Annotated in this window: 50 protein-coding genes and 1 rRNA gene; 39 read left to right on the forward strand and 12 right to left on the reverse strand. The window is 72.9% G+C overall.

Annotated elements, in window-relative coordinates; genetic code table 11:
• Positions 1 to 89 (forward strand): 5S ribosomal RNA (rrf, locus tag ACIBR0_RS27245); the annotation flags it as partial.
• Between the two features lie 94 nt (positions 90 to 183).
• On the opposite strand, the gene ACIBR0_RS27250 is transcribed toward rrf, so the two are convergent.
• A complete protein-coding gene (locus ACIBR0_RS27250; RefSeq protein WP_396720346.1) occupies positions 184 to 867 on the reverse strand; it encodes a hypothetical protein in 684 nt (227 codons plus the stop codon).
• Positions 868 to 936: 69 nt separating this feature from the next.
• On the opposite strand from ACIBR0_RS27250, the gene ACIBR0_RS27255 reads away from it, so the two are divergent.
• The 3 genes from ACIBR0_RS27255 to ACIBR0_RS27265 are packed head-to-tail and all read left to right on the forward strand — an operon-like array spanning position 937 to position 5,302.
• Positions 937 to 3,555, forward strand: coding sequence for a valine--tRNA ligase (locus tag ACIBR0_RS27255; RefSeq protein ID WP_396720349.1), 2,619 nt, complete (start codon positions 937 to 939; stop codon positions 3,553 to 3,555).
• Positions 3,552 to 4,886, forward strand: coding sequence for a bifunctional folylpolyglutamate synthase/dihydrofolate synthase (locus ACIBR0_RS27260; protein WP_396720351.1), 1,335 nt, complete (start codon positions 3,552 to 3,554; stop codon positions 4,884 to 4,886). Before ACIBR0_RS27255 ends, ACIBR0_RS27260 begins: the two co-directional genes overlap by 4 nt.
• Positions 4,883 to 5,302, forward strand: a complete 420-nt coding sequence (locus tag ACIBR0_RS27265) for a DUF4233 domain-containing protein (RefSeq protein ID WP_357033077.1) — start codon at positions 4,883 to 4,885, stop codon at positions 5,300 to 5,302. The genes ACIBR0_RS27260 and ACIBR0_RS27265 overlap by 4 nt, the downstream gene beginning before the upstream one ends.
• A 52-nt stretch (positions 5,303 to 5,354) precedes the next feature.
• On the opposite strand, the gene ACIBR0_RS27270 is transcribed toward ACIBR0_RS27265, so the two are convergent.
• Complete coding sequence (locus ACIBR0_RS27270; protein WP_396720353.1) at positions 5,355 to 6,902, reverse strand: VOC family protein; 1,548 nt, start codon at positions 6,900 to 6,902, stop codon at positions 5,355 to 5,357.
• Between the two features lie 141 nt (positions 6,903 to 7,043).
• Between ACIBR0_RS27270 and ndk the strand changes: the two genes are divergently transcribed.
• Positions 7,044 to 7,469 carry a nucleoside-diphosphate kinase gene (ndk, locus tag ACIBR0_RS27275; protein WP_357033083.1) on the forward strand — a complete coding sequence of 142 codons (426 nt, stop codon included), beginning with the start codon at positions 7,044 to 7,046 and terminating at the stop codon, positions 7,467 to 7,469.
• A 66-nt stretch (positions 7,470 to 7,535) separates the two neighbouring features.
• On the opposite strand, the gene ACIBR0_RS27280 is transcribed toward ndk, so the two are convergent.
• Positions 7,536 to 7,976: a carboxymuconolactone decarboxylase family protein gene (locus ACIBR0_RS27280; RefSeq protein ID WP_396720356.1), complete on the reverse strand. Its 441-nt coding sequence runs from the start codon at positions 7,974 to 7,976 to the stop codon at positions 7,536 to 7,538.
• Between the two features lie 444 nt (positions 7,977 to 8,420).
• Here ACIBR0_RS27280 and ileS point away from each other — a divergent pair, with 444 nt between their 5' ends.
• Entirely contained in the window at positions 8,421 to 11,567 is a 3,147-nt protein-coding gene (ileS, locus tag ACIBR0_RS27285; protein ID WP_396720358.1) for an isoleucine--tRNA ligase, read from the forward strand.
• 90 nt (positions 11,568 to 11,657) lie between these two features.
• On the forward strand, positions 11,658 to 12,356 hold the full coding sequence (locus tag ACIBR0_RS27290) for a lysophospholipid acyltransferase family protein (RefSeq protein WP_396720360.1): 699 nt from the start codon (positions 11,658 to 11,660) through the stop codon (positions 12,354 to 12,356).
• 36 nt (positions 12,357 to 12,392) lie between these two features.
• Here ACIBR0_RS27290 and ACIBR0_RS27295 read toward each other — a convergent pair whose 3' ends face one another.
• On the reverse strand, positions 12,393 to 13,778 hold the full coding sequence (locus ACIBR0_RS27295) for a hypothetical protein (protein WP_396720362.1): 1,386 nt from the start codon (positions 13,776 to 13,778) through the stop codon (positions 12,393 to 12,395).
• Positions 13,779 to 13,906: 128 nt separating this feature from the next.
• On the opposite strand from ACIBR0_RS27295, the gene ACIBR0_RS27300 reads away from it, so the two are divergent.
• The 6 genes from ACIBR0_RS27300 (at position 13,907) to obgE (ending at position 22,539) form a co-directional block, all read left to right on the forward strand.
• Entirely contained in the window at positions 13,907 to 15,898 is a 1,992-nt protein-coding gene (locus tag ACIBR0_RS27300) for a TIGR03960 family B12-binding radical SAM protein (protein WP_396720364.1), read from the forward strand.
• 195 nt (positions 15,899 to 16,093) lie between these two features.
• Positions 16,094 to 16,813 (forward strand): TIGR03936 family radical SAM-associated protein, encoded by a 720-nt coding sequence (locus ACIBR0_RS27305; RefSeq protein ID WP_396720424.1) that lies wholly within the window; start codon positions 16,094 to 16,096, stop codon positions 16,811 to 16,813.
• Positions 16,814 to 16,944: 131 nt separating this feature from the next.
• Positions 16,945 to 20,118 (forward strand): Rne/Rng family ribonuclease, encoded by a 3,174-nt coding sequence (locus tag ACIBR0_RS27310; protein ID WP_396720366.1) that lies wholly within the window; start codon positions 16,945 to 16,947, stop codon positions 20,116 to 20,118.
• A gap of 266 nt (positions 20,119 to 20,384) precedes the next feature.
• Positions 20,385 to 20,699, forward strand: coding sequence for a 50S ribosomal protein L21 (gene rplU, locus ACIBR0_RS27315; protein WP_067312477.1), 315 nt, complete (start codon positions 20,385 to 20,387; stop codon positions 20,697 to 20,699).
• 11 nt (positions 20,700 to 20,710) lie between these two features.
• Positions 20,711 to 20,965 (forward strand): 50S ribosomal protein L27, encoded by a 255-nt coding sequence (rpmA, locus tag ACIBR0_RS27320; RefSeq protein ID WP_091072397.1) that lies wholly within the window; start codon positions 20,711 to 20,713, stop codon positions 20,963 to 20,965.
• A 92-nt stretch (positions 20,966 to 21,057) separates the two neighbouring features.
• Positions 21,058 to 22,539: a GTPase ObgE gene (gene obgE / locus ACIBR0_RS27325; RefSeq protein WP_396720369.1), complete on the forward strand. Its 1,482-nt coding sequence runs from the start codon at positions 21,058 to 21,060 to the stop codon at positions 22,537 to 22,539.
• A gap of 218 nt (positions 22,540 to 22,757) precedes the next feature.
• Here obgE and ACIBR0_RS27330 read toward each other — a convergent pair whose 3' ends face one another.
• Positions 22,758 to 23,417: a DUF6766 family protein gene (locus tag ACIBR0_RS27330; RefSeq protein WP_357036877.1), complete on the reverse strand. Its 660-nt coding sequence runs from the start codon at positions 23,415 to 23,417 to the stop codon at positions 22,758 to 22,760.
• A gap of 67 nt (positions 23,418 to 23,484) precedes the next feature.
• Entirely contained in the window at positions 23,485 to 23,961 is a 477-nt protein-coding gene (locus tag ACIBR0_RS27335; RefSeq protein WP_396720372.1) for a DUF4383 domain-containing protein, read from the reverse strand.
• Positions 23,962 to 24,186: 225 nt separating this feature from the next.
• Between ACIBR0_RS27335 and ACIBR0_RS27340 the strand changes: the two genes are divergently transcribed.
• Genes ACIBR0_RS27340 through ACIBR0_RS27350 form a run of 3 tightly spaced genes read left to right on the forward strand, consistent with a single transcriptional unit; the run spans position 24,187 to position 26,151 of the window.
• Positions 24,187 to 24,987: a hypothetical protein gene (locus ACIBR0_RS27340; protein WP_396720374.1), complete on the forward strand. Its 801-nt coding sequence runs from the start codon at positions 24,187 to 24,189 to the stop codon at positions 24,985 to 24,987.
• 31 nt (positions 24,988 to 25,018) lie between these two features.
• Positions 25,019 to 25,471, forward strand: coding sequence for a phage holin family protein (locus ACIBR0_RS27345; protein WP_396720376.1), 453 nt, complete (start codon positions 25,019 to 25,021; stop codon positions 25,469 to 25,471).
• Positions 25,468 to 26,151: a DUF3618 domain-containing protein gene (locus ACIBR0_RS27350; protein WP_357036889.1), complete on the forward strand. Its 684-nt coding sequence runs from the start codon at positions 25,468 to 25,470 to the stop codon at positions 26,149 to 26,151. The genes ACIBR0_RS27345 and ACIBR0_RS27350 overlap by 4 nt, the downstream gene beginning before the upstream one ends.
• Before the next feature lie 179 nt (positions 26,152 to 26,330).
• On the opposite strand, the gene ACIBR0_RS27355 is transcribed toward ACIBR0_RS27350, so the two are convergent.
• Positions 26,331 to 27,434, reverse strand: coding sequence for a glycosyltransferase (locus tag ACIBR0_RS27355; RefSeq protein ID WP_396720378.1), 1,104 nt, complete (start codon positions 27,432 to 27,434; stop codon positions 26,331 to 26,333).
• Complete coding sequence (locus ACIBR0_RS27360) at positions 27,431 to 28,168, reverse strand: class I SAM-dependent DNA methyltransferase (RefSeq protein WP_396720380.1); 738 nt, start codon at positions 28,166 to 28,168, stop codon at positions 27,431 to 27,433. Before ACIBR0_RS27360 ends, ACIBR0_RS27355 begins: the two co-directional genes overlap by 4 nt.
• 147 nt (positions 28,169 to 28,315) lie before the next feature.
• On the opposite strand from ACIBR0_RS27360, the gene ACIBR0_RS27365 reads away from it, so the two are divergent.
• Both ACIBR0_RS27365 and ACIBR0_RS27370 read left to right on the forward strand, forming a co-directional pair.
• Positions 28,316 to 28,951, forward strand: a complete 636-nt coding sequence (locus ACIBR0_RS27365; RefSeq protein ID WP_396720382.1) for a cyclase — start codon at positions 28,316 to 28,318, stop codon at positions 28,949 to 28,951.
• Positions 28,948 to 30,117, forward strand: a complete 1,170-nt coding sequence (locus ACIBR0_RS27370) for a zinc-dependent alcohol dehydrogenase (protein WP_396720384.1) — start codon at positions 28,948 to 28,950, stop codon at positions 30,115 to 30,117. Before ACIBR0_RS27365 ends, ACIBR0_RS27370 begins: the two co-directional genes overlap by 4 nt.
• A 95-nt stretch (positions 30,118 to 30,212) precedes the next feature.
• On the opposite strand, the gene ACIBR0_RS27375 is transcribed toward ACIBR0_RS27370, so the two are convergent.
• Positions 30,213 to 31,460, reverse strand: coding sequence for a cytochrome P450 (locus ACIBR0_RS27375; protein ID WP_396720386.1), 1,248 nt, complete (start codon positions 31,458 to 31,460; stop codon positions 30,213 to 30,215).
• 220 nt (positions 31,461 to 31,680) lie between these two features.
• On the opposite strand from ACIBR0_RS27375, the gene ACIBR0_RS27380 reads away from it, so the two are divergent.
• Positions 31,681 to 32,076, forward strand: a complete 396-nt coding sequence (locus ACIBR0_RS27380) for a hypothetical protein (RefSeq protein ID WP_396720387.1) — start codon at positions 31,681 to 31,683, stop codon at positions 32,074 to 32,076.
• A 38-nt stretch (positions 32,077 to 32,114) separates the two neighbouring features.
• Positions 32,115 to 32,243 carry a hypothetical protein gene (locus ACIBR0_RS27385; RefSeq protein ID WP_396720389.1) on the forward strand — a complete coding sequence of 43 codons (129 nt, stop codon included), beginning with the start codon at positions 32,115 to 32,117 and terminating at the stop codon, positions 32,241 to 32,243.
• A gap of 45 nt (positions 32,244 to 32,288) precedes the next feature.
• Here the strand turns inward: ACIBR0_RS27385 and ACIBR0_RS27390 are convergent, their stop codons facing one another.
• Positions 32,289 to 32,507, reverse strand: coding sequence for a DUF397 domain-containing protein (locus tag ACIBR0_RS27390; protein ID WP_357040925.1), 219 nt, complete (start codon positions 32,505 to 32,507; stop codon positions 32,289 to 32,291).
• 67 nt (positions 32,508 to 32,574) lie between these two features.
• Here ACIBR0_RS27390 and pepN point away from each other — a divergent pair, with 67 nt between their 5' ends.
• From pepN to ACIBR0_RS27440, 10 genes are all read left to right on the forward strand, one after another.
• Complete coding sequence (gene pepN / locus ACIBR0_RS27395) at positions 32,575 to 35,094, forward strand: aminopeptidase N (RefSeq protein ID WP_396720392.1); 2,520 nt, start codon at positions 32,575 to 32,577, stop codon at positions 35,092 to 35,094.
• Positions 35,095 to 35,167: 73 nt separating this feature from the next.
• Complete coding sequence (nadD, locus tag ACIBR0_RS27400) at positions 35,168 to 35,764, forward strand: nicotinate-nucleotide adenylyltransferase (RefSeq protein WP_396720394.1); 597 nt, start codon at positions 35,168 to 35,170, stop codon at positions 35,762 to 35,764.
• A 110-nt stretch (positions 35,765 to 35,874) separates the two neighbouring features.
• Entirely contained in the window at positions 35,875 to 36,282 is a 408-nt protein-coding gene (gene rsfS / locus ACIBR0_RS27405; protein WP_120730245.1) for a ribosome silencing factor, read from the forward strand.
• On the forward strand, positions 36,279 to 36,956 hold the full coding sequence (locus ACIBR0_RS27410) for a histidine phosphatase family protein (protein ID WP_396720396.1): 678 nt from the start codon (positions 36,279 to 36,281) through the stop codon (positions 36,954 to 36,956). The genes rsfS and ACIBR0_RS27410 overlap by 4 nt, the downstream gene beginning before the upstream one ends.
• Positions 36,957 to 37,003: 47 nt before the next feature.
• Positions 37,004 to 37,861: a DegV family protein gene (locus ACIBR0_RS27415; protein WP_357039537.1), complete on the forward strand. Its 858-nt coding sequence runs from the start codon at positions 37,004 to 37,006 to the stop codon at positions 37,859 to 37,861.
• A 129-nt stretch (positions 37,862 to 37,990) separates the two neighbouring features.
• Entirely contained in the window at positions 37,991 to 38,749 is a 759-nt protein-coding gene (locus ACIBR0_RS27420; RefSeq protein WP_396720398.1) for an SDR family NAD(P)-dependent oxidoreductase, read from the forward strand.
• Between the two features lie 124 nt (positions 38,750 to 38,873).
• Positions 38,874 to 39,737, forward strand: a complete 864-nt coding sequence (locus ACIBR0_RS27425) for a helix-hairpin-helix domain-containing protein (RefSeq protein ID WP_396720400.1) — start codon at positions 38,874 to 38,876, stop codon at positions 39,735 to 39,737.
• Positions 39,734 to 42,160: a ComEC/Rec2 family competence protein gene (locus ACIBR0_RS27430; RefSeq protein WP_396720401.1), complete on the forward strand. Its 2,427-nt coding sequence runs from the start codon at positions 39,734 to 39,736 to the stop codon at positions 42,158 to 42,160. The genes ACIBR0_RS27425 and ACIBR0_RS27430 overlap by 4 nt, the downstream gene beginning before the upstream one ends.
• Positions 42,161 to 42,281: 121 nt before the next feature.
• Complete coding sequence (gene holA / locus ACIBR0_RS27435; protein ID WP_396720403.1) at positions 42,282 to 43,262, forward strand: DNA polymerase III subunit delta; 981 nt, start codon at positions 42,282 to 42,284, stop codon at positions 43,260 to 43,262.
• A complete protein-coding gene (locus ACIBR0_RS27440; RefSeq protein WP_396720405.1) occupies positions 43,259 to 43,744 on the forward strand; it encodes a hypothetical protein in 486 nt (161 codons plus the stop codon). Before holA ends, ACIBR0_RS27440 begins: the two co-directional genes overlap by 4 nt.
• 106 nt (positions 43,745 to 43,850) lie before the next feature.
• Here the strand turns inward: ACIBR0_RS27440 and rpsT are convergent, their stop codons facing one another.
• Both rpsT and ACIBR0_RS27450 read right to left on the reverse strand, forming a co-directional pair.
• A complete protein-coding gene (gene rpsT, locus ACIBR0_RS27445) occupies positions 43,851 to 44,117 on the reverse strand; it encodes a 30S ribosomal protein S20 (protein WP_357039806.1) in 267 nt (88 codons plus the stop codon).
• Between the two features lie 135 nt (positions 44,118 to 44,252).
• Positions 44,253 to 45,230 carry a phosphotransferase gene (locus ACIBR0_RS27450; RefSeq protein ID WP_396720407.1) on the reverse strand — a complete coding sequence of 326 codons (978 nt, stop codon included), beginning with the start codon at positions 45,228 to 45,230 and terminating at the stop codon, positions 44,253 to 44,255.
• Positions 45,231 to 45,280: 50 nt separating this feature from the next.
• Here ACIBR0_RS27450 and ACIBR0_RS27455 point away from each other — a divergent pair, with 50 nt between their 5' ends.
• From ACIBR0_RS27455 to ACIBR0_RS27495, 9 genes are all read left to right on the forward strand, one after another.
• Positions 45,281 to 45,904 carry a DUF4240 domain-containing protein gene (locus tag ACIBR0_RS27455; protein WP_396720409.1) on the forward strand — a complete coding sequence of 208 codons (624 nt, stop codon included), beginning with the start codon at positions 45,281 to 45,283 and terminating at the stop codon, positions 45,902 to 45,904.
• The gene (locus ACIBR0_RS27460) at positions 45,901 to 46,434 is read left to right on the forward strand and encodes a DUF4240 domain-containing protein (RefSeq protein ID WP_396720411.1); all 534 of its coding nucleotides are present in this window, start codon (positions 45,901 to 45,903) and stop codon (positions 46,432 to 46,434) included. Before ACIBR0_RS27455 ends, ACIBR0_RS27460 begins: the two co-directional genes overlap by 4 nt.
• 166 nt (positions 46,435 to 46,600) lie before the next feature.
• Entirely contained in the window at positions 46,601 to 48,478 is a 1,878-nt protein-coding gene (gene lepA / locus ACIBR0_RS27465; protein ID WP_396720413.1) for a translation elongation factor 4, read from the forward strand.
• A 219-nt stretch (positions 48,479 to 48,697) separates the two neighbouring features.
• Positions 48,698 to 48,985, forward strand: a complete 288-nt coding sequence (locus ACIBR0_RS27470) for a GlsB/YeaQ/YmgE family stress response membrane protein (protein WP_396720415.1) — start codon at positions 48,698 to 48,700, stop codon at positions 48,983 to 48,985.
• A 236-nt stretch (positions 48,986 to 49,221) separates the two neighbouring features.
• Positions 49,222 to 49,506 carry a GlsB/YeaQ/YmgE family stress response membrane protein gene (locus ACIBR0_RS27475; RefSeq protein ID WP_357029919.1) on the forward strand — a complete coding sequence of 95 codons (285 nt, stop codon included), beginning with the start codon at positions 49,222 to 49,224 and terminating at the stop codon, positions 49,504 to 49,506.
• 216 nt (positions 49,507 to 49,722) lie between these two features.
• A complete protein-coding gene (locus ACIBR0_RS27480; protein ID WP_396720417.1) occupies positions 49,723 to 51,012 on the forward strand; it encodes a sugar ABC transporter substrate-binding protein in 1,290 nt (429 codons plus the stop codon).
• Positions 51,009 to 51,995, forward strand: coding sequence for a carbohydrate ABC transporter permease (locus ACIBR0_RS27485; RefSeq protein WP_396720419.1), 987 nt, complete (start codon positions 51,009 to 51,011; stop codon positions 51,993 to 51,995). The genes ACIBR0_RS27480 and ACIBR0_RS27485 overlap by 4 nt, the downstream gene beginning before the upstream one ends.
• Positions 51,992 to 52,858 (forward strand): carbohydrate ABC transporter permease, encoded by an 867-nt coding sequence (locus ACIBR0_RS27490; protein WP_396720420.1) that lies wholly within the window; start codon positions 51,992 to 51,994, stop codon positions 52,856 to 52,858. The genes ACIBR0_RS27485 and ACIBR0_RS27490 overlap by 4 nt, the downstream gene beginning before the upstream one ends.
• A gap of 35 nt (positions 52,859 to 52,893) precedes the next feature.
• The gene (locus tag ACIBR0_RS27495) at positions 52,894 to 53,529 is read left to right on the forward strand and encodes an MOSC domain-containing protein (protein WP_396720422.1); all 636 of its coding nucleotides are present in this window, start codon (positions 52,894 to 52,896) and stop codon (positions 53,527 to 53,529) included.
• Positions 53,530 to 53,639 lie beyond the last annotated feature (110 nt).

Raw genomic sequence — 53,639 nt, forward strand, 5'->3', positions numbered from 1 at the left:
CCGGTCACATTCCGAACCCGGAAGCTAAGCCCTCCAGCGCCGATGGTACTGCACCCGGGAGGGTGTGGGAGAGTAGGACACCGCCGGACAATCTTTCCGTTCAGGGCCACCCATTCTTGGGTGGCCCTGAACGCGTTTCCACCCTTTCCGCGGGGCGCCAGCGGCGACGTACACCCGGAGCCGTCAGGGACGGGACTGCATCTGCTCCCGCATGGTCCTCAGCAGGCCGCCGGCCTCGTCGACCGAGCGGCCGGGGAACATGGCCATCACGACGCTGCCGTGGTCGGCCCAGCCACAGACGGCGAAGTCGCCGCCCTCGCCGCTGGTCGTGCCGCACTTCATCACGCCACCCAGTTCGCCGGCGGGAACCTCGCGCAGGGCGGTGACCCGGCCCGTCTCGTCCGCCATCAGGCCGAAGAGACTGTCCAGGTCCCGCTCCGGCTGCCACAGCAGGGTCGTGCCACCGAAGACGAGCACCGACCGGCGCGCGTCGGCCGGATCGCGGTAGACGGTGCCGAAGCTGCGGTCCAGGTCGATGTCGGCGGCGAAGCCGCTGCGCAGGTAGTCGGCGGTGCTGCGGGCCCGGTCGCTGTCGTCCCGGGTCAGTCCCGCGGCGCGCTCCGGCTGGGCGATCTCCGCGTCCTTCTGCTGAGCCACCCGCCACCCGGCGGCGCCGATCGTGCCCGCGCCGACGATGCCCACCAACGCGGCCGCCGCCCAGGCCACCCGACGACGTCGTGACCGGCTCGGCCGTTCGTCCTCGGCCGCTCCGGGGTTCCGGTTGCTCAGCCGGATCGGCTCATCGGTCAGGTCGATCGGATCCTGGTCGTCGTCGACCGGGCGCTCGGTGAGATGTGCGTCGGACATAGCCGACACCGTACGCGAATGACAGGTGGCGCACGTCGGGTCCCGGGAAGCCCTCCGTAGACTTTCAGGGTGACCGAGAGACTGGATGCCCGACGCCCCGACGCCCCGACCCTTGCCGGCCAGTACCAGCCCGGCGAGGTAGAGCAGCGACGGTACGAGCAGTGGGTAGCCGACGGTCGCTTCCGGGCGTCGGCGGACACCGACAAGCCCCCGTTCACCATCGTCATCCCGCCGCCGAACGTCACCGGCTCGCTGCACATGGGCCACGCGCTCGACCACACCGTCCAGGACGCCCTCGTGCGGCGCAAGCGGATGCAGGGCTACGAGGCGCTGTGGCTGCCCGGCATGGACCACGCCGGTATCGCCACCCAGAACGTCGTGGAGCGGCAGCTCGCCGGCCAGGGGCTGTCCCGGCACGACCTCGGCCGGGAGAAGTTCGTCGAGCGGGTCTGGCAGTGGAAGGCCGAGTCCGGCGGCGCGATCCTCGGCCAGATGCGGCGCCTGGGCGACTCCGTCGACTGGGAGCGGGAGCGCTTCACGATGGACGAGGGCCTGTCCCGGGCCGTCCAGACCATGTTCAAGAAGCTCTACGACGACGGGCTGATCTACCGGGCGAACCGGATCATCAACTGGTGCCCGCGCTGCCTGACGGCGCTGTCGGACATCGAGGTCGAGCACACCGACGACGAGGGCGAGCTCGTCTCGATCCGCTACAGCGACGACGTCGTGGTCGCCACCACCCGGGCCGAGACGATGCTCGGCGACACCGCCGTGGCGGTGCACCCCGACGACGAGCGGTACAAGCACCTCATCGGCACCGAGGTCGAGGTGCCGCTGACCGGGCGGCGCATCCCGATCGTGGGCGACGAGCACGTCGACCCCACGTTCGGCACCGGCATGGTCAAGGTGACCCCGGCGCACGACCCGAACGACTTCGAGATCGGCCAGCGACACGACCTGCCCTCGCTCACCGTCATGGACGAGCGCGGCGTGATCACCGCGCACGGTCCGTTCCAGGGCCTGGACCGGTTCGAGGCCCGCCCGGCGATCGTCGCCGCGCTGCGGGAGCAGGGCCGGGTCGTGGCCGAGAAGCGGCCGTACGTGCACGCGGTCGGGCACTGCTCGCGCTGCCGGACGACCGTGGAGCCGCGGCTGTCGCTCCAGTGGTTCGTGAACACCACCCCCCTGGCGAAGGCCGCCGGCGACGCGGTGCGCGACGGCCGGGTCGCGATCGAGCCGGCGGAGCTTGCCAAGCGCTATTTCGCCTGGGTCGACAACATGCACGACTGGTGCATCTCGCGCCAGCTGTGGTGGGGCCACCGCATCCCGGTGTGGTACGGCCCGGCCGGCGAGATCGTCTGCGTCGGCCCCGACGAGCAGCCGCCGACCGGTGAGGGCTGGCACCAGGACGAGGACGTCCTCGACACCTGGTTCTCCAGCGGCCTGTGGCCGTTCTCCACCCTCGGCTGGCCGGAGCACACGCCGGAACTGGCGACGTTCTACCCGACCAGCGTGCTGGTGACCGGCTACGACATCCTCTTCTTCTGGGTCGCCCGGATGATGATGTTCGGCCTGTACGCGATGGACGGGCAGCAGCCGTTCGACGTGGTCGCCCTGCACGGGATGGTCCGCGACGAGCACGGCAAGAAGATGTCCAAGTCGTTCGGCAACGTCGTCGACCCGCTGGACTGGATCGACCGCTTCGGCGCCGATGCGACCCGGTTCACGCTGGCCCGGGGCGCCAACCCCGGCGGGGACGTGCCGGTCAGCGAGGAGTGGTGCCAGGGCTCCCGCAACTTCTGCAACAAGCTCTGGAACGCCACCCGGTTCGCGCTGCTGAACGGCGCGCACACCGAGGGGGAATTGCCGGCCGCCGACCAGCTGTCGACCGTCGACCGGTGGATCCTGTCCCGGCTGGCGCACGTCACCGCCGAGGTGGACGAGCAGTTCGAGGCGTACGAGTTCGCGAAGGTCTGCGACCTGCTCTACCACTTCGCGTGGGACGACGTCTGTGACTGGTACGTGGAGCTGAGCAAGCCGGTGCTCGCCGAGGGCGGCCCCGCCGCCGACGCCACCCGCCGGGTGCTCGGTCACGTGCTGGACCAGCTGCTGCGGCTGCTGCACCCGGTCATTCCGTTCGTCACCGAGGAGCTGTGGATCGCGCTCACCGGCGGCGAGACGATCATGACGGCTGCCTGGCCGGTCGTCGACCGTACGCTCGTCGACGACGCCGCGGAGGCCGAGGTGGGCACCGTGCAGCGGGTCGTCACCGAGATCCGCCGGTTCCGCTCCGACCAGGGGCTGCGGCCCACGCAGCGGGTGTCCGCCCGGCTGGGCGGGCTGACCGGCGCGGGGATCGGCGCGCACGAACCGCTGATCCGGTCGTTGGTCCGGCTGGACGCGGCCGGGGACGACTTCCAGGCCAGCGCCACCCTCGCCGTCGCCGGTGACGTCACCGTCGCCCTGGACACCCGGGGCTCGATCGACGTGGCCGCCGAGCGCGCCCGCCTCACCAAGGACCGCGCGGCGGCCGAGAAGGAGGCCGCGCAGGCCCGGGCGAAGCTCGACAACCCGGCCTTCGTCGGCAAGGCACCGGAGCCGGTGGTCGCCAAGATCCGGGACCGGCTCGCCACCGCCGAGGCCGACCTCGCCCGCATCGACGCCGCTCTGGAGGCGCTTCCCTCGTGACCGACCGCACCGATTTCGCCGCCGTCGAGGCCGAGCTGGCCGGCCGGGGGTTCACCCGCATGGTCTTCGAGTTGGACCGGATCGAGTCCCTGCTCGACCTGTTGGGCAGCCCGCAGCGGGCGTACCCGTCGATCCACCTGACCGGCACCAACGGCAAGACCTCCACCGCCCGGATGATCGACTCGCTGCTGCGGGCCTTCGGGCTGCACACCGGTCGCTACACCAGCCCGCACCTGGAGACCGTCCGGGAGCGGATCAGCCTGGACGGCGAGCCGGTGGGCGAGGAGCGGTTCACCGCCACGTACCGGGAGGTCGCGCCGCTGGCCGCGCTGGTGGACGAGCGGTCCGCCGAGCCGCTGACGTACTTCGACATGACCACGGCGCTGGCGTTCGCGACGTTCGCCGACGCGCCGGTCGACGTGGCCGTGGTCGAGGTGGGGCTCGGCGGCGCCGAGGACGCCACCAACGTCATCCAGGCCGGGGTGGCGGTGCTGACCCCGATCGGCCTGGACCACACCGAGTTCCTGGGCGACACGCTCCAGGACATCGCGCTGGCGAAGTCGGGGATCATCCACAAGGGCGCCACCGTCATCTCCGCCGCGCAGGACGACGAGGCGGCCCGGCCGATCCTGGAACGCTGTGCCGAGGTGGGCGCCACCATCGCCCGGGAGGGCTCCGAGTTCGGGGTCATGCGCCGCGCGGTCGCCGTCGGCGGGCAGGTACTCACACTCCAGGGGCTCGGCGGGGTGTACGAGGAGATCTTCGTACCGCTGCACGGCGCGCACCAGGCGCAGAACGCGGCGGTCGCCCTCGCGGCGGTGGAGGCGTTCCTCGGGGCCGGCACGAAGCGGCAGCTCGACGTGGAGACGGTGCGGGAGGGCTTCGCCGCGGCCAGCTCGCCGGGCCGGCTGGAGAAGGTCCGGACCGCGCCGACGATCCTGCTCGACGGGGCGCACAACCCGCACGGTATGGCCGCGACGGTCGCCGCCCTGCAGGAGGAGTTCGCGTTCAGCAAGCTCGTCGCGGTGGTGGGGGTGCTCGCCGACAAGGACGCGCCCAGCCTTCTGGAACTGCTGGAACCCGTGGTCGACCAGATCGTGGTCACCCGGAACAGCTCACCCCGCGCGATGCCGACCGGGGAGCTGGCGGACCTCGCCGCCGAGGTGTTCGGGCCCGAGCGGGTCGAGGTGGCCGAGGAGATGCCGGACGCCATCGAGGCGGCGGTCGCCCTGGCCGAGGAGGACGTTCCCGGTGAGCTGTCCGGGGTCGGCGTCATCGTCACCGGGTCGGTGGTGACCGTGGCCGACGCCCGCCGGCTGCTCAAGAAATGACCGGTCCGGAGCGGGAGCCGGCGGACGGCACCGAGCGTACGAGCGGACCTGACGCCGGTACGCCGGGCGGACCGCAGCGGCGGTCCGGTCTGCGCGACCCCGAGCGGGCGGTACGCGGGCTGGGCGCCGGCACGCTGGTGCTGGAGGCGCTGGTGCTGCTGCTCGCGATCCAGCCGATCCGGGTGCTCGGCGGCGACCTGAGCGGCGCCGCCGTCGGCGTGGTCGTGGCCCTGGCGGTGGCGGCGGTGCTGCTGGCCGGGACGATGCGGCGGCCGTGGGTCTGGAACGCCGGCACCGTCCTGCAGGGCCTGCTCCTGCTGGCCGGCCTGCTGCACTGGTCGCTGTTCGCCCTGGGCGTCATCTTCGCCCTGGTGTGGGCGTACGCCCTGCACGTGCGCCGGGTGATCCTGGGCTGAACCGTTCGCGCCGCCGGACCCGAGCGGCTCCGGCGGCGCGAACGGGCGCTCGTCAGGCGTCGGCGCGCTCCCGCCACTGGGTGAGGGCGATGCCGTGGCCGTCCGGGTCGCGGAAGGCCGCCGCCCAGACCTCCAGCTTCGTGCCCCGGTTCACCACCCGGGGGGCGTACGTGAAGCGGACGCCCGAGCCGCGCAGCCGGCCGTACGCGGCCTCGATGTCGTCCACCTCGAGGTTGACGTGCACCAGCCGCCGGCTCACCGGGACCGCCTCGGTGACCTCACGCAGCACCAGCCGGGTCGCTCCGGAGGCGAGGACGGCGTTGCCGGCGCCCCGGTCCACCTCGGTGAAGCCCAGGTCCCGGTAGAAGCTCAGCGAGCGGGTCAGGTCGGTGACGAGCAGCGTCACGCCGACACCCGCGATCGGTGAGTCCGGCTCACCGGCGCCCTCCGGGTCGGCTCCCGCACCGGGCTGCCGCCCGAAGATCGCCTCGTCCAGGTCCTCCGCGCCGACTCCGCTCTCCGGCGGCTCGGCGCGCGCCGTCGCGGGATCGTCCAGCGGCAGGTCCAGCGGGTCGAGCGGGTCGAACGGGTCGAACGGGTCGAGCGGCTCCGACGGTGCCGGCACGCGGAAGCGGCGTTCGGCGGTCGGTGCCGCGCTCGGCGTCGCGTCGATCGTCTCCACAGGCACGGTGGAATCGAACGGGCCGTCCGATGTCGGGCTGTCGAACGGGTCACCCGGCGGCGTGTCGTACCGGTCGGCCGCCGGCCCGAACGGGTCCGCCGGGCCTTCGTACGGGTCCGCCGGCCCGCCGTACGGGTCCGCCGGCCCCGAGGGCGCGAAGCCGGCGGTGGGCGGGGGATCGAACTGCTCCTCGGCGGGGGACCGGGGCGTCGGCGTGGCCCGGCGCGGCAACGTGCGCCCACCGCCCGGCTCGACGAGCGTGCCCTCCAGCACCACCGGTTCGCCGGGGCGCTGGTGCAGCACCACCGGCTCGCGCTCCTCGGGCGGGGCTCCCAGGTCGTCCAGGGGGTCCGGAGCCAGCGGGTCGCGGAAGTCGTCGTCCGGCGCCCGGCCCGCCCACGGCGGCGCCTCCTGCGCGATGAGCACCTCTTCGACCGGCTCCGCGCCCGTGTACTCCGGGGGGAGGTCGGCGACGCCGGCGGCGGTCTCCGCGTGGGTGGGCACCTCGTCCCAGAGGACCCGCACGTGGCGCTGGTCGTCGAGGGCCACCCGGATCGGCAGGGCCTGGCCCAGCGACGGCCACTTGGCGACCGGCACCCGGGGCTCGATGATCTTCTTCGACCGGGGCGGCAGCCCGGGTGCGTCGATCACCAGTTGCAGCTCGCAGCGGCCGAAGGCGTACTGGGTGGGTGGCTCGGAGGCGCTGTGCACGTGGCCCTCGCCGACCACCCACGTGCGACCGCCCCCGCGCACCGTGGCCAGCGCGATCGACAGCACCAGCAACGCGACACCGAGCGCGACGATGGCCCAGCTCGGCATGCCGAGGCCGAAAAGGATCATGAAGACGGCCACGGTGCCCAGGACCGCGCCGATCAACTTGCGTACCGGTGCGATGGGTCGGCTCCCGCCATTCGCCACAGTGGACCTCCCGGGGTCAGGGCCAGGCTAGGCCGGATCGGCGGCCGGGGGAAGGACCGGCCGCCGCGCCGGCGCCGGGACCGGGTCGCTAGGCTGACCGTACCCAGATCGACCGGCTTCCGCGCACAGGAGGAACCCAGCGTGTCCAGCACCAGCCCGGCCGAGCGCACGCTCGTACTGATCAAGCCCGACGCGGTCCGTCGCGGGTTGGTCGGCGAGATCATCTCCCGCTTCGAGCGCAAGGGGCTGCGGATCGACGCGATGGAGACGCGGACGCTGGACGGCGACTTCGCCGACCAGCACTACGCCGAGCACGTGGACAAGCCGTTCTACCCGCCGCTGAAGGAGTTCATGACCGGTGGGCCGCTGGTCGCCCTGGTGCTCTCCGGCGACCAGGTGATCGAGGTGGTCCGAGGCATGATCGGCAGCACCGACGGCCGCAAGGCCGCCGCCGGCACCGTCCGGGGCGACCTCTCCCTGTCCAACCGGGAGAACCTGGTGCACGCCTCCGACTCCACCGACAGCGCCAAGCGCGAGATCGGGCTCTGGTTCCCCGCGCTGGGCTGAGCAGACACGACACGGCCGGTACGCGGAGCCCGCGCGCCGGCCGTCGTCGTTCCCGCCTCGTGTCGGTCAGGCGTCCGGCGGAAGCTTGGTGCGGCAGGTGATCGCGATCCGGTTCCACACGTTGATCGTCGCGATCGCCATCAGCAGGTCCGCCAGTTCCTTCTCCGGCCACACCTTGGCCGCCACGTCCCAGACGTCGTCCGGTACGCCGTGGTCGCCGAGCCGGGTGACCGCGTCGGTCAGCGCCAGCGCGGCGCGCTCCCGCTCGTCGAAGAAGGGCGCCTCCCGCCAGGCAGCCACCGCGAAGAGCCGGCGGCTCGACTCACCCGCCGCGAGCGCGTCCCGCGTGTGCATGTCCACGCAGAACGCGCAGCCGTTGAGCATCGACGCCCGGAGCTTCACCAGCTCCAGCACGGTGTGGTCGACGTTCTGCCGGACGTACTTCTCCATGCCCAGCACCGCCTGGTACGCCTCCGGCGCCACCTGTGACGGATCCATCCGCTGCATGTCAACCTCCTGGTGCGGTGTGCGTGACACCCACTCGACGGACCAGCCCGACCCGGCGTGACCGGCCGGCGTGGTGACCCCGCTCACTCGGCTTCGAAGACCGGCGTTAACCGGGGGCCCTTCCTATACCGGAGGCGTTAAGCGGGGGCCCTTCCTTCGCCCCGGATACTCGGCGGCGGACCGGCGGGCTGGTCGAGTACCCTTGGGCGCACAGGCGTCGACCCGGCCATCACCGGCGAGCCTCCGGAAGAAAGGGCCCCCGGGCCCGAGTAGAACCGGACGGGACCGGCCCGTCACAGCCGGCCAACGAGCGGGCGGTCGCACCTTGACCGCCAAGCGGGGTGGTACCGCGGGCCCGGCCCGGCGCGCCGTCGAGGCGTACCGGTCAAGGCTCGTCCTCGCAGACCACGATGAGTGAGCTGCTGCTGAGGAGAGCGACCCCCGATGGCCTATCCGTTGCACGACCCGACCGTCGCCGGTGTCCCGGCGAGCCCGGACCTGCCCGCGGTCGAGCGCCGGGTCCTGGAGCACTGGACGGCCGACAAGACCTTCGAGGCCTCCGTCGAGGCCCGCGAGGCCGGCCGGAACGGCGAGAACGAGTACGTCTTCTACGACGGCCCGCCGTTCGCCAACGGCCTGCCGCACTACGGCCACCTGTTCACCGGGTACGTCAAGGACGTGGTGCCGCGCTACCAGACGATGCGCGGCCGGCACGTCGAGCGGCGCTTCGGCTGGGACTGCCACGGCCTGCCCGCCGAGGTGGTGGCCGAGAAGCAGCTCGGCATCACCAGCAAGGCGGAGATCCTCGACCTGGGCGTGGCCCGGTTCAACGAGGCGTGCCGCACCTCGGTGCTGGAGTTCACCCACGACTGGGAGCGGTACATCAACCGGCAGGCCCGGTGGGTCGACTTCGCCAACGACTACAAGACCCTCGACCTGGACTACATGGAAAGTGTCATGTGGGCCTTCAAGACCCTGCACGACAAGGGCCTGGTCTACGAGGGCTTCCGGGTGCTCGCGTACTGCTGGCGGTGCGAGACGCCGCTGTCGAACACCGAGACCCGGATGGACGACGTCTACCGGGACCGGCACGACCCGACGTTGACCGTGTGGTTCGGGCTGACCGCCGACGAGTCCGCCCCGGAGCTGGTGCGCGGGCCGGTCCGGCTCGGCGTCTGGACGACCACGCCGTGGACGCTGCCGTCGAACCTGGCGCTCGCCGTCGGTCCGGACATCGAGTACGCGGTGCTGGAGCGCGAGGGCCAGCGGTACGTGGTCGGCGCGGCGCGGCTGGCCGCGTACGCCAAGGAGCTGGAGGGCTACGAGCTCCTCGGCACCGTGTACGGCCGCGACCTGGCCGGACGCCGTTACACGCCGCTGTTCGACTTCCTCGTCGAGCAGGCCGGCGAGAACGCCTACCAGGTGCTCGGCGCGGACTTCGTGACCACCGAGGACGGCACCGGGATCGTCCACCTCGCCCCGGCGTTCGGTGAGGACGACCAGAACGTCTGCAACGCCGCCGGCATCCCGACGATCGTCACCGTGGACGACCACACGCGGTTCACCGCGCTGGTGCCGCCGTACCAGGGCGAGCAGGTCTTCGACGTCAACAAGCCGGTGATCCGGGAGCTGAAGGATCGGGGGGTGGTGCTCCGGCAGGACACCTACACCCACTCGTACCCGCACTGCTGGCGCTGCGACACCCCGCTGGTCTACAAGGCGGTGTCGTCGTGGTTCGTCGCGGTGACGCAGTTCCGGGACCGGATGGTCGAGCTGAACCAGCAGATCAACTGGACGCCCGGCCACATCAAGGACGGCTCGTTCGGCAAGTGGCTGGCCAACGCCCGCGACTGGTCGATCAGCCGGAACCGGTTCTGGGGCTCGCCGATCCCGGTGTGGAAGTCCGACGACCCGACGTACCCGCGCGTCGACGTGTACGGCTCGCTGGCCGACATCGAGCGGGACTTCGGCGTACGCCTGACCGACCTGCACCGGCCGGCGGTGGACGACCTGGTCCGGCCCAACCCGGACGACCCCACCGGGCGCTCGATGATGCGCCGCGTGCCGGAGGTGCTGGACTGCTGGTTCGAGTCGGGCTCGATGCCGTTCGCCCAGGTGCACTACCCGTTCGAGAACGCCGACTGGTTCGAGCACCACTACCCGGGTGACTTCATCGTCGAGTACATCGGACAGACCCGCGGCTGGTTCTACACGATGCACGTGCTGGCCACCGCGCTGTTCGACCGGCCGGCGTTCCGCAACTGCCTCAGCCACGGCATCCTGCTCGGCTCCGACGGGCGCAAGATGTCCAAGAGCCTGCGCAACTACCCGGACGTGTACCACGTGTTCGACGCGTACGGCTCCGACGCGATGCGCTGGATGCTGATGTCCTCGCCGGTGCTGCGGGGCGGGGACATGGCCGTCACCGAGGCGGGCATCCGGGACGCCGTCCGGCAGGTGCTGCTGCCGCTGTGGAACGTCTGGTACTTCTTCTCGCTCTACGCCAACGCCGACTCCTACACCGCCCGCCGTCGTACCGACTCCACGCACCTGCTCGACCGGTACGTGCTGGCCAAGACGCGGGAACTGGTGGAGACGGTCGGCGCGCAGATGGACGCGTACGACATCTCCGGCGCCTGCGCCACCGTCCGGTCCTACCTGGACGCGCTGACCAACTGGTACGTGCGCCGCTCGAGGGACCGGTTCTGGTCCGGCGACGCCGACGCCTTCGACACCCTGTCGACGGTGTTGGAGACGCTCTGCCGGGTGGTGGCGCCGCTGGCGCCGCTGACGGCGGAGGAGATCTGGCGTGGCCTGACCGGCGAGCGGTCGGTGCACCTGACCGACTGGCCGTCCGCCGAGGAGTTCCCGGCCGACCACGACCTGGTCGCGGCCATGGACGCCACCCGCGAGGTCTGCTCGGCGGCGCTGTCGCTGCGCAAGGCGAAGGGCCTGCGGGTGCGGCTGCCCCTGTCGAGGCTCACCGTGGCGTCGCCGGTGGCGGCGCAGCTCCGGCCGTTCGGCGACCTGGTCGCCGACGAGGTCAACGTCAAGGCGGTGGAGTTCACCGACGCGGTGGCCGACTACTGCCAGCAGGTGCTGACCGTGGTGCCCCGGGCGCTCGGCCCGCGGGTCGGCAAGGCGGTGCAGCAGGTCATCAAGGCGGTCAAGGCGGGAGAGTGGGAGCTTCACGACGGCGCCCCGGTCGCCGCCGGGGTGACGCTCGCCGAGGGTGAGTACGAGCTGCGCCTGGTCGCGGCCGACGCCGAGCACTCCGCCCCGCTGCCCGGCGGGGAGGGCGTGGTCGTGCTGGACACCGAGGTCACCCCGGAACTGGCCGCCGAGGGGCTGGCCCGGGACGTCGTCCGGGTGGTGCAGCAGGCCCGCCGGGACGCCGACCTGGACGTGTCGGACCGGATCGTGGTGCTGGTCGGCGCCTCCGAGGAGGTCCGGGCCGCGGTTGCCGGCTTCATCGACTTCGTCGCCCGGGAGGTGCTCGCCGACTCGGTGGACTTCGCCGACGAGGTGGAGGGCTTCACCGGCGAGGTCGGCGAGGGCGACCGCGTGACGGTCTCCGTCCGCCGCCGCTAGGGGTGGACCGCCCGCCACCTCGGTCGGGGTGGCGGGCGGTCGTCCGCTACGGTGACACCGCCTGTTCAGCACACATCTGCCGGAGGACCAGTGCCGCTGCTCTACACCATCGGCAAGCTCACCGTGGCGCCCGCGCTGCGGTTGGCGTTCCGACCGACCGTGGAGGGGTTGGAGCACATCCCGGAGACCGGCGGCGCGATCTTCGCCGGCAACCACCTGTCGGTCGCCGACGAGCTGTTCCTCGGCACCGCGGTTCCCCGGCACCTGGCGTTCTGGGCGAAGTCCGACTACTACAAGGGCACCGGGGTGAAGGGCGCGTTCCAGCGGTTCGTGTTCAACGGCCTCGGCGCCATCCCGGTCGAGCGCGCCGGCGGGCGGGCGGCGCTGTCCGCGTTCGACGCGGCGATCCCCGCGCTCAGGGGTGGGGACCTGGTCGCCATCTACCCGGAGGGGACCCGGTCGCCCGACGGGCGGCTCTACCGCGGCCGCACCGGCGCCGCCCGGCTGGCCCTCGCCGCGGGTGTCCCGGTCATTCCCGTCGGCATGATCGGCACCGACAAGGCCCAGCCGATCGGCGCCCGCTTCCCCCGGCCCGGCACCGCCAAGATCACCATTCGGTTCGGCAAGCCCCTGGACTTCACCGGCCGCTCCGACGACCGCACCTCGCTGCGGGAGATGACCGACGAGCTGATGGGTGAGATCCAGAAGCTCACCGGCCAGGAGTACGTGCCCCGCTACGCCCCGCCGCGCGCCCACCCGCCGCTGGCCGGCGAGCCCGGGGCGGTCTGACCCGGCGGCGCCGCCACATCCTTCGCCGATGGGCGTTCAGCTCTGCTGTGGTGTGACGATCTGGGTCCGGAGCTCGTCGAGCAGGGCCGCGCTGTCGTCCAGCGAGAGCCGGGTGAAGACCGCGGTGGCGATGCTGCCGTGGTCGACCGAGGTGCAGACCACCACGTCGGCGCCGTTGGACCGGCCCACCGCGCAGCGCTCGTGCCGGCCGCGTACGTCGGTGTCGATCACCTGCGCGTCGCCCAGCGCGTACTCCTCGCGCAGCCGGCTGATCTCGGCGTCCGCGTCCGACTCCGGGGCGAACCGGAAACCGGTGCCGCCGAAGACGGTCACCCGCTTGCCGGTCGGGGTGGTGTAGACGCCGGCGAAGGTGTCCTCGGCGAGCCAGTGCGCCGCGCGTACCTGCGCCTCCAGTTCCCTGGCGGTCTGCGTGCTGCGGCTGTCCTCGCGGAGCCGCAGGTCGGCCACCTGGGCCGGCAGCGCGGCCGTCGCCGGGTACTGGGTCGCCATCGGCACGCCGAACCAGGCCGGGCAGCCGCAGCAGCACGCCAGGGTGAGCAGTAGCAGCCAGGGCCAGCGGCGGCGCCGGCGCACGGGCACCGGGACGTACCCCTTGGGGGCCTGCCAGCCGGGCGGCGGCGCCGTCGGCGGCGGCGCACCCCGGCCCTTCTTCTTCTGCTTGGGACGCGCGGGCGGCAGGGCCGGTGCCAGCGGCGTGGGGGCCGGGCGCGGCGCCGGCTGCGGATACGCGGGCGGCGCGGGGTACCCGACCGGCTGCGGCGGCGCCGGGTACGCGACCGGAGGCGGAGACACCTGGTACGGCATCGCGGGCGGTGCGGGCGGCCCGGAGTACGGGCGGGTCGTCGGCGGCGCCGGGTAGGGCAGGGTCGGCGGGAGGTGGGGCATCTCCGCCGAGGGCAGCTCCCAGCCCCCGGTGTCGGCACCCGCCCAGGGATCCACCGGCGCCTGGTGCTCGGGCAGCGGAGACGGAGGCGCCGGGGTGGGCTCGGCCGACTCGCCCCAGCCACGCTTGCGCGGCGGCGGGGGCGGCACGGCGGCGGACCCGCTCCACTTGGGCGCGGGCGGCTCCGGCGGCTGCTCGTCGGACCGCTGACCGGCGGGCTCCGGCTCGTCGGCCGGCAATGCGCGGGTGCCCTGCGGGCCCACGGCCGGTTCGGCGGCGGGCTCCGGCTCGTCGGCCGGCAGCGCCCGCGTGCCGTGCGGGCCGTCGGTGGGCCGCCCGGCCGCCTCCGGCTCGTCGGTGTCCAGCTCACGGGTGCCCTCCGGGCCCGTGCGGGGCTCGTCACCCGACGGTACGGGGGAGGGCGTGGCCTCCTCGGTGACCGCCGGATCCCGGTCCCGGTGCGGGTCCGGGGTGTCCCCGTCGGCCGGCCGGTCTGCACCCGGCTGCGGCTGCGGCATCGCGGCAATCTCCTCTCGCGCCCGTTGCGAGGTTAGTACCGGCGCGCCACCCCCGACGAATCCGCTGGTGCGGCCGGCCGGTGGCGTGCGCGCCGTCACCGGCGGCAGGCCGCGTACCCTTGGGCTTCATGAGCGTCCCGTCGACCACGCCGCGCCCGACCGCGGCCCATTCCGTGTGGCCACAGCTGGAGCCGCTGCTGCCCCAGGTGACCAAGCCCATCCAGTACGTCGGTGGCGAGCTGGGTGCGGTGGTCAAGGACTGGGACGCGGCGACCGTCCGGTGGGCGCTGATGTACCCCGACGCGTACGAGGTGGGCCTGCCCAACCAGGGCGTGCAGATCCTCTACGAGGTCCTCAACGAGCTGCCCGACGTGCTGGCCGAGCGCACGTACGCGGTCTGGCCGGACCTGGAGGCGCTGATGCGCTCCCACGCCGTGCCGCAGTTCACCGTCGACGCGCACCGCGCCGTCCGCGCCTTCGACGTGTTCGGCGTGTCCTTCTCCACCGAGCTGGGTTACACCAACCTGCTCACCGCGATCGACCTGGCCGGCATCCCGATGCTGGCGGCCGACCGCACCGACGACGACCCGGTGATCGTGGCCGGCGGGCACGCCGCGTTCAACCCGGAGCCGATCGCCGACTTCGTCGACGCCGCCGTGCTCGGCGACGGCGAGGAGGCGGTCCTGGAGATCACCGCGATCGTCCGGGAGTGGAAGGCCGAGGGCTCGCCCGGTGGTCGGGACGAGCTGCTGCTGCGGCTGGCCCGCACCGAGAGCGTGTACGTGCCGCGCTTCTACGACGTGGACTACCTGCCCGACGGCCGGATCCAGCGGGTCGTGCCGAACCGGGCGGACGTGCCGTTCCGGGTGCACAAGCGCACGACGATGGACCTGGACGCCTGGCCGTACCCGAAGAAGCCGCTGGTCCCGCTGGCCGAGACCGTGCACGAGCGGTACGCGGTGGAGATCTTCCGGGGCTGCACCCGGGGCTGCCGCTTCTGTCAGGCCGGCATGATCACCCGCCCGGTGCGGGAGCGTTCGATCACCACCGTCGGCCAGATGGTGAAGGAGGGGCTGGAGTTCTCCGGCTTCCACGAGGTGGGCCTGCTGTCGCTGTCGTCGGCCGACCACTCCGAGATCGGTGACATGTGCTCGGGCCTCGCCCAGCAGTACGAGGGCACGAACGTGTCGCTCTCGCTGCCGTCGACCCGGGTGGACGCGTTCAACATCGACCTCGCGCAGGAGTTGTCGCGCAACGGTCGGCGTACCGGTCTGACGTTCGCCCCCGAGGGCGGGTCGGAGCGGATCCGCAAGGTGATCAACAAGATGGTGTCGAAGGATGACCTCATCCGCACCGTGGTCACCGCGTACACCAACGGCTGGCGGCAGGTGAAGCTGTACTTCATGTGCGGCCTGCCCACGGAGACCGACGAGGACGTCCTCGAGATCGCGGACATGGCGCACGAGGTCATCCGCGCCGGTCGCGCCGCCACCGGCTCCAAGGACATCCGCTGCACCGTCTCCATCGGCGGTTTCGTGCCGAAGCCGCACACCCCGTTCCAGTGGGCGTCGATGGAGCGGCCGGAGGTCATCGACGGCCGGCTGAAGATGCTCAAGCAGGCCATCAACTCCGACCGTTCGCTGGGTCGGGCGATCGGCTTCCGCTACCACGACGGCGAGCCGTCGCTGATCGAGGGCCTGCTCTCCCGTGGTGACCGCCGGGTCGGCGCGGTGATCCGCAGGGTGTGGGAGAACGGCGGCCGGTTCGACGGCTGGAGCGAGCACTTCTCGTACCAGCGCTGGGTGCAGGCCGCCGACGAGGTCCTGCCGACCTTCGGGGTGGACCTCGACTGGTACACCACCCGGGAGCGCGACGAGCTGGAGGTCCTGCCGTGGGACCACCTGGACTCGGGCCTGGACAAGGACTGGCTCTGGCAGGACTGGCAGGACTCGCTGTCGGAGTACGAGCAGGACGACTGCCGGTGGACCCCGTGCTTCGACTGCGGCGTCTGCCCGTCGATGGACACCGAGATCCAGATCGGTCCCACCGGCAGGAAGCTCCTGCCGCTGACCCCGATCAACGGCGGCGGCCTCAAGCTCCCGACCGGCGCCCAGCAGTGACCGTTCGGAGCGGGTGCGCCGTGCGTCTCCCGCGCGCCGCCCGCTCCGCCCGGTGATCATGAAGCTATTGTCTCCGGCACGGCGTGTCGCCGACAACAACTTCATGATCAACCGGTTCTGACACCGAGGAGCACGACGATCAGTAAGAGACCACAGCCCGAGGGCGGGCAGGCGCCGGTCGTCCAGCGCGTCCGGATCCGGTACGCCAAGCGCGGGCCGCTGCGGTTCACCTCGCACCGGGACTTCGCCCGCGCCTTCGAGCGGGCGCTGCGCCGGGCCGGCGTCCCGATCGCCTTCTCCCAGGGCTTCACCCCGCACCCGAAGATCTCGTACGCCAGCGCCGCCCCCACCGGCGTGGCCAGCGAGGCCGAGTACCTGGAGATCGGCCTGCGCGAGGAGGTCGACCCGGAGCAGCTGCGCGCGGCTCTCGACGCCGCCCTGTCGCCCGGGCTCGACGTCTTGGACGCGGTGGTGGCCGGTGGCGGCAGCCTGGCCGACCGGATCGAGGCCTCGCACTGGCGCATCGAGTTGCCCGAGGTCGACCCCGGTGTCGCACAACGGGCGGTTTCCGCCTTCACGGCCGCCGACGAGGTCCTCGTCGAGCGCATGACCAAGCAGGGGCGACGCACCTTCGACGCCCGTTCGGCGGTCATCTCCATCGATGTCGTATCGCCGACGGAGACGCCTTCCGAGGTCGCGGCCGTGCCGTGTGCGATACTCGAACTGGTCGTGCGGCAGGTCACCCCGTCCGTGCGACCCGATGACGTCCTTTCCGGCCTCCGCGTGGTGGCCGACCTGGAGCCGCCGGTCTCCCCGAAGGTGATCCGGCTGGCGCAGGGCACGCTGACCGCGCAGGGCGCGATCACGGATCCGTTGGACGCGGACCGCGACGGGGCATCCATCGGCGAACGCTGACCGTCGGTCAGTGTTCGGGCAGGCAGACTTCGGCGGTCGTGCGACCAGCGCGACCGGCGGAAACACTTTTGCGGCGACCCTGCGTGGCAGCGCTCACACGCGCCCGGGGCAGCCAGAACTGGAGAACGTCCATGCTCGAGAACGAGCCCGAGGGCGGCGAACGCACCGGTTCCCAGCCGGCCGGCGACACCGCTGAACAGCACAACGCGTCGTCGGAGCAGTCCTCCGCCGGCGGTACCTCGCCAGGTGCGGCGACCGGCGACGTGGCCGGACCCGCACCGAGCGAGGCCGCCGGCAGCGGCACCGCCGACCTGGGGGAGCCCAAGGCGCCCGCCCGGCGGCGGGTCAGCCGCCGCAAGGCCGCCCCGCTGAACCAGCCGGAGCAGACCGAGGCGCCGGTCGAGGCGCCGGTCGAGGCGAGCGCCGCCGCGCAGGGCAGCGGTGAGTCCCCGCAGGCGGAGGTCCTCGCCCCGGTGACCGCAGACCTCGACCCCGCCGCCAAGACCCCGCGCCGCCGCCGCAAGGCCACCACCGCGAAGGCCGCCGCCGAGGAGCCGGTCGTCGCCGACGGTGTCGAGGCGGCCACCGAGGACGTCGTACCGCCGGTCAAGGTGACGCGTACCCGCCGCCGCAAGGCCGCCCCCGCGGCGGCCGACCCGGCCGCGGAGACCCCGGCCGAGGTGGCCGGGATCCCCGAGCCGACCGCGCCCGCCGTGGGCGGCGAAGTCGCGGAGACCACGCCGGAGGAGCCCGAGGAGCCCGAGGCCGGCACCGCCTTCGGCGCCGCCGCGCAGGCCGTCGTGGATGCCGCCGCCGCCGCGGCCCGGCCCGTCGCCGAGGACGCCGCGGCCGCGCAGCCGGCCGCGTTGAGCGGGACCGAGAGCCGCTCCGGGGAGGTGCCGCCGGGTGTCGCGGTGTCCGCGCCGACCGGCGAGCCCGCCGCGGAGACGCCGGCCGCCGAGCCCGAGCCACGCACCCGCCGCCGCCGGGCGGCGCTGTCCGCGCCCACCGTGCTGTTCATGGCACCGCAGCCGGAGGACGTGCCGGTCGTGCGGGCCGCCGCCCCGGCGCCGGCCGTCGCCGAGGAGCCCGCCGAGGAGGAGCCGGCCGAGCCGTCGCGCCGCCGCCGGCGGGGTCGCCGCGAGGCCGAGCAGGTCGAGGCGGTGGAGCCCGTCGAGGCCGAGGAGGAGCCCACCGAGGAGGCCGAGGAGGAGGCCGGCGACGAGGACGAGGACGAGAGCGCGGCGGCCCGCCGCCGGCGTCGTCGTGGTCGTCGTGGCCGTGGCCGTGGCAAGGGTGGCGCGGACGACACCGAGGACGAGGAGTCCGAGGAGGCCGCGCAGGCCGAGGACGAAGAGGCCGAGGCCGAGGACGAGGAGGCCGAGAGCGAGGGCGAGGGCGACGGGATGACCCGTCGCCGTCGCCGCCGTCGCCGTCGGGGTGCCGGTGACGTCGAGGGCGGTGCCGACGACGGCGTGCCCACCGTCGTCAAGATCCGGGAGCCCCGCAAGACCGTCGACGAGGTGCAGGGCGTCTCCGGCTCGACCCGGCTGGAGGCCAAGCGTCAGCGCCGCCGGGACGGCCGGGAGCAGCGTCGTACCCGTCCGCCGATCCTCAGCGAGTCCGAGTTCCTGGCCCGCCGGGAGGCGGTCGACCGGGTGATGGCCGTCCGTCAGCGCGGCGACCGCACGCAGATCGCCGTCCTGGAGGACGGTGTGCTGGTCGAGCACTACGTCACCCGGAACTCCTCCGGCACGATGGCGGGCAACGTCTACCTCGGCAAGGTGCAGAACGTCCTGCCGAGCATGGAGGCGGCCTTCGTCGACGTCGGGCGCGGTCGCAACGCCGTCCTGTACGCGGGCGAGGTCAACTGGGACACCAGCGGCCTGGAGGGCCGGGCGCGCTCGATCGAGCAGGCCCTCAAGTCCGGCGACTCGGTGCTGGTGCAGGTCACCAAGGACCCGATCGGGCACAAGGGCGCGCGGCTGACCAGCCACATCGCGCTCTCCGGCCGGCACCTCGTCTACGTGCCCAACGGCAACGCCTCCGGCATCAGCCGGAAGCTGCCGGACAACGAGCGCAAGCGGCTGCGGGACGTGCTGAAGAAGCTCGTTCCGGACGGCGCGGGCGTGATCGTCCGGACCGCCGCCGAGGGCGCCACCGAGGACGAGTTGGCCCGCGACGTCAAGCGGCTCCAGGCCCAGTGGGAGGACATCCAGGCCAAGGCCGCCGAGGGCGGTGCCCCGGTGCTGCTCTACGAGGAGCCGGACCTGGTCATCCGGGTGGTCCGGGACCTCTTCAACGAGGACTTCCGTGAGCTGATCATCGAGGGCGAGCAGTCGTACGACATGGTCGAGTCGTACCTGTCGCACGTCTCGCCGGACCTGGTCGCCCGGCTGCGCCGGCACGTCGGCACCACCGACGTGTTCGCCGAGTACCGGATCGACGAGCAGATCATCAAGGGGCTGGACCGCAAGGTCTTCCTCCCCTCCGGTGGTTCGCTGGTGATCGACCGGACCGAGGCGATGACCGTCGTCGACGTCAACACCGGCAAGTACACCGGCTCCGGGGGCAACCTCGAGGAGACGGTGACCCGGAACAACCTGGAGGCGGCCGAGGAGATCGTCCGTCAGCTGCGGCTGCGCGACATCGGTGGCATCGTGGTGATCGACTTCATCGACATGGTCCTGGAGTCCAACCGCGAGCTGGTGCTGCGCCGGCTGACCGAGTGCCTGGGCCGGGACCGCACCAAGCACCAGGTCACCGAGATCACCTCGCTGGGCCTGGTGCAGATGACCCGGAAGCGGATCGGCGCCGGCCTGTTGGAGGCGTTCAGCGAGCCCTGCGAGTGCTGCAAGGGCCGGGGCCTGGTCATCCACACCGAGCCGGTGCCGGAGAAGCCGCGCGCCGGTGGTGCGGGGGAGAAGGTCAAGGCCGTGGCCACGGCCGCTCCGGCCACTCCGGCGGCTCCGGCGGCCGAGCAGCCGGTCTCGTCCCGGCGCCGGGCGCGCAAGGGCGTACCGGCCGAGCGGACCGTGGCCGAGGTCACCGAGACCGACAGCGCGGGTGCCGCCGCCGTCGTGGAGGCTGACTACCACGACACGATGGGCTACGACCTGTCCCGTTACGAGGCCGACACCCCGGCCGCCCCTGCTGTCAGCGACGCCCAGACGGGCGAGTCGGCCCGACTGGCCGCGGCGGACGACCCGGATGCGATCTCCGACGACGACGCCGAGGAGACCGAGGGTGGCACGGGCCGCCGCCGGTCCCGTCGGGGTGGGGCACGCCGCCGTACGCGCCCGTGACGCGCTGACCGAGCATCGACCGAGCCCCTGCACCGGATCGCCGGTGGAGGGGCTCCGTCGTACCCGTCGGGGGGTGTGCGGAGGGGTCGGTTTGGGTGTCCGGCCTGCGATGGCGTACTCTTGCCGGCGGCGCACTTTTGGTGTGCCGAGTTCCCGCGTGCCCGCGCCGCCGTGCTTCTGCTACCCGGCGAGCCGCCGTGGGAACGACCGACCGGCAACGGTGGGAACAGACGCCAGCAGCCTCAACGACAGGGAGTCCGCCTCCGATGTACGCGATCGTCAAGACCGGCGGCAAGCAGTACAAGGTCGCCGAGGGCGACGTGATCGAGGTCGAGAAGCTCACCGGTGCCCCCGGTGACGCGGTGAAGCTCACCGCGGTGCTCCTCGTCGACGGTGACGACCTGGTGACCGACGCGGCGAAGCTTGCCAAGGTCGCGGTGTCCGGCGAGATCGCCGCGCACACCAAGGGCCCGAAGATCCGGATCCACAAGTTCAAGAACAAGACCGGCTACCACAAGCGCCAGGGTCACCGCCAGCCGTTGACCCAGGTCAAGGTGACCGGCATCTCCAGCGGGAAGTAGGTCGTCCTCCAATGGCTCACAAAAAGGGTGCGTCCAGCTCGCGTAACGGTCGTGACTCCGCGGCCCAGCGACTCGGCGTGAAGCGCTTCGGTGGTCAGGTCGTCAGCGCGGGTGAGATCCTCATCCGTCAGCGTGGCACCAAGTTCCACCCCGGTGACCTGGTCGGCCGTGGCGGCGACGACACGCTGTTCGCGCTGTCCGCCGGCTCGGTCCAGTTCGGCACCAAGCGCGGTCGCAAGACCGTCAGCATCGTGCCGCAGCAGTAGTTTTCCGGCTAAGCGGGCCGCGGACCTCGTGTCCCGGCCCGCTTCGCCTTTTCTCGTGCGGGGACGTGACCTCGCTGGAAGGATTGACGCCCGTGGCGACGTTCGTTGACCGGGTCGTCCTGCACCTGCAGGCCGGCGATGGCGGGCACGGTTGTGTCTCGATCCACCGGGAGAAGTTCAAGCCCTTCGGTGGACCCGACGGCGGGAACGGCGGGCACGGGGGCAGTGTGTCGCTGGTCGTCGACCCGCAGGTCACCACCCTGCTCGACTTCCACTTCCGCCCGCACGTGAAGGCCGATAACGGCAAGGGCGGCGCCGGCTCGAACCGGGACGGCGCCAACGGCCGGGACCTCGTGCTCAAGGTCCCCAACGGCACCGTCGTGCACGCCCTGGACGGCACCGTGCTGGCCGACATGGTCGGCGCCGGCACGACCTACGAGGTGGCCCGGGGCGGGCGCGGTGGCCGCGGCAACGCGTCGCTGGCCAACGCCCGCCGCAAGGCGCCCGGCTTCGCCGAGCTGGGCGAGCCCGGCGACCACCTCGACGTGGTGCTGGAGCTGAAGAGCGTCGCCGACGTGGGCCTGGTCGGCTTCCCGTCGGCCGGCAAGTCGTCGCTGATCTCGGTGCTCTCCGCGGCCAAGCCGAAGATCGCCGACTACCCGTTCACCACCCTGGTGCCGAACCTGGGCGTGGTCCGGGTGGACAACCACACCTTCACCGTCGCCGACGTGCCCGGCCTCATCCCGGGCGCGGCCACCGGCAAGGGACTCGGCCTGGAGTTCCTCCGGCACATCGAGCGCTGCTCGGTGCTGGTGCACGTGATCGACACCGCCACGCTGGAGCCGGGCCGCGACCCGGTCGCCGACATCGACACGATCGAGGCGGAGCTGGAGGCGTACGGGGGGCTGGCCGACCGGCCCCGGATGGTCGCCCTGAACAAGGTCGACGTGCCGGACGGTCGGGACCTGGCCGAGATCGTCCGCCCCGACCTGGAGGAGCGCGGCCTGCGCGTGTTCGAGGTCTCCGCCGCCACCCGCGAGGGGCTCAAGGAACTGACGTACGCGATGGCCGAGTTGGTGGAGCAGTCGCGGAGCGCCGCGCCGCCGGCCGAGCCGACCCGCATCGTGATCCGGCCGCAGGCGGTCGACGACGCCGGGTTCACCATCGAAGCCGCCGAGGACGGTGCCTGGGTGGTCAAGGGCGTCCGCCCGGAGCGGTGGGTGCGGCAGACCAACTTCGACAACGACGAGGCGATCGGCTTCCTCGCCGACCGGCTGGCCCGGCTGGGCGTCGAGGAGAAGCTCGGCAAGGCCGGCGCCGAACCCGGCGACCTGGTGCGGATCGGGGAGCGCGAGTTCGACTGGCAGCCCACCCTCTACGCCGGCGCCGAGTTCGTCCCCGGCAACCGGGGCACGGACGTCCGGCTGGAGGAGACGTCGAGCCGCGCCCGGGCCGCCGAGCGGCTGGCTGCCCGCAAGGCCCGTCGGCAGCGCCCGGAGGACGAGATCGAGGCCGGCACCGCCGTCCAGGACGGGTACGACGCGTACGACGCCGACCGGGACGACGACGAATAGCACGACACGCTCCGTGGCCGGGACGACTGCCGGAAACCTCCGCGAAAGGCACCGCCTCTAGGGGGTCGTCGCCGGGCGGGGCGACCGGCTTCTGGACCGCCTGCGGATACGAGCCGGTCCGGGGCTGTGGCGGGCACGCCGTCGGCGCGTACACCCGCTGTTTCGCCAAGCGGCTGCCGGTCGCCGCCTGACGGCGGCCGGCGCCGGACGGTCCCGCGTCAGTCGCCGGTGTGGGTGTGGGACACGGTGACCGGCTTCGACTCGGGCGAGGCGTGCTGGCGCAGGAAGATGCTCAGGACGATCAGCGTGCCGACGGCGAGGAACTCGCTCTGCCAGTTCTGCATCGACTGGAACCAGAACTCGTTGGTCCCGAGGAACTGCCACACGCTGACCGGCGGGGCGCCGCTCTGCAGCGCCTGCTGCGCGTTGTACTCGGCGGTCCCGCCGAGCAGGTGGCCGAGGAACGAGCCGGCGAAGATCAGCAGCAGCGCGATCGAGAGGCTGTTCCGGTAGACCACGAGCGGCAGGCCGCCGGCGCGGACCGGCCACGGGGACTCCGGCGTCGCCCGGCGCTCGTCGTCCTCCGGCCGGTCGGTCTGCTCGACCGGCTTGGACTCGGCCGAACCCCGCTGCACCAGGTACGCGGTCAGCAGCACGTAGCCGCCCATCTGGAGGAACTCCGACTCCCAGTTCTCGAAGACCGCCTCGGCGAAGTGCCCGCTGCCCAGGTACGCGAACCAACTGATCGGCGCGGCGCCGAACTCGGCCAGTTCCTCGTTGTTGGTCCGCCAGCCGAAGAAGCTCTGGAGGACCAGGAACACCGCGAAGGCGCCGAACATCGTCAGGGCGAGGGCGTTGTTCCGCAGCCAGCGCGGCATGGCGACCTCCTCGTCGAGGGTCGGTGACGCTCCGCTGGTGCCCTGGGTCGTCCGCTGGCAAACCCGGTCAGGGGCGGTCGAAGGGGGTGTCGAGCCGGCCACCGGTGCCCGCCCGGTTGGAGAGCAGCAGCCCGAGCGCGAGCATGCCGAAGCCGAGGAACAGGTGCAGCCAGTTGTCGGCGTTGTTGACCGGGATGACGTTCGCCGCGCTCTCCCGGTCGATGGCCAGGCCGTACAGCCACAGTCCCAGGTAGAGGGCGCCGCCGCCGGCCAGGAAGAGCCGGGACCCGCCGACGCTGCGCGCCAGCACCAGACCGGCCAGGCCGAACCCCAGGTGCAGGAGGTTGTGCAGGATCGACACCTGGAACAGGCCGAGCAGCTTCGCCTCCGAGTGGTGACCGGCGAAGTCCATGCCGTCGTACCCGGTGGTGATGCCGGGGACGAACCCGAGCACCCCGATCAGCAGGAAGGCCGCGGCCGTCGCCAGCGCGGCCAACTGCACCTTCTGCCTCGGGCCCCGGCCGTCCCGTGCTCTGCGTGCCATCGACGTCACCTCCGTGGAGCCGCGGAACCCCCGCCCCGCGGCGTGCACCGTCCGTCACCGACGGCGACGATCCTCCATTGTCCAGTCGCGACCGACGGCGTCGCAGAGAAATGGCGGATCAGGTATGGAAGCCGGAACGCAGGGTAGGTGAATAACGACGGCAGCGGAATCGCCGCCGTAAACCCCCAGCACAACCGCGACGACTATCCGAGCGGAAGGGAAATCATGACTTACGATCTGTCACCCACGTCTTCCACGTACGGGCAGGAGTCGACCAACGGCGGTAACGTCCGCGACCAGGCCCGTCAGGTCGGTTCGGAGGCCAAGCAGGCCGGTGGCGCCGTCGCCGGGACGGCCAAGGAGCAGGGCCGCGAGGTGGTCGGCGAGACCAGGCGCCAGGCGCGCAACCTCTACGGCGAGGCCCGCACCCAGCTCGCCAGCCAGACCGGTGAGCAGCAGCGGCGCGCCGCCGGTGGGCTCCGGTCGCTGGCCGACGAGATGCGCTCGATGGCGCAGAGCAGCGGCCAGTCCGGCCCGGTGGCGGAACTCGCCCACCAGGCCGCCGAGCGCGTGCACGGCGTGGCCGGCTGGCTGGAGGAGCGCGAGCCCGGCGACCTCGTCAACGAGGTACGCGACTACGCCCGCCGCAACCCCGGCACCTTCCTTGTCGGCGCCGCCGTGCTCGGTGTGCTCGCCGGTCGGCTGACGAAGAACATCGCCGCGACCAACGACTCCGGCCAGCACGCGTACGGCTCGGGTGCCGGCTACGACCCGGAGCGGACCGCCGTCATCCCGACCCCGCCGCCCGTGCAGCGCACGATGCCGGCCGGCGGCTACCTCGACCCGACCCCCGGCACGTACGCCGAGCCGACGCCGGGCTACTCCGGCCAGGGTGCCGCCTACCCGGACCCGCAGACGACCACCAGCTACGCGGACCCGGCCGGGGGCACCGGCCAGCCACTGCCGCCGGTGAGCCAGACCGACCCGCTGCCGGGCGTGCCGTCCAGCGGAACCACCCGTCCGTGAGCGACCGAATCACCCGAAGGGAGGCGGCGGCGTGAGCATGCCGACGCAGGGGTTCGGAGCGGACCCCGGGTACCACCCGCACGACGCGGACGAGGTGCGCAACAGCTCCATCGGTGAGCTGATGCGCTCCGTCACGACCGACCTGTCCACGCTGATGCGGCAGGAGGTCGAACTGGCCAAGGCGGAGATCCGCGAGGAGGGCAAGAAGGCAGGCAAGGCCGCCGGGTTCTTCGGTGGCGCCGGCTTCGGCGGCTACATGGTGGCCCTGTTCCTGTCGCTCGCCCTCTGGGCCGGCCTGTCCAACGTGATGGACGCCGGCTGGGCGGCGCTGATCGTCGCCGCCATCTGGGGCGTCATCGCGGCCGTCCTCTACTCCATGGCCAGGAAGAACGCCGAGAAGGTGCGCGGCCTCAAGAAGACCAACGAGAGCGTGCAGCGTATCCCCGACGCGCTCAAGCCCCACCCGCAGGAGGTCACCCGATGAGCACCGACCCGGACCAGATCCGCCGGGAGATCGAATACACCCGGAACAACCTGAGCTCTGATGTGGACGCGCTGGCGTACAAGGTCAGCCCCGCCCGCATCGTCGACGACCGCAAGCAGCGGGTCCGTGGCGCGCTGCAGAATGTGAGGGACAAGGTAATGGGAACCGCGTCGGACCTCGGCCACAGCACCCAGCACGGCGCCCACGCGGCGGGCGGGCACGCCTCCTCGGCGGCCTCCACGGTGAGCGACAAGGCGCACTCCGCCGCGTCGACGGTGAGCGACAAGGCGCAGTCGGCCGCGTCGACGGTGAGCGACGCCGCGCACAGCGCCCCGCACGTCATCCGCCAGAAGTCCGAGGGCAACCCCCTCGCCGCCGGTCTCATCGCCTTCGGCGTCGGCTGGCTGGCGTCCTCGCTGATCCCGGCCACCCGCCGTGAGCAGCAGGTCGCCACCCAGGTCAAGGAGAAGGCCAGCGAGCACACCGGCGTGGTGAAGGAGAAGCTGGGCGAGGTCGCCACCGAGATCAAGGAAGAGCTGCGCGAGCCGGCGCAGAACGCCGCCCAGTCGGTGAAGTCGACCGCGCAGGACGCCGCGCAGGCGGTCAAGCACGACTCGAAGTCGGCCGCCCAGGACGTCAAGGACCAGGCGCAGCAGTCCCGCGACCAGGTGCGGTACTGACCGAGGTGCACCGTACGCCGCAGCTCGCGGCCACTATCCGGAGCGTTCCGGGGAGTGGCCGTGAGCTGTCGTGTGCGGTGCGCGCGGGTGCGCGGCGGTGCGCGGCGGTGCGCGGCGGTGCGCGGCGGTGTTAAGAAGGGGCCCTTCCTCTACGCGAGGCGTTAAGAGGGGGCCCTTCCTTACCGCTGGCGGAGGCGTGAGCGGAGGGTGCGTTCGAAGTGGGCGGCGCGGCGGACACGGGTGCCGGCGTACGGGACGCCGCCCCGGAACACCCGCCGGGCCAGCGCCAGCCAACTGCACACGCCGCGCTCCAGCACCCACAGCGGGGCGGCCAGCGCCGTCGCGGCGGGGAAGACCGCCGTACCGCCGGCCCGCCGCCGGCCCGCCTCGGCCAGGCCCACCGTGGTGACCGCCGCACCGAGCAGCAGCCCCGGACGGCGGTACGCCACCCCCGCCGCCAGCGCCGGCAGGACCGCGAGCGCGGCCACCAGGCGGGCGGGCTGGGCCAGGTCGTCGTACGCCTGACGCACCCGTTGGCCCAGGAAGTGGGCGGTCTCCGGCGGGAGCCGGCGTACGTAGAGACCCGCCGGTGCCGCCTCGGTGCCCCCGTACGCGCGCACGGTCCGGATCAGCTCCAGGTTCTCGAAGAGCACGTCCGGGTCGTACCCGCCCATGGCGAGGAAGGTGCTCCGGCGTACCGCCAGGGTGCCCGGGTAGTCGGCGCCGAGGGCGCGGTTGAGCAGGGTCCGCCCGGTGTCCCAGTACGCGTGCCAGGGCAGCGGGTCGAAGTAGTTCTGCGGCCGGACCAGGTCCACCCGGTCGAGCAGGGAGTGCACGGCGCGCAGCCCCGCCCCGTCGTACCGGACGTCGTCGTCGGCGATCACCACGTGCTCGTGCCGCGCGTCGGCGACGCCGGTGAGCACACCGCGCACCTTGCCGTTGACGCCGGACAGCGCGGGATCGGGCGGGACGTGGCGGACCAGGCCGCGCCAGGCCAGCTCGTGGCGGGCGAAGACCTCCGGCGGTGAGCCGTCGACGACGGTCACGTCGACCCGGGAGGCGAGCCGGCGCAGGTACCCGGTCAGCTCGGCCAGGCCGGTGTCGTCGGTCCAGCGCAGCGGCAGGACGTACGCCATGGGGAGCCGGCGGGGCGGTGCCACCGACCAGCCACCGGCGGCGGGTGCCCCACCGGGGGCCGGCGCGGCGGCGGCCCGGGGGGACGCGGCCGTGCGGTGCCGGTCGTTGCCGGGCACGCCTCCGGCCGGGCGGGCCGGGGCGCTCATGCCGACTCCGGACGCCGGTAGACCGACACGTGCGTGCGGCTGTCGTCGGTGAAGGGCCGGCCGGTCCAGTCCGCCCAGCGGTGCTCACGGCGCATGCCGGCCAGCTCGGCCATCAGGTCCAGCTCCGCCGGCCAGGCGTAGCGGTGGTTGGCCGGCAGCAGCCGGACCCCGGTGTCGGTGAGCCGGATCTTGGTGGTGGTCATCCGCTGCTCGGCGGGGTGCAGGAGGCCCGCCTCCAGCAGCACCTCGTCCTCGGTCACCCGCAGCGGTCGCAGGGCGCTCCCGGCGCGGAAGGCGCCCGGGTCGGGCACCCACGCCTCGACCACGAACCGGCCACCGGGGCGCAGGTGGGCGGCGGCGTTGCGGAAGCAGGCCACCTGCGCGGCCTGGTCGGGCAGCGCGAAGACGGTGTTGAAGGCGAGCACCACGACGCTGAACTCGCCCGGCACCCGGGTCGACGCGAAATCGCCGACGGCCAGCTCGACGGCGTCGCCGCCGGGCTTGGCCCGCAGGCCCTCGACCATCTCCGGGGAGCCCTCGATGCCGGAGACGGGGATGCCACGGGCGACCAGCGGCAGTGCGATCCGCCCGGTGCCCACCCCGAACTCGCAGACGGGTCCACCGTCGGCCAGCGCCGCGAGCCGTTCCACCGCGGCGGCCGGATCGAGGTGGGCGTACGCCTCGTCGTAGACGTCCGCGGCATGCCGCCCGTACGCGCTCGGGTCGAAGGTCAACGGGGCCTCCCGTCGAGGTGGGTGCCCACAGCAGGTGCCCGGATATCAGCCGATCAAACCGGTTCGTCGTTTCGGGGGGCCCCTGCCGGGTAGCGCAGCGTCTGAGGCGGGTGGTCCATCCCCGGGCCCCCGGGTGGAGGAGACGTGATGACCAGCAATGGAACGAGGTGGGCGCTGCTCGGCGTCACCACGGCGACCGCGGTCGGCGTCGGTCGGGCGGTGGCCAGCCGGCGACGCCGGCACCAACCCGACCGGGAGGACGGCTGGTACGTGGTGCGTCGCGCGGTCACCGTCGACCGGCCGGTGGAGGCGGTGATCGGCTTCTGGACCGACCGGGAGCGGATGGACCGCGCGCTGGCCGAGTGGGCGACCCTGGAGCAGGTCGGCGACAACCGGTGGCGCTGCGTGGCCGTCGACCCGGTCGGCAGCGGCACCGAGTGGCGGGCCGAGATCACCGTGGACGGCCCCGGCCGGCTGCGCTGGATCGTGACCGACGGGCAGCCGCAGGAGGGCACCGTCGAGCTGGTCCCGGCGCCCATGGACCGGGGCACCGAGATCCGCGCCGAGCTGCGCTACCGCTCCAGGGCGCTGCGCCGAGCCGTCGGCCTGGCCACCAGCCACGAGCCGGACCTGGCGCTGCGGGACACGCTGCGCCGCGTGAAGTCCCTGGTCGAGTGCGGGCAGGTGCTCGACACCCGGCGGGACCCCTCGGGGCGCACGCCGGCACAGGAGATGGCCACCGACAAGGTCCGCGAGAAGCTGACGGCGGGAGGACGGGCGTGAGGGCGCTGTGTTGGGAGGGCGTCGGCAAGCTGGCGGTGCGGGACGTGCCCGAGCCGGGTGTACGCGCCGACGGTGACGTCATCGTCAAGGTCCGGGCCAGCAGCGTCTGCGGCTCGGACCTGCACCTGATCAACGGGTTCGTGCCGGCGATGCGGGAGGGGGACGTCCTCGGCCACGAGTTCATGGGCGAGGTGGTGGAGACCGGGCCGGGTGTCCGGCGGCTGAAGGCCGGCGACCGGGTGGTGGTCGGCTCGGTGGTGGCCTGCGGCGGCTGCTGGTACTGCCGCACCGAGCAGTACTCCCTCTGCGACAACTCCAACCCGCAGCCCGTCTTCGCGGAGAAGCTCTGGGGGCACTCGCCCGCCGGCATCCTCGGCTACTCGCACGCCGCCGGAGGCTTCTCCGGCAGCCACGCCGAGTACGTCCGGGTGCCCTTCGGCGACGTCGGCGCCTTCAAGATCCCCGACGGGGTGCCCGACAACGCGGCGGTCTTCGCCTCCGACGCGATGCCGACCGGCTGGATGGCCGCCGACTTCTGCAACCTCACCGGCGGCGAGGTGGTCGCCGTCTGGGGTGCCGGCGGGGTGGGACAGATGGCGGCCCGGGCCGCCCAGATCCTCGGCGCCGGACGGGTGATCGTGGTCGACCGTCTGCCGGAGCGGCTCGCCACGGCCGCGGACCGGCTCGGCGTCGAGACGGTCAACTACGCGGAGACCGACGTTCTGGAGGCGCTGCGGGAGATGACCGGCGGCCGGGGGCCGGACGCCTGCATCGAGGCCGTCGGCATGGAGTCGCACGACGTCGGCCCGACGTACGCGTACGACAAGGCGAAGCAGACGGCCCGGTTGCAGAGCGACCGGCCGACCTCGGTCCGGCAGGCGATCATGGCGTGCCGCAAGGGCGGCACGGTGAGCATCGTCGGGGTGTACGCCGGCCTGGTGGACAAGTTCCCGCTCGGCGCGGCGATGAACAAGGCACTGGTGCTGCGGATGGGGCAGATGCACGCGCAGCGCTACATCCCGATGCTGCTGGACCGGATCGCGGCCGGCGAGATCGACCCCGGCTACCTCGCCACCCACCCGATGCCGCTGGAGAAGGGCGTCCGGGGCTACGAGATGTTCGAGAAGAAGGAGGACGCCTGCCTGCGAACCGTGTTGCACCCGTGACTCCGGGCGCTGCCGCCCTCCTGGCGCTGACGGGACGCAACCGGTCACCCGTCGGTCCTCCAGGAGGGCGTCACCGCGCTGTCGGGTCGAGGCCGTCAGGCGGTCTGCCGGACGTTGGTGATGACGAAGCCGCTGGGCGGGAGCGCCGGCATGCGGTTCAGGCGGACCGCGAGGTCCTGCGGCGGGACGTCGTAGCTCATCGTGCCGGCCAGGTTGGTCACCGCCCGTTTCATCAACTCGATGGTGATCCACTCTCCGGCGCAGCGGTGCCCGGCCCAGTGCTCGCCTCCGCCCTGCGGGACGAGCCCGTACGGGTCGTCGCGCCAGCCGACGAAGCGCTCGGGGCGGAACCGTTCCGGCTCCGGCCAGAGGGTCGGGTGGTGGTTGGTGCCGTACAGGTCGAGCAGCACCCGGCGGCCCCGGGGAAAGTGGTACCCCTGCCAGTCGAACGAGCGGCGCACCCGGGCGGCGGCGACCGGGAAGAACGGGTAGTACCGGCGTACCTCCTGCACGAACTGCTCGGTCGCCTCATCGTTCCCGCGGACCCCGTCCCGCCAGGCGGGGTGGTCGTGCAGCGCCAGAGCCGCGAACACCACGAAGCGGTCCACGGCGACGGTCGGGCGCAGGATGTTGAGCAGTTCCACGGCGGCGATCCGGCGGGGGAGCAGCCGTCCGGTGGAGTCCCGGTGCTCGGCGATGACCCGTAGCGCGCTTCCCGGCGGCGCGGTCAGCGTGCCGACGCGTTCGCGGTCGATGACGTCGCCGGCCCAGTGCTCCGCGCGCCGGCGGCCGAGCAGGCCCCGCCAGTGCCGGGGGCCGATCGCCGCCGGGCCGTCGATCATGGCTTCCAGGTCGGCGTTGCGCCGGGCCACCTCGGAGCCGGACAGCGGCACCCCGGCCCAGGCGCAGACCGCCCGGGTGAGCATCCGGCTGACCTCGTCGAAGAGGACGACCGGCCCACCGGACTCCCACGCCGGGACACGCGCCCGCCACTCGTCGTCGAAGAGCTGACCGATGTGCCGGACCGCCGTCGGGGTCATGATCGACATGAACATGCGCTTGCGGTCGGTGTGCGCCGCCTCGTCCAGGCCCTGTACGCCACCGACCCCGGTGAGGGTGCGCTGGCCGCGCTTGGGCATCGCGCCGGCCCGCTTGAAGCGCCCGGTGTCGTAGAACAGCTCCACCGCCGCCCGGCCCCGCAGGCAGATCGTCGGTTCCAGCAGCAGGCGCGTCGTGAAGATGTCGCTGCCGTGCCGGTCGCAGCGGGCGCTGATGAACCGGTACCCGTCCCGCAGGAAGGCCGGGGTGCTGTCCACGCCGTGTTCCGCCGGGATCGTCGCCATTGGGCCTCCTTGTCGTCTACGGCGCGTCTACCCAGGCGGAAGCGGCTGAATCCCTCCAGCCACCACCAAGCACACCCCACCCTCGGCAGCTCGCGCACACCTCGCCCCTAACGGCGGACCCGGCGGGCGGAAAGTTGTGGTCGCTGGCCCCTCCCAGGAGCGGAGGGACCTGGTTGGCTTTGGGTGCAAGCGGTGCCGGGAAGGACCACGGGGAGGGCGTATGCGGGGGAACGGGTCGCCGTACTGGCGGCAGCAGCGGCTGCGGACGGCGTTGGCCGGCGCCGGCCGGGAGCCGGGGAGCGCGGCACTGATCGCGCCGCCGCGCCGGGTGGCCCGGCCCGTCCGGTGGTTCACGGCGCACCTGGGCTTCGAGGCGGCCGACCCGGGCCACGCCCGGGAGTTCGCGGTGGCGTACGTGGAGGCGCTGAGCCTGCTCCGGCCCGAGCTGGCCCTCGGGGCGGCGGCGCTGTCCCCGGCCGACGCCTGGCACCGGGCGGAACGGCTGTTCTGCGGCGCGATCGGCCCGGACGGCGAGCGGTGCGCCGACGTGGCCCACCATCCGGGCTTCCACCATGCGCCCGGCCCGGGCGGCCTCGGGTGGGGCGACGGTGACTAGTCGCCGGAGCGGGCACGAGCCCGGACGAGGAAGCGGCCGTGCAGGTTGGCGGGGCGGACGTTCCCGTTGAGCGCCGCGAGGTGGCCGGCGGCCTCGGCCATCTGCGCGCCGAGGTGGAGCAGATCATGAGCGGGTGGAACGCCACGTACCTCATGGCACGCCGGTGAGGTACGTGGCGTTCCACCGAGCTCGGCTCGGCCGCCGGATCATGGTCAGTCCAGGTCGAACTCGCCGTCCTGGGCGCCGGCGACGAAGGCGTCCCACTCAGCCTGGGTGAAGACCAGCACCGGGCCGTCCGGCTCGGCCGAGTTGCGCATGCCGATCAGGTCGTCGACGAACGCGACCTCGACGGCGCTGTCGGAGGTGTCTCCCTCGGCCCGCTGCCAGACCGCCCGGGAGAGGTCGAAGTCGCCCTTGGGGTGCGCAGTCATCGCGTGTTCCTCCAGTGCCAGGGGTCGTGGGGGACCGGTGCGGATCCCCATCGGGCAGGATAAGCGGATGCCGAGCCTGAGCCGTGTAGAGGCGACCGCGCGTGGCGCGTCGATCACCGTCCAGTCCTACCGGGTCGACCTCGACCTGACCGGGGACGGTGACCGGTTCCGGTCGCACGTGGAGATCCGGTTCCGGGCCACCGCCGGGACGGAGACGTTCGTCGAGGTCAAGCCCGCGACCCTGCATCAGGTACGCCTCAACGGCGCCGACCTCGACCCCGCCACGCTGGACGACAACCGGCTGCGGCTGACCGGGCTCACCGAGGAGAACACGCTCACGGTGAGCGCGGACATGGCGTACTCCAACACGGGCGAGGGCATGCACCGCTTCGTCGACCCGGCCGACGGTGAGACCTACCTCTACGCGATGTCCTTCCTGGACGACGTGCAGCGCATCTTCGCGGCGTTCGACCAGCCCGACCTGAAGGCGCCGGTCACCCTCTCGGTCACCGCGCCGGAGCACTGGACCGTCGCCGCCAACGGCGAGCTGGCCGCCAACCCGTCGCCGGGCCGCTGGGAGTTCGCCGAGACGGCGCCGCTGGCCACGTACTTCTTCTCGCTGATCGCCGGGCCCTGGCACGTACGTCGCGACTCCCACGACGGCATCCCGCTCGGCGTGTACTGCCGCCGGTCCCTCGCCGCGCACCTGGACACCGACATCGACGAGATCATGACGGTCACCCGGCAGTGCCTGGACCGCTTCCACCAGCTGTTCGACGTGCGCTACCCGTTCGGCAAGTACGACCAGGCGTTCGTGCCCGAGTTCAACGCCGGCGCGATGGAGAACCCCGGCCTGGTCACCTTCCGGGACGACTACGTCTTCCGCTCGGCCGTCACCGACTCGCAGCGCGAGCTGCGGGCCACCACGATCGCCCACGAGATGGCGCACATGTGGTTCGGTGACCTGGTCACCATGCGCTGGTGGGACGACCTGTGGCTGAACGAGTCCTTCGCGGAGTACCTGGGCACCCGGGTCACCGCGGAGGCGACCCGCTTCGACCGGGCGTGGACCACGTTCGCCCTGCGCCGCAAGGCCTGGGGGTACGCCGCCGACCAGCGTCCCTCCACCCACCCGGTGGCCCCCGAGGAGGTCACCGACGCCGCCGAGGGCCTGCTCAACTTCGACGGCATCTCGTACGCCAAGGGCGCCGGCGTCCTGCGGCAGCTCGTCGCCGCGCTGGGCGACGAGGCGTTCCTCGCCGGCCTCAACGCGCACTTCGCGAAGCACCGGTTCGGCAACGCCACCCTGGACGACCTGCTGGGCAGCCTGTCCGCCGCCAGCGGACGGGACCTGACCGGGTGGGCGCAGCGGTGGCTGCGCAGCGCGCAGGTCAACACGCTGCGCGCCGAGGTGGCCGTCGACGCGGACGGCCGCTACACCGAGGTGGCGGTGACGCAGACCGCCGCCGAGACGCACCCGGTGCTGCGCCCGCACCGCATCGGCGTCGGCCGGTACGCGGCCGACGGCACCGTGACCCGTACCGAGGTCGACCTCGACCCGGACGCCGTCGGTGGCCGTACGGTGCTCGCCGACCTGGCCGGTGAGCCGGCGGCCCGGCTGCTGCTGCCCAACGACGGCGACCTGACCTTCGCCAAGATCCGCCTCGACCCGGCCTCCGCGGACGCGGTGCCGGCGTTGCTGCCCGGCCTGGCGGACCCGCTCGCCCGCGCGCTGCTCTGGGGCGAGGCGCTGGACGCGGCCACCGACGGGGAACGGCCGGTCGGGGTCGGCCTGGTCGGGCTGATCGCGGCGGCGCTGCCCGCCGAGACCGAGGTGGTCATCGCGGAGGACGTGCTCACGCTCAGCCGCTCGCTGATCGACCGCTACCTGGATCCGGCCGCCCGCGAGGCCGCCCTGGCCCGGGTCGCCGACGCCTGCCGGGCGCTGCTCGACGGCGCGCCGGCCGGTGGGTCGTTGCAGCTCGCCGCCGCGCGGGGCTGGATCGCCGCGACCACCGACGCCGACCTGCTGACCGGTTGGCTCGCCGGCCGGGACGTGCCCGCCGGGCTGGCCGTCGACACCGAGCTGCGCTGGTCGGTCCTGCGCCGGCTGGTGGTGCTGGGCGCGGCCGGTGAACCGGAGATCGCCGCCGAGGCGGCGGCCGACCCGAGCGCGGCCGGCGCCGAGCGGGCCGCCGGCTGCCGGGCGGCGCTGCCCGACGCCGACGCCAAGCAGGCCGCCTGGCAGATCATCGTCGCCGACACCACGCTGTCCAACCGGCTCGTCGAGGCGACCGCCGGCGGGTTCTGGCAGCCCGAGCAGGCCGAGCTGACCGCCGCGTACGTGTCCCGGTACTTCGAGGACATGCCGGCCGCCGCGCGTGCGCGTACGCCCTGGGTGGCCGACCGGGTCGCGGGCCTGGCGTTCCCCCGCTACGCCGTGGCGCAGCCCACCCGGGAGGCGGCCGCGGCGCTGCTCGCCCGCGACGACGTCACGCCCGGCCTGCGCCGCGTGGTGACCGACGCGGACGACGACCTGCGCCGCGCCCTCGTCGCCCGCACGGCGGTGGCCGCCGCCTCCGCCTGACCGTCCGCCCCTTGCGCGAGGTGGCGTGGGACGGGGCGGGTGGGGTGGGACCGGGGCGGCCTAGGATCGCGGGGTGGAGGAAGACATCCGGCGGATCGGGATCATGGGCGGCACGTTCGATCCGATCCACCACGGGCACCTCGTCGCGGCCAGCGAGGTGGCGGACCGGTTCGGGCTGGACGAGGTCGTCTTCGTTCCCACCGGGCAGCCGTGGCAGAAGGCGGACGAGCCGGTCAGCCCGGCCGAGGACCGCTACCTGATGACGGTGATCGCCACCGCGTCGAACCCCCGTTTCCAGGTGAGCCGGGTCGACATCGACCGGGGCGGCCCGACCTACACGGTCGACACCCTGCGTGACCTGCATGCCGAGTACGGCCCGAAGGTGCAGTTGTACTTCATCACCGGCGCCGACGCCCTGGATCGGATCCTCTCCTGGAAGGACCTGGACGAGATCTTCGAGCTGGCCCACTTCGTCGGGGTGACCCGGCCGGGCTTCGAGTTGACCGACAAGCACCTGCCCGCCGACACGGTCAGCCTGGTGCAGGTGCCCGCGATGGCCATCTCGTCGACCGACTGCCGCGAGCGGGTGGCCCGGGGGGAGCCGGTCTGGTACCTGGTGCCCGACGGTGTGGTGCAGTACATCGCCAAGCGGCGCCTCTACCAGCAGTGAATCGTCCCGGTATCGGGGGCTTCCGGCCGGTAACGCGCCACAACTGACGAGTCGATACGCCGTCGCGTGTGAGAGGCTTGGAGAGTCGCACGGTTGATCGAAGGAGAACGGTGACAGTTTCCGAACGCGCTCACGAGCTGGCGATGGCCGCCGCCCAGGCCGCGGCCGACAAGAAGGCGCAGGACATCGTCATCATCGACGTGGGCGATCAGCTCGCCATCACCGACGCGTTCCTGGTGGCCTCGGCCCCGAACGAGCGTCAGGTGCTGGCCATCGTCGACGCCATCGAGGAGCGGCTGCTCGAGCTGCCGGAGAAGGCCAAGCCGATCCGGCGCGAGGGCGAGCGCGGCGGTCGCTGGGTGCTGCTCGACTACGTCGACATCGTGGTGCACGTCCAGCACACCGAGGAGCGCGAGTTCTACGCCCTCGACCGCCTCTGGAAGGACTGCCCGACGATCCCGTTCGTCGACCGGGACCTGGTCGACGCGGAGTCCGGCGCCACCTCCACCGCCGAATGACCCGACTGATCATCTGGCGGCACGGCAACACCGACTGGAACGCCGCAAGCCGGGTCCAGGGGCAGACCGACGTACCGCTCAACGACCTCGGCCGCGAGCAGGCCCGGGACGCCTCGCCCCTGCTCGCCGCGCTGCGTCCGGACGCCATCGTGGCCAGCGACCTGAGCCGGGCGGCGGACACCGCCGCCGCGCTGGCCGCCGTCACCGGGCTGCCGGTCCGCACCGACGCCCGGCTGCGCGAGCGTCACTTCGGGCTGTGGCAGGGGCTGCACCTGACCGAGGCCGCCGAGCGCTTCCCCGACGAGTTCGCCCGCTGGCGGGCCGGCGACCCCGACCCCGGCGCGGGGATCGAGACCCTCGACGACCTCGGCAAGCGGGTCGGCGCGGCGTTCCAGGAGGCGGCCGACCTGGTGCCCGGCGGCACCGTCGTGGTCACCACCCACGGCGGCGGCGCCCGCCAGGGCGTCGGCCACCTGCTCGGCTGGGACCACCTGGTGCTGCGCACCATCGGGTCGCTGTCCAACTGCCACTGGACCGAGCTGCGGTACGACGACGGCGTGCGGCGGCGTACCGTCGCCGGCTGGCACCTGCGCGCCCACAACGTCGGCGTCATCGCGTCCGCCGCACCGGTCCGCGCCGCGGCTTCCGCGTCCGCCAGCGCGGACGCGGTCTGACCGTCCGGCCCGGGCGGTCGGGGCCGGGATCGGCTAGCGTGCCGGTCATGCCCGTCGCGGTCGTCACCGACTCCACCGCCTACCTCCCGCCCGAACTGCTGCTCGCGTACCCGTTGACCGTGGTGCCGCTGACCGTCGTCCTCAACGGCGCGGAAGGGCTGGAGGGCGTGGAGACGTTCCCCGCCGACGCCACCCGCGTACTGGGCGGCCGGCGGGTCTCGGTGAGCACCTCCCGGCCCGCCCCGGAGCAGTTCGCGCAGACGTACCGCCGGCTCCTCGACGCCGGCGCCGACGGCGTCGTCTCGGTGCACCTGTCCGGCGAGCTGTCTGGCACCGTCGAGGCCGCCCACCTCGCCGCCGCCGAGTTCGGCGACCGCGTCGCCGTGGTCGACAGCCGCTCCTGCGGCATGGGCGTCGGCTTCCCCGCCGTCGCCGCCGCCACGGCCGCCGCGCGCGGCCTCGGCGTGCCGGAGGTACGCGACGCCGCGCTCGACGCGGTCGGCCGGACCACGATCTTCTTCTACGTCGACACGCTGGAGTTCCTCCGCCGGGGTGGCCGCATCAACGCGGCCGAGGCGCTGCTCGGCACCGCCCTCTCGGTCAAGCCGATCATGCACATGCCGGACGGCGCGATCGTGCTCAGGGACAAGGTGCGTACCGCCAGCCGGGGCATCGCCCGCCTGGTCGACCTCGCCGTCGAGGCGGCCGGTGACGCGGACGTGGACCTCGCCCTGCACCACCTCGCCGCCCCGCAACGGGCCGAGGCGCTCGGCGAGGCGCTCGCCGCGCGGCTCGGTGACCGCGTGCGCGAGACGTACGTCTCCGAGGCCGGCGCCGTCGTCGCCGCCCACGCCGGTCCCGGCCTGGCGTCCGTCGTCGTCCACCGCCGCCCGTCCGCCGCCTGACGCGGTCGCCTTCCGTGCCGGCCCGTCCGGCCTGAGCGGGTGCGGTCGGTCGATGACCGGCGGGGGCCTCCGGCCCGGGTTAGCGTCGGGTGATCGGGCCGGGTCGCCGGTCGGAGCGGGGGTCGTGGAATGTCCTGTGTCGTGACCGGCGGCGGGCGCGGTGTGGGCCGCGCGATCGTGGAACGGCTGCTCGCCGCCGGCGAGCGCGTGGTGATCGTCGAGCACGACGCCGACGCCGTGGCCTGGGTGGGTGACCATCCGGCGGCCGACCGGCTGGCGGCCGTGGTCGGCGACGCGGCCGACGAGGGGATCGCCGCCCACGCCGCCGACCTGGCCGGCCCGCTGACCGGCTGGGTGAACAACGCGGCGGTGTTCCGGGACGCCTCGGTGCACGACGCACCGGTCGGCGCGGTCTTCGACCTGATCGCCGACAACGTGCGTCCCGCCCTGGTCGGGGCCGCCACGGCGGTCCGCCGGTTCCTCGCCGCCGGCACCGGCGGGGCCGTCGTCAACGTCTCGTCGCACCAGGCCCGTCGTCCGGTGCCGGGCGCCCTGCCGTACGCCACCGCGAAGGCCGCCGTCGAGGGGCTGACCCGGGCGCTGGCCGTCGAGTACGGGCGGCACGGCGTGCGGTGCAACGCGGTCGCTCTCGGCTCGGTCGACACCGAGCGGCACGCGGCGTTCCTCGCGTCGCGGGAGCCGGCCGCGGCCGAGTGGATCGACGCCGAACTGCGGCGGCTGCACCCGGTCGGTCGGATCGGCCGTCCCGACGAGGTCGCCGAGGCGGTGGCGTGGCTGCTCTCCCCGGCGGCGAGCTTCGTCAACGGCGCGATCCTGCCGGTCGACGGTGGACGCGCCGCCCTCGGCCTCGATCCGGAGGCGCGCTGAGCTGCCCCGCGGCGGCTGCTAGCAGATTTCGGGTTGATCAGGCGGTTGTCCACAGGCGACGTCGTCGTCCACAGCAGGCCCTCGGTGACCCCTCCGGGGCAGTTGCCGCTCCTAGCCTCGGCGCGTGTCCGATGACGAGGAGACGGTGGTCCGTCAGCGCCTGCACCGGCTGATGGCACCACCCGGTGATGCCGTGGTCCATCCGTCCCCGTCCTCCGTCGTTCGCGGACCGGCCGCGTCCTCGGGCACGATCGCGGACGACCCACCAGGACCGCCCGCGATCCCGGCCGTGCCCCCGGACGCCGACGAACCGGAGCCTCCGCCGCGCCGCCTGCCCGGGCCCGCGGCGTTCGACCCCGGGCGCCGGGGCGTGCGGGCCCTCGCCGCCGTCGCCGTCCTGGTGATGCTGGGTGCCGGGCTCTGGGCGTGGCGGTCCCGGCCACACGCCGAGCCGGTGGTGCCGGCGGAGGCCACCGCACCGGTCGGGTCACCGTCACCGGCCGACCGGGACGCGCCACCGAGCCCGGCGGGCGAGCTGGTCGTCGCGGTCGCCGGCAAGGTACGCCGCCCCGGACTGGTCCGGCTCCCCGCGGGTGCCCGGGTCGCCGACGCCGTCGAGGCGGCCGGCGGTGCGCTGCCCGGCGTCGACGTGGCCCTGCTCAACCCGGCGCGAAAGGTCACCGACGGCGAGCTGATCCTGATCGGCGTGGCCGCTCCACCGGGCATGGCGCCGCCGGGGCCCGGAACGGCGCCCGGCGGCGCCCCCGGTCCGGACGTCGCGGGACCGGGGGCAGCCGGTCGGGTCAACCTCAACACGGCCACGCTGGCACAGCTCGACACCCTGCCCGGGGTCGGCCCGGTTCTCGCCCAGCGCATCCTCAGCCACCGTGAGCAGCACGGCGGCTTCCGGTCGGTGGGCGACCTGCGCCAGGTCGACGGCATCGGCGAGGCGCGGTACGAGCAGCTCAAGGACCTGGTGACGGTATGAGGACCCCAGGGCCGCACACCGCCTCCCGTCCAGATGCGTCCACCGGTGGTGGCTCGGGCCGCGTGGGCGACCTCCCGGACCTGCGGCTGGCCGGGATGGCCCTGGCGACGTGGCTCGCCGCGCTGACCGGGTTGCAGCTCACCGCCCGCCCGGCCCTGCTGGTGGCGGTGGTCGCCGCCGGGGCGGCCGTGACCTGCGGGCTGCACCTCGCCGGGGTCCTCGGGCACCCGTCGCCCCCGGCCCGGCGGTACGGGTGGGTGGTGGTCACCGTACTCATCGGCGTGGTCTGTGGGGCGAGCGCCACGGCCGCGCGGCTGGCCGTCCGGGACGCCGCGCCGGTCCGCGCCCTGGTGGAGGCGCGCGCCACCGTCACGGCGGAGCTGGTCGTCCGCGACGATCCCCGGCCGGTACGAGGCGCCCCCGGACGTTCGGCCACCCTGCTCGTGGCGACCCGGTCGACCGGCGTGACCGGCGGCGACGGTCGCCGGGTCGAGGCGTCGGTACGCGTCCTGGTCCTGACCTCCGATCCGGGGTGGCGAGGGTTGCTGCCCGGGCAGCGGCTGACCGCACGGGGGCGCCTCGCCCCGCCTCGTGGTGGTGACCTCACCGCCGGCGTGCTGAGTGCCGTTGGGCCGCCGGTCCTCCACGCGGCGCCGCCGTCGTCGCAGCGGGCCGCCGGTGCGCTGCGCGCGGGCCTGCAACGGGCCTGCGCGCCCCTGCCGGACGAGCCGGGCGGGCTGCTGCCGGGGCTGGTGGTCGGCGACACGAGCCGGCTGCCGCCGACCGTCGAGGAGGACTTCCTCGCCACCGGCATGACCCACCTCAACGCGGTCTCCGGATCCAACGTGGCCATCGTCGTCGGCGTCGTGCTGCTGGTCGCCCGCTGGGCCCGGGCCGGCCCCTGGCTGGCCGCCGGTCTGTGCGGTGTGGCCCTGGTGGGTTTCGTGATCCTCGTCCGTCCCTCGCCGAGCGTGGTCCGGGCGGCCACGATGGGCGCGATCGGCCTGGCGGCACTGGCCGCCGGTCGGCCCCGGGCGGCGCTGCCCGCGCTGGCCGCCGGGGTGACCGTGCTGGTCCTGGTCGACCCGGAGCTGGCCGGCGACGCCGGGTTCGCGCTCTCCGTCCTGGCCACCGGGGGACTGCTGCTGCTCGCCCCTCGCTGGCGGGACGCCCTGCGCCGGCGGCGGGTGCCGACCGGGTTCGCGGAGGCGCTGGCGGTGCCCGCCGCGGCGCAGCTCGCCTGTGCGCCCGTCGTGGCCGGGATCTCGGGCACGATCAGCCTGGTCGCGGTGCCGGCCAACCTGCTCGCGGTGCCGGCCATCGCCCCGGCGACCGTGCTGGGGGTGGCGGCGGCGGTGATCTCACCGGTCTGGCCGCCGGGTGCGGAGTTCCTCGCCTGGCTGGCGAGCTGGCCGGCGTGGTGGCTGGTGACGGTCGCCAGGCACGGGGCCCGGCTGCCGGCCGGCACGCTGCCCTGGCCGGACGGCGTGGCCGGGGCGCTGCTGCTGGGCGCGCTCACCGTGGCGACGCTGGTCGCCACCCGGCACCCCGTGGTCCGCCGACTGGTGGCGGTGGTCGCGGTCGCCGTGGTGCTCGGGGCCATGCCGGTGCGACTGGTGGCCCCCGGCTGGCCCCCGGCCACCTGGGTGGTCGCCGCCTGCGCGGTGGGCCAGGGGGACGCGGTGGTGCTGCGGGTGGCGCCGGGGCGTGCGGTGGTGGTGGACGCCGGACCGGACCCGGGCGCGGTGGACGCGTGCCTGCGCGGTCTGGACGTACGGGAGGTGCCGCTGCTGGTGGTGAGCCACTTCCACGTGGACCACACCGGAGGCGTCGCCGGGGTGTTCCGGGGACGGCGGGTCGGTGCCGTGCTCGCCCCGTCGTGGCCGGAGCCGGCGGCCGGGCGGGACCTGGTCCGAGCCGCCGCGGCGGCGGGCTCCGCCGAGGTGGTGACCGCACCGGCCGGCTGGCGGTACCGGGCCGGAGCCGTCGAGCTGACGCTGGTGGGTCCGCCGTACCCGCTGCGGGGCACCCGCTCCGACCCGAACAACAACTCCCTGATGCTGCTCGCCACGGTCGCCGGGGTACGCGTCCTGCTCGCCGGTGACGCCGAGACCGAGGAGCAGCGGGCCCTGCTGGACCACCCGCCACCGGGAGGGCTGCGGGCACAGGTGTTGAAGGTCGCCCACCACGGGTCGGCCTACCAGGATCCGGACTTCCTGGACGCGGTCCGCCCCGCGGTGGCCCTCGTGCCGGTGGGCGCCGGCAACACGTACGGGCATCCCAACCCGGCGGTCCTGGGCCGCCTGACCAGGGGCGGGGCGCGGGTGCTGCGGACCGACACCGACGGCGACGTGGCGGTGGTGGCCGGCTCCGGCCTGGCCGTGGTGGTCCGGGGCCTCCGGCCCGGAAACCAGCGCGGGTAGATCGATGCCTGTTCTTGGCTTACGAGGTGAAGCGAGATAAATGTCTGGATTTGCGCTGAGTGCGGGGTGTGCCACCGGAGTCCGCAGGAGCAGGCTGGCTCCGACCGCCGGCCGTGCGAATATGGGCGGCGTGACCGCCGCCAGCCTCGCTCCCATTCTGCTCGTCCTCGGGGACGAGGAGCTGCTCGCCACGCGCGCGGTCTCCGAAGCGGTCGCCCGGGCACGCGCCGTGGACCCCGACGTGGACGTCCGGGAGTACCAGGCCGGTGCGCTGGCCGTCGGCGAGCTCGCCGAGATGCTCAGCCCGTCGCTGTTCGGCGGACGGCGACTGCTCGTGGTGCGCGCCGGCCAGGACGCCCGCAAGGACCTCGTCGCCGCCCTGCTCGCGTACGCGAAGAACCCCGACCCGGACGTGCAGCTGGTCGTGCTGCACCTGGGTGCCGCCAAGGGCAAGGCCTTCGCCGACGGTCTCCGGGCGGCCGGCGCGACGGTCGTCCCGGCCGCCAAGCTCAAGGGCCACCGCGACCGGGTGACCTTCATCCGCGACGAGATCCGCCGGGCCGGCGGCAGGTGCACCGAGGACGCCGCCGAGGCGCTCATCGCGGCGGTCGGCAACGACCTGCGTGAGCTCGCCGCCGCCTGTTCCCAGCTCATCGCCGACACCGACGGCCGGATCGGCGCGGACACGGTGGCCCGCTACTACCGGGGACGGGTCGAGGTGACCGGGTTCACCGTCGCCGACGCCACCATGGTCGGCGACGTGCCCGGAGCCCTGGAGGCGCTGCGGTGGGCGCTGCACGTCGGCGTCGACCCGGTGCCGATCGCCGACGCCCTCGCCGACGGCGTACGCACCGTGGCGCGGGTGGCGTCCGCCGGGCGGGGCAGCCCGTACCAACTGGCCAGCACCCTCGGCATGCCGTCGTGGAAGGTCGAGCGGGCGCAGCGGCAGGGGCGCGGCTGGACACCCGAGGGGCTGGTGCTGGCGATGCGTGCCGCCGCCGAGTGCAACGCGGCCGTGAAGGGCGGCGCGGAGGACCGGGCGTACGCGCTGGAGAAGGCCGTCTTCTCGGTCGTGGCCGCCCGGCAGGGAGGCGCCCGGTGACGGGACCGCCCCGGGGCTCGTGGGCCACCGTCGCGGTCGACGTGGAGCGGTCACGCCCGCTCTACGCCCGGGCCCTGCGCCTGCGTTTCGTCAACCCGGGCGGGGTGCTCTGCTTCGTCTTCTTCGAGGGGGCCGTCGCGCTCGCCGCGCTGCTCGCCCTCGCCGAACTGGTCACCTGGTGGGCCGTGCTGATCCTGCCGGCCACGGTCGCCGTGATGGTGAAGTTCAACGACCTGGTGGCGGAGCGGGTGGTCCGGTCCGCGGCCCAGGTGCCCGACCAGGAACGGGACCGCTTCCGGCAGCAGATGGAACCGGCCGTCGGCAAGGCCCGGGTGGACTGGATCCTGCACAGCGTGCCGGGCGTCCTCGTGACGACGGACCCTCCGGCGAACTCCACCCGTGCGGCCCCGGGCGGTCACCCGCAGGCGGGACGGGGGAGCGCGGCAGGTCCGGTGCGGCCGGACCGCCACCCGCGGGAGTGACCCGCTCGGCCGATCCACCGGGGCGCTGGACGTCCGCAGCGTTGGGTACGGGCAGCCTGAAGCCCCGGGGGTCGCCCCGGGGCTTCAGGTCAGAACGGACGTCGCCTCAGGCGGCGAGCGAACCCACGCGCTTGGAGATCGCGGACTTGCGGTTCGCGGCCTGGTTCGAGTGGATCACGCCCTTGCTGACCGCCTTGTCCAGCTTGCGGGAGGCGTCCTGCATGAGAGCGGTCGCCTTCTCCACGTCGCCCGCCTCGGCGGCCTCGTGGAACTTCCGGATGGCGGTCTTCAGCGACGACTTGACCGACTTGTTCCGCAGCCGGCGCTTCTCGTTCTGCCGGTTGCGCTTGATCTGGGACTTGATGTTCGCCACGCGACAGCCTCGTCTAATAGCTCGGGTTGGTCAGCTTGGGCGCGCGACAAGCATGCGTCATCGCTGCGCGAATAGCCAGGTTACCAGGTGGCCCCGGGACGAGCCAAAACGCCTCCCGGACGGTGCCGACGCCACTCACCGCCAGTTCCGCCGGCGGGCCAGCCAGGCCAGGGCCCGCTCCCCGTTCCGGCGCTGGTGGGCGGGCAGCTCCGGCGACGCCGTCGGCGGCGCGGGCTCGGCCGCCGTGGTGAGGAGGTAACCGGCCAGCGCCGCCAGCGTGACGTCCACCGCATCCGGGGGCGTACCGGCGACGGCGGGATGCCCGCCGAGGAGCGTCGCCAGGTCGGCGTCGGGCCACCCCGCGTCGGGGCCGTCGCCGTACCCGAGGAACAGGGTCACCAGGTCGAACCAGGCCGGCCCGTGGCACAGCCAGGTCCAGTCGAGGAACCAGGTGCGACCGGCGGCGTCGATCAGCACGTTGTCCGGGCGCAGGTCACCGTGGACGAGGCCGGGCGCGACGGCGGCGTACGCGGGCAGGCGGGACTCCAGGGCGACCAGCTCGGGCAGCCGGTCCCGGACCCCGGGCGACAGCGCCGGGAGCGGCTCCCGGCCGGCGGCGACGTCGCCCCACCGCAGGAGGTCGTCGCGGGCCAGGTCGGCGAGGTGGGGCGGGCGCAGGGCGAGCAGCGCGGCCGGCGGGTCGGCCAGCGCGGCGGCGACGTCCACGTACGCGGAGGCGACGGCCGTCAGCTCGTCCCGGCTCGCGGGCGGACGGCCGGCGATCGCGTCGACCCCGAGCGCGTACCAGCCGGAGGCGTGCAGGGTGAAGCGTCGGCGGGGGACCGGCAGGCCCACCGGCAGCCGGTCGAGGATCGCGGCCTCCCGGGCGTACCACTCGACCAGGTGCGGATGCTCGGCGGCGGCCGCGGCCTTGACGAACGCCGCGCTGCCGTCGGCGGTGCGGAGCAGCCCGGCGAAGCCGCGGGTGAAGCCGCCGGCGGCGGGGCGGACCGCGACCACCGGGCCCCCGAGCCGCTCGGCGACCGCGCCGCGCAGGCCCGCCGGCAGCGCGGACCACGCCGGTCGTCCGGCGGCTGGGGCGTACGGGGGCACCCCTCGATGTTCCACGGTCACGTGTCGTACCGCACGGCGATACTGCGCCGGTGATCGGTACCGAGGAATTTTGGGCGTTGATCGAGGCGTCCGCCGCCGCCACAGCCGCCCCCGACGAGCGGCTGGCGTGGCTCACCGACCGGCTCGCCGAGCGGCCGGCCGACGACGCGGTCGACTTCGCGTGGCGGCTGGACGAGGCGCGCACCCGGGCGGACACCTGGCGGCTGTGGGGAGCGGCCTCGCTGATCTGCGCCGGGCTCTGCTCCGACGACGGCTTCCACTACTTCCAGGCGTGGCTGGTGGGCCTGGGCCGGGCGACGTTCGAGCGGGTGGTCGACGATCCGGACGCGCTGGCCGACGTGCCGGAGGTGCGGCGGCTGGCCGGCCGGTCCGTCGACGCGTGGGACGACGACGAGTGGCCGGACTGGGAGGCCCTCGACTACGTGGCCGACCGGGCCTACGAGCGGATCACCGGCACGGTCGACGGGGTGGACGACGCGGCGGCGGCGCGGGGACGGGAGCTGGGTGTCTCGCCCGACCCGACCGACGCGGAGTGGGACCTCGACGACCCGGCGGAGCTGCGCCGCCGCTACCCGCGCCTCGCCACGATGTTCCCGCTGCCGGCGGAGGAGGACGGGATCGGCGTCGGCGTCTGGGAGACTGCCAGGCCATGAGGACCGACGACTTCTGGCAGTTGATCGACCGCGCCCGCTCCGGTGGCGGCGGCGAGCCGGACGCGGTCGCCGCACGGACCGTCGCCCTGCTCGCCGAGCTTCCTCCGGAGGAGATCGTCGGGTACGCGGAGCACCAGCGCCGCGTGCTGGCCGCCTCCTACAAGGTGGACCTGTGGGGTGCCGCGTACCTGATCAACGGCGGTGCCTCCGACGACGGCTTCGAGTACTTCCGGGGCTGGCTGATGACGCAGGGGCGGGCGGTGTTCGCCCGCGCGGTCACCGACCCCGACTCGCTGGCCGAGCTGCCGAGGGTCCGGGCCGCCTCGCTCAGCGGCGAGGAGTTCGAGTGCGAGGACATGCTCGTCGCGCCCTGGGAGGCGTACCGGAAGGCGACCGCGAGCGACCTGCCGGCGCCCGAGGCCTTGCCGGAGCCCGACCTCAACGACTTCTGGGACTTCGACGACGAGGAGGAGGCCCGCCGGCGGTTGCCGAAGCTGGCCGCCCTGTTCGTCGAGCCGCCCGTCGAGTGACACCCGCCCGCCGGGTGAGGCCGCGGGGCCGGCGGCGGACGGCTCCCGGCGGGTGACGTCGGCCCGGGGATCGCCCGCGCAGCGGGTCCGCCGTGGCGACGTGGGAGCATAGAGGGGGCCGGCGTCGCGCCGGCCTGCTCACGTCAGCCGACCAGAACGGACCGCTGTGCCACCGACGCTCGATTCCGGCGCGAACGCTCCTGGTGCCACCGACCCGGGGCGCATCAGGAACTTCGGCATCATCGCCCACATCGACCACGGGAAGTCGACCCTGGCCGACCGGATGCTGCAGCTCACCGGCGTGGTCGACCCCCGGCAGATGCGTGCCCAGTACCTCGACCGGATGGACATCGAGCGCGAGCGCGGCATCACCATCAAGAGCCAGGCCGTCCGGATGCCCTGGACCATCCGGGAGGGTGAGCGGGCCGGTGAGCAGGCCGTGCTCAACATGATCGACACCCCGGGCCACGTCGACTTCACCTACGAGGTGTCCCGGTCGTTGGCCGCCTGCGAGGGGGCCGTGCTGCTGGTCGACGCCGCGCAGGGCATCGAGGCGCAGACCCTGGCCAACCTCTACCTGGCGCTCGAGAACGACCTGCGCATCATCCCGGTGCTCAACAAGATCGACCTGCCGGCCGCCCAGCCCGAGAAGTACGCCGAGGAGCTGGCGCACCTGATCGGCGGCGACCCGGCGGACTGCATCCGGGTCTCCGGCAAGACCGGTGAGGGCGTGCCGCACCTGCTCGACGAGATCGTCCGGCAGTTCAAGCCACCGGTCGGCGATGCCGACGCGCCGGCCCGAGCGATGATCTTCGACTCGGTGTACGACGTCTACCGGGGCGTGGTCACGTACGTCCGGGTGATCGACGGGCGGATCAGCGCCCGTGACCGGATCAAGATGATGTCCACCGGCGCGGTGCACGAGCTGCTGGAGATCGGCGTCATCTCGCCCGAGATGGTGAAGGCCGACGCGCTCGGTGTGGGCGAGGTCGGTTACCTGATCACCGGCGTGAAGGACGTGCGCCAGTCCCGGGTCGGTGACACGGTCACCATCAACGGCCGTCCGGCCAGCGAGGCGCTCGGCGGCTACAAGGACCCGAAGCCGATGGTCTACTCCGGCCTCTATCCGATCGACGGGTCCGACTACCCGAACCTGCGCGACGCGCTGGACAAGCTCAAGCTCAACGACGCCGCGCTCGACTACGAGCCGGAGACCTCCGGCGCGCTGGGCTTCGGCTTCCGCTGCGGCTTCCTCGGCCTGCTGCACCTGGAGATCATCCGGGAGCGGCTGGAGCGGGAGTACAACCTCGACCTGATCTCCACCGCCCCCAACGTGGTCTACCGGGCCATCACGGAGGACGGCGAGGAGATCGTGGTGACCAACCCCAGCGAGTACCCGACCGGCAAGATCGCCGAGGTGTACGAGCCGACGGTGCGGGCCACGGTGCTGACCCCGAACGACTACGTGGGCGCGGTGATGGAACTGTGCCAGGGGCGTCGCGGCAGCCTGCTCGGCATGGACTACCTGTCCGCCGACCGGGTGGAGCTGCGGTACTCGCTGCCGCTAGCGGAGATCATCTTCGACTTCTTCGACCAGCTCAAGAGCCGCACCAAGGGGTACGCCTCCCTCGACTACGAGCCCTCCGGCGAGCAGGCGTCCGAGCTGGTGAAGGTGGACATCCTGCTGCACGGCGAGCCGGTGGACGCGTTCAGCGCGATCGTGCACAAGGACAAGGCGTACAACTACGGCACGACCATCGCGGCGAAGCTGCGCAGCCTGATCCCGCGCCAGCAGTTCGAGGTGCCCATCCAGGCCGCCATCGGCAGCCGGGTCATCGCCCGGGAGACCATCCGCGCGATCCGTAAGGACGTGCTCGCCAAGTGCTACGGCGGTGACATCAGCCGGAAGCGCAAGCTGCTGGAGAAGCAGAAGGAGGGCAAGAAGCGGATGAAGATGGTGGGCCGGGTGGAGGTTCCCCAGGAAGCCTTCATCGCCGCCCTGTCCTCGGACTCCGGCGACGGCAAGCCCGCCGGCAAGAAGTAACCCTCGCGTCCGGCGGACGACGGCGTACGACGCCCCGGTGTGACCGGGACCCACGGGTCCGGGCCGACCGGGGCGTCGCCGCGTTCCCGGGGTGCGGTATTGACGGCCGACAGCACCGATGCGGGATCGGGGCGGTTTGGATTTTCGGCGGTTCGGGAACTTGATGGTCACGACAGGAACACCACATACCGTGGAAACATTTCGTGAAGGAGGGCGACCATGGAGCTCACCGTTTGGGGCATCATCACCGCGCTCGTCGTCGGTCTCATCGTCGGCGCGCTGGGCCGTCTGATCGTGCCGGGCCGGCAGAACATGCCGATGTGGCTGCACATGCTGATCGGTGTCGGCGCCGCGCTGCTGGGCACCGTCCTGGCGCGGGCCCTGGGCATCGCCACCTCGACCTCGGGCATCGACTGGGGCGAGCTGGCCGTCCAGGTCGTCCTGGCCGCGATCGCCGTGGCCCTGGTCGCCGGCGTGGGCCGGCGACGCAGCCTCACCCACCGGTAACGGCTGACCGCTGAATCTCCGCGACGGGCGCCCGACCACCAGGTCGGGCGCCCGTCCGCGCGTGTGCGTCCGCCCGGGCCCGGACGCGTGAACAACGGCGGTCCGTCACCTCTCGGTCATTCTTCGACCGGCGTCCCGGAAAGTCGGTTTGGGTTTCCGGCCATTCGGGAACTCAGGGGCCAGCACCGCACTGGACAACCACAAAGACGCATCATTTCTCGTGAAGGAGAACGACCGTGGAGCTGACCGTCTGGGGCATCATCACCGCGCTGATCGTCGGTCTGATCATCGGCGCGCTGGGCCGCCTGGTCGTGCCGGGCCGGCAGAACATGCCGATCTGGCTGCACATGCTGATCGGTGTCGGCGCCGCCCTCCTGGGCACCATCATCGCCCGGGCATCGGGCTTCGCCGACACCGCTGGTCTCGACTGGCGCGAGCTGCTGCTGCAGATCGTGCTGGCCGCCGTGGCGGTGGCCCTGGTCGCCGGTGTCGGCCGTCGCCGGGGTGTCACCCACCGGTAAAACTCGCACAGCCTGAACAACGGGCACCCGACCATCCGGTCGGGTGCCCGTTCGTGTTGGTGCGCCCCCTTTCGCCCCGATCCCTGTACGGGTCCGGCCGCTCGGCTGCGGTACGGTCGCCTCGCTTCCCCCGGCCGCCCCACTGTCGTAAAGGAATTTTTCCTACTAAGGTGCGGCGGAGAAGGTTAGTGCCAAGCGGCGCGAGGGAGATGTGGCGTGAACAGGTGGAAGCGGCTGGCCCCGGTCACCGCCGTCGTGGCATCGGCCGCGATGGTGCTGGCCGGCTGCGGTGGCTCCAGTGAGGACGAGGCCGCCGACAACAGCAAGCTGACGGTCTGGATGATGGGCGAGGGAAGCGAGGCGCAGACCTCCTTCCTCGACGGTGTCGAGACCGAGTTCCGGCAGAAGCATCCGGACACGGATGTGGTGGTCCAGTACATTCCCTGGCTCGAAGCGCCCAAGAAGTTCCAGGCGGCGCTGGCCGGCGGCGAGGGACCGGACGTCACCGAACTGGGCAACACCGAGACCCAGGGCTGGGCGGCGCAGGAGGCGCTGGCCGACCTGACCAGCCGGATGGACGGCTGGGCCGAGGGCAAGGACATCCTGCCGGACCTGGTCAAGAACGCCCAGCTCGACGGCAAGCAGTACGGCGTGCCGTGGTACGCCGGCGTCCGCGCCATCTACTACCGGACCGACTGGTTCGCCGAGGCGGGCGTGAAGCCGCCGACGAGCTGGGAAGAGCTGGTCACGGTGGCGAAGACCGTGCAGGCGAAGAAGCCCGGGACCTACGGTCTCGCCCTGCCGGGCAACTCCGAGCTGCCCTTCTACTCCTTCCTCTGGGGTGCCGGCGCGGAGATCGCGACCAAGGACGGCGACACCTGGAAGTCCGGCTACAACACCCCGGAGGCCCAGAAGGCGGTCAAGTTCTGGACCGACCTGGTGACCGTGCACAAGGTCGCCCCGCCGGCCGCCGCCGGCTGGAACGAGATCGACGCGCGCACCCAGTTCGCCACCGGCAAGGCCGCGATGGCGTTCGCCGGCAGCTGGCAGCAGGGCGCGATCAAGAAGGACAACCCCGAGATCGAGAAGGTCTGGGGCACGTTCCCGATCCCCGGCCCGGACGGCCAGCCGGCTCCCGGCTTCGCCGGCGGTTCCGACCTCGCGGTCTGGGAGGACAGCGAGCGCAAGGACCTCGCCTGGGACTACCTGACCGTGCTGGCCAACAAGAAGAACGACCAGGCCTTCGCCGACAGCCTCCGTTTCTTCCCGGTCTACAAGGACCTGGTGGGCGGCGACAAGTACGCCAACGACAAGGTCATGGCGGCCTTCGCCACCACGCTGCAGAACACCAAGCTCACGCCGCTCACCCCGAAGTGGGTCGAGGTCAGCCGGAACAAGACGGTGACCCAGGCGATGAACAGCTCGGTCATGAAGGGTCAGAAGACGGTCGAGAAGGCCACCGCCGACGCGGCCGCGGAGATGGAAAGCATCCTCAACGCCAAGTGACCACGCTGACCGGGGCGCCGGAGACGACCGCCGCGCGGGAGACCCCCGCGCGGCGGCGTCGCCGGGTGGACCGCCTCCCCTACCTGCTGCTCCTGCCCTGCCTGGTGATCATCGCCGTCCTGCTGCTCTGGCCCCTCGGCCAGGTGGTGGCGATGTCCTTCTTCAAGCTCGACAGCGTCCGCCAGATGCGCGGGGACCGCGAGTGGCCGTGGGTGGGGCTGGGGAACTACGCCGAGGTCCTCGGGGACCCGTTCTTCTGGACGGTGCTGCGCAACACGGTGTTCTTCGCCGCGGCCAACGTGGTGCTGACCATGATCCTTGGCACCCTGGTCGGTCTGCTGCTCAACCGTCTGGGCCGGCGGATGGCCGCGTTCGTGGCGAGCTGCGTGATGCTCGCCTGGGCCACCCCGGCGCTGACCGGCACGATCGTCTGGAAGTGGATCTTCGACGACACCAGCGGCCTGGTCACCTGGTTCTTCAACGCGCTGCCCGACGGGCTCTCGCAGGGCCTCTTCGGTCACAGCGACTGGACCGGCTACGGCTGGTTCAACTCACCGCTGCTGTTCTTCGCCATCCTCACCCTGGTGGTGGTCTGGCACTCGTTCCCGTTCATCGCGGTCAGCGTGCTGGCCGGCCTGAAGAGCGTGCCGAGCGAGCTGCACGAGGCGGCCCGGGTCGACGGGGCCGGCCCGTGGAAGGCCTTCTGGAAGATCACCGTCCCGCTCCTGCGGCCGGTCTTCGGCATCCTGATCGTGCTCTCCACGATCTGGGACTTCAAGGTCTTCACCCAGTACTACGTCCTGGCCGGCGGCACCCAGGACCGGCCCACCTTCATGCTCTCCGTCTACTCGTACGCGGAGGCGTTCTCGCCCCCACCCAAGTACGGCCTGGGCGCGGCGATCGCGGTGATCCTGACCCTGATCCTGCTGGTGGTCACCGGCCTGTACGTCCGCATGGTGCTCAAGCAGGAGGAGGACGCGTGACGCGGGCAGCAGGCGGACGCGGGACGCGACGCGCGGGGCGGATCGCCCTCAACGGCGCCGGGCTGCTGGTGGCGCTCTTCGCGGCCTTCCCGGTCTACTGGATGATCGCCACCTCGCTGAAGCCGAGTGCGGAGATCTTCGCCAGCACCCCGAAGCCGATGCCGGCCGAGCCGACCCTGGAGCACTACCGGGAGATCCTCACCGGCAACCTCATCCCGGGCGTGACCTTCGCCGACTTCTTCCTCAACAGCGTGCTCGTCGCCGTCGCCACGGTGCTGTTGAGCGGGCTGGTCGCGCTGCTGGCGGCGACGGCGGTGGCCCGGTTCCGGTTCCGGCTGCGCACCAGTTTCCTGATCATGCTGCTGGTGGTCCAGATGATCCCGCTGGAGGCGCTGGTCATCCCGCTGTTCCTGATGATCCAGCGGCTCGGGCTCTACAACACCCTGCCCAGCCTGATCCTCACGTACCTCGGCTTCTCCCTGCCGTTCGCGGTGTGGATGCTGCGCGGCTTCGTCGCGGCGGTGCCGAAGGAACTGGAGGAGGCGGCGGCGATCGACGGGGCGACCCGCGCGCAGACCTTCCGGCGGATCCTCTTCCCGCTGGTCGCGCCCGGCCTGGTGGCCACCAGCATCTTCTCGTTCATCACCGCCTGGAACGAGCTGATCTTCGCGTTGACCTTCATCAACGACCAGGACCGCTACACCCTGCCGGTGGCGATGACGTTCTTCTTCGGACGGGACGACACCGCCTGGGGACCGGTGATGGCCGCCTCGACGATCTTCACGCTCCCGGTGATCGTCTTCTTCCTGCTGGTGCAGCGGCGGATGGTCTCCGGTCTGGTCGCCGGCGCGGTGAAGGGCTGACCCGTGGCGCGACCGCAGGCCCTAGGCTCACCGCCATGACGGGCAGGGTGGCATCGGTCAATCTCGGCATCGTGACCGAGGCGGAGTGGGCCGGCGACGCGAGTGGTCGCACCGGCATCGACAAGCGGCCGGTGGACGGTGCCGTGCTGGTCGGCGTCGGCGGGCTGGCCGGTGACTTCATCGGCGAACGAGCCCACCACGGAGGTCCCGACCAGGCGGTCTACGCGTACGCCGAGGAGGACGCGGCGTGGTGGGCGGCGGAGATCGGCCGGACCATCCGCCCGGGTGGGTTCGGCGAGAACCTGACCACGTGGGCGGTCGACGTGACCGGCGCGGTGATCGGTGAGCAGTGGACCGTCGGGTCGACCGTGCTCCAGGTGACGATGCCGCGCACGCCGTGCACCACGTTCGCCGGCTTCTGGGGCATGCCGGACCTGATCAAGCGGTTCACCGCGCGGGCGACGCCCGGGGCCTACCTGCGGGTGCTCGTCGAGGGCGAGGTCGGTGCGGGCGACCCGGTCGAGGTGGTGGACCGGCCGGCGCACGGGGTGACGATCGGCGAGGTGTTCCGGGCGCTGAACCTGGAGCCGGAGCTGCTGCCCCGACTGCTGGAGGCCGAGGACCTGCCGGAGCGGATCAAGGAGAAGGCCCGCCGGAGGGTGCGGGCGTAGCTCCCTGCCTGAGGTGTTAAGTGAGTGTTTGAGAATTCGGCTCAGGTGTTGGTTGCCTGGGCCGGATTCGTGTGTCGGGCTAGGCGGGTGGCCATGACGTGGATCATGGC

Origin of the sequence: Micromonospora sp. NPDC049497 (genome assembly GCF_044465805.1) — a bacterium.
Classification (GTDB): domain Bacteria; phylum Actinomycetota; class Actinomycetes; order Mycobacteriales; family Micromonosporaceae; genus Micromonospora.

Excerpts from the sequence above, each read along its gene's own strand:
- ACIBR0_RS27330 (WP_357036877.1), bottom strand. The coding sequence starts at position 23,417 with ATGCCGCGCTGGCTGCGGAACAACGCCCTCGCCCTGACGATGTTCGGC.
- ACIBR0_RS27420 (WP_396720398.1), top strand. The coding sequence starts at position 37,991 with ATGTCCTGTGTCGTGACCGGCGGCGGGCGCGGTGTGGGCCGCGCGATC.
- rpmA (WP_091072397.1), top strand. The coding sequence starts at position 20,711 with ATGGCTCACAAAAAGGGTGCGTCCAGCTCGCGTAACGGTCGTGACTCC.
- pepN (WP_396720392.1), top strand. The coding sequence starts at position 32,575 with ATGCCGAGCCTGAGCCGTGTAGAGGCGACCGCGCGTGGCGCGTCGATC.
- ACIBR0_RS27355 (WP_396720378.1), bottom strand. The coding sequence starts at position 27,434 with ATGAGCGCCCCGGCCCGCCCGGCCGGAGGCGTGCCCGGCAACGACCGG.
- ileS (WP_396720358.1), top strand. The coding sequence starts at position 8,421 with ATGGCCTATCCGTTGCACGACCCGACCGTCGCCGGTGTCCCGGCGAGC.
- ACIBR0_RS27415 (WP_357039537.1), top strand. The coding sequence starts at position 37,004 with ATGCCCGTCGCGGTCGTCACCGACTCCACCGCCTACCTCCCGCCCGAA.
- ACIBR0_RS27280 (WP_396720356.1), bottom strand. The coding sequence starts at position 7,976 with ATGCAGCGGATGGATCCGTCACAGGTGGCGCCGGAGGCGTACCAGGCG.
- ACIBR0_RS27250 (WP_396720346.1), bottom strand. The coding sequence starts at position 867 with ATGTCCGACGCACATCTCACCGAGCGCCCGGTCGACGACGACCAGGAT.
- ACIBR0_RS27340 (WP_396720374.1), top strand. The coding sequence starts at position 24,187 with ATGACTTACGATCTGTCACCCACGTCTTCCACGTACGGGCAGGAGTCG.
- ACIBR0_RS27495 (WP_396720422.1), top strand. The coding sequence starts at position 52,894 with ATGACGGGCAGGGTGGCATCGGTCAATCTCGGCATCGTGACCGAGGCG.
- ACIBR0_RS27365 (WP_396720382.1), top strand. The coding sequence starts at position 28,316 with ATGACCAGCAATGGAACGAGGTGGGCGCTGCTCGGCGTCACCACGGCG.
- ACIBR0_RS27390 (WP_357040925.1), bottom strand. The coding sequence starts at position 32,507 with ATGACTGCGCACCCCAAGGGCGACTTCGACCTCTCCCGGGCGGTCTGG.
- ACIBR0_RS27460 (WP_396720411.1), top strand. The coding sequence starts at position 45,901 with ATGAGGACCGACGACTTCTGGCAGTTGATCGACCGCGCCCGCTCCGGT.
- ACIBR0_RS27300 (WP_396720364.1), top strand. The coding sequence starts at position 13,907 with ATGAGCGTCCCGTCGACCACGCCGCGCCCGACCGCGGCCCATTCCGTG.
- ACIBR0_RS27375 (WP_396720386.1), bottom strand. The coding sequence starts at position 31,460 with ATGGCGACGATCCCGGCGGAACACGGCGTGGACAGCACCCCGGCCTTC.
- holA (WP_396720403.1), top strand. The coding sequence starts at position 42,282 with ATGGGCGGCGTGACCGCCGCCAGCCTCGCTCCCATTCTGCTCGTCCTC.
- ACIBR0_RS27410 (WP_396720396.1), top strand. The coding sequence starts at position 36,279 with ATGACCCGACTGATCATCTGGCGGCACGGCAACACCGACTGGAACGCC.
- ACIBR0_RS27470 (WP_396720415.1), top strand. The coding sequence starts at position 48,698 with ATGGAGCTCACCGTTTGGGGCATCATCACCGCGCTCGTCGTCGGTCTC.
- ACIBR0_RS27265 (WP_357033077.1), top strand. The coding sequence starts at position 4,883 with ATGACCGGTCCGGAGCGGGAGCCGGCGGACGGCACCGAGCGTACGAGC.
- rplU (WP_067312477.1), top strand. The coding sequence starts at position 20,385 with ATGTACGCGATCGTCAAGACCGGCGGCAAGCAGTACAAGGTCGCCGAG.
- ACIBR0_RS27310 (WP_396720366.1), top strand. The coding sequence starts at position 16,945 with ATGCTCGAGAACGAGCCCGAGGGCGGCGAACGCACCGGTTCCCAGCCG.
- ACIBR0_RS27295 (WP_396720362.1), bottom strand. The coding sequence starts at position 13,778 with ATGCCGCAGCCGCAGCCGGGTGCAGACCGGCCGGCCGACGGGGACACC.
- ACIBR0_RS27350 (WP_357036889.1), top strand. The coding sequence starts at position 25,468 with ATGAGCACCGACCCGGACCAGATCCGCCGGGAGATCGAATACACCCGG.
- ACIBR0_RS27380 (WP_396720387.1), top strand. The coding sequence starts at position 31,681 with ATGCGGGGGAACGGGTCGCCGTACTGGCGGCAGCAGCGGCTGCGGACG.
- ACIBR0_RS27430 (WP_396720401.1), top strand. The coding sequence starts at position 39,734 with ATGAGGACCCCAGGGCCGCACACCGCCTCCCGTCCAGATGCGTCCACC.
- ACIBR0_RS27335 (WP_396720372.1), bottom strand. The coding sequence starts at position 23,961 with ATGGCACGCAGAGCACGGGACGGCCGGGGCCCGAGGCAGAAGGTGCAG.